The sequence below is a fragment of the Methylacidimicrobium sp. B4 genome (assembly GCF_017310545.1).
Classification (GTDB): Bacteria; Verrucomicrobiota; Verrucomicrobiia; order Methylacidiphilales; family Methylacidiphilaceae; genus Methylacidimicrobium.
Map to the genome: position 1 here is coordinate 57,672 of NZ_CP066203.1, position 57,671 is coordinate 115,342.

The following is a 57,671-nucleotide window of genomic DNA, read 5'->3' on the forward strand; positions in this document are numbered from 1 at the left end:
ATCGCTGACCCAAGGCTCTCTCCAGGAACCGGCTCGCCGCATCGAGCGCCAGGCACCAGCCATCGGCTTCAATGGGCGGGAATTCCTGGAGGAGCGCCAGGGCGATGACGCCCCCCTGCCGCCGTTGAAGGTCGAGTGTTCCCGCATAGCGTGGCACGAAAGGAGGGGAAAGCCGATGCTCTCCCAGGTAGCGGGCCATCTCGACATCCGGATTCGGGCCCTCCTCGAGCTTCGCGTAGCATCGCAGGGCGAGCCTCTTCTCGTAGAGCACCGTGCGGCTCTGTCGGGCTGGGGGGAGAAGCTCCGATTCGGTGGGAAGGTCTCCCTTCCGGCGGAGATCCTCCAGGAAAGCTGCGGGCCGTGCCTGGATGACACCGGTCTGCAAGGAGAGGCGCCTGCGGGAAGCCAGCCAGTCGAGCACCCAGGCGCGGAAGGCGGGGTCCAAGAAGGCATCGATCAAAACACCGGTCTTTCCGTCGCGCGCATACCGGGCGAAGACCTTCTGCGGCTCCTTCGCGAGGAGGCGTTCGGCCTCCTCCCCCTCGACGGGAAGCCAGCCGCAGAACGCAAGCCCGGCTTCTCCCTCAGAGTAGGAGAGGCGAAAGAGGACCGCTTGCACCGGCTCCCCCAAGGAGCGGAGGGTTTCGACCTCGAGGGCATCCTCCGCGACCGCTTGGGTGAGCCTCCGAGGGGACCGTGTGGACCAGCGCTCGTGGGCGAGATAGTCGGGCAAGGCTTCCCCCGCAAAGGCTCGTCCCCGGTCCGAAAGCCAAAATTCGATGCTCGGCGGTTCTGGGAGCACTGCGATCCGTTCTCGGGAGCTCGAAGGAGTTGCCGTCGGAGGATGGAGCTCGAACCAGAAGTGGCCGTAGGGACCGAGCGTAAAGGTGTAGGGTTGGTCGGTGATCTCGGGAAAGCGCATGCGCCCGAAGACCTCCTCGGGAGCCGAACCCAGGAAGCTTGCGAGCGGAAGTTGCGCCACCTGGCTGAACCGGGAGAGGTTGATGACTACGAGGATGTGCTGCTCTCCGTCGGAGCGGAGGAAGGAGAGCACCTTCGGGTTCTGGGAATGGACGAACTGGAGGGTTCCTCGGCGGAAGGCCGAGAAGCGCTGGCGCATCGCGATGACCCGCCGTGTCCACCAGAGCAGGGAGGAGAGGTTGTTCTCCTCGAGCTCCGCGTTGATCGTCTCATAGTGATATTCCGGATCGATGATGACCGGAAGATAGAGCTTTTGCGGGTTGGCTCGGGAAAAGCCGGCGTTCTTGTCCGCGCTCCATTGCATCGGCGTGCGCACGCCGTCGCGATCCCCAAGGTAGATGTTGTCGCCCATGCCGAGCTCATCCCCGTAATAGAGGATCGGCGTGCCAGGCAGGGAGAAGAGGAGGACCATGAGCAGCTCGATCTTCCTCCGGTTGTTTTGCAGGAGCGGAGCGAGCCGCCGGCGGATGCCGAGGTTGAGGCGGGCGCGCCGATCCTTGGCATAGACCCGGAACATGTAGTCGCGCTCCTCGTCGGTCACCATCTCGAGGGTCAGCTCGTCGTGATTCCGGAGAAAGGTCGCCCAACGGCAGCCCGCCGGGATTTGCGGCGTCTGCTCCAGGATGTCGACGATCGGGTAGCGCTCCTCCATATGCATCGCCATGAAGAGGCGAGGCATGACGGGGAAATGAAAGGCCATGTGGCATTCGTCGCCCTGGCCGAAGTAGGCCGCCGCATCCTCCGGCCATTGATTGGCCTCCGCCAGCAGCATCCGGTTGGCATAGCGGCTGTCGATGTAGCGGCGCAGCTCCTTTAAGAAGGCGTGACTTTCGGGGAGGTTTTCGCAATTGGTTCCCTCGCGCTCGAAAAGATAGGGCACCGCGTCGAGCCGGAGGCCGTCGACGCCCAAGCCGAGCCAGAAATCGATCACCGCCAGGACTTCCTTCTGAACCTCGGGATTATCGTAGTTCAAGTCGGGCTGATGGGAGTAGAAGCGGTGCCAGAAGTAGGCGCGGGCCGTCGCATCCCAGGTCCAATTCGAGCTCTCGAAGTCCTGGAAGATGATCCGGGCCTGGGTGTAGCGATTCGGGGTGTCGCTCCAGACGTAGTAGTTCCGCCAGCGGCTCTTGGCGGGAGCGCGTCGCGCCCGCTGGAACCAGGGGTGCTGGTCGGAGGTGTGATTGAGGACGAGCTCGGTGATCACGCGGATCTTCCGGCGATGGGCCTCTTCCAGGAAGCGGACGAATTCCTTCAGGGTTCCATAGTTTGGATGGACGCCGTAGTAGTCGGCGATGTCATATCCGTCGTCGCGCAGCGGCGAGGGGTAGAAGGGGAGGAGCCAGATGGCGGTGATCCCCAGCTTGTTCAGGTAATCGAGCCGATCGACCAGGCCCACGAAGTCACCGATGCCATCGCCGTTTCCATCGGCGAAGGCCTTCACATGCACCTCGTAGATGACGGCGTCGAGCCACCAGTGAGGGGGAGGCTCAACCAGGGGTGCCGCCAAGACGCCATGGCGCTTGCGCCTTCGCGGCGGAGCTGGAAGCGCGGGTCTTGCTATTTCCATACGACATTCATGGCTCAGCCGGCGCTTTCATCGCCTGACCGTCCTCAGATTGGTGCTTCATTTTGTGGCAAAGGGCAAGCGGTTCGCTCGGCCTCGGAGCGGACCCTGGCTGGAAAACCAGACCCGGGACGCGCTGCCGCGAAGGCCGCGCGATTGGATCGGCAAGCCGATTCGAGCCGTCGGCATCATGCGACCTTCCCCTCACAAATCATGGAGGATTCGTGGAGGTAGGGCGGCGCGAAGCGCGTTCCCGATGGCGAGGATGTCGATCAGCTCCTGGGCGATTGCGCCTTCGACGGGGGTTAGCCGGCCGCCCGCCGCGACCAGCATGCCGCCCAGGCTCAGCAACATGCCGCCGATGGCGCTCTGCAGCGCAATCCTCCGCATGCGCCGGCTGATGTGGAGGAACTCGTCGACCTTTCGCAGTGAGTTCTCCAAGGAGACCACGTCGGCGGCTTCGGCGGTGACGTCGGCATGCTGCCCGATTGCCATACCGACCGTGGCCGCCATCATGGCCGGGGCATCGTTGATCCCATCGCCGACGTAGAGCGTCTTGGCTCGCGTCGTCTCCTTCCGCACGAGCGCCAGCTTTTCTTCCGGCGTCTGACCGGCGTGGAGCTCCCGGATGCCCACTTCCTCGGCGAGATAGCGGACCTCGGATTCGCGGTCCCCGGAGACGAGAATCGTCCGGTGGAGCTGGTGCTTGGGCCCCAGATGGGCCACGAAGGAACGGCTCTCGCGGCGCGGCGTGTCCCGGAAGCGGCACGCGGCGGCATAGCGGCCCCCGATCCAGACGATGCACTCAAGGCCGCCGGAAGAAGGTGGGAGCTCAGCTTCCTCGATCTCTGCCGCGGTGAGCCGGGAGCGTCCGATAATCCGTACCCGGCGCCCAGCGACCACTCCGGTGAGCCCCTGACCGGGCGGCTCGCTCACCTCCGAAGCCTCGGGCGGGGCGACTCCCTCTTCCCGGGCGGCGGCGAGGATCGCGCGCGCGAGTGGATGCTTCGAATAGCGTTCGACGCCCGCTGCGGCCTCCAGCACCTCCCTTCGGCAAAAACCCTCCCCGATAGCGAGGTCGGTTAGTCGAGGCTCGCCATAGGTGAGCGTACCGGTCTTGTCGAAAAGGGCGGTTCGGCATTGAGTCACCTGCTCGAGCGCCGCCGGAGCCTTGACGATGATCGATCGGCGGGCACAGAGGGAGATCGCGCCGATGATGGCCACGGGAATAGCAAGGATGAGCGGGCAGGGAGTCGCGATCACGAGCACGGCCAGAAAGCGGACCGGCTGGCCGGTGAAGAGCCAAGTCGCCCCGGCGAGGGCGACCGCTGCGGGAGTGTAGTAGACGGCGAGGGTGTCCGCGAGACGGCGAAGCCTTGGGCGCTCCTGTTCGGCCCGAGCCATCACGGCCATGATTTTCGCGTAGCGGGAATCCTCGGCCAGGCGAGTCGCCCGCACGGTCAGCGCCGATTCCCCGTTGACCGCGCCCGAGAGGACTGCGGCACCCGAGGTCTTCCGGATCCGAAAAGGTTCGCCCGTCAGGTAGGCCTCGTCCATCTCTCCCTGCCCTTCGATGACGATGCCATCCACTGGGCAGGTCTCATGGGGAAAAACGACGAGCCGATCGCCGATGCGAACCGTCGAGAGGGGGGCCTCCTCGAGCCCGGAGGGCCCCTTCCGATGGACGGTCGAAGGCATCCGCCTGGCCAGGGCGCGCAATACCGAGGAGGCCTCTCCCGCAGCGAAGCTTTCCAAGAGCTCTCCCCCCGAGAGCATGAGCACGATGATCGCCCCGGCGAGGTATTCCCCAAGGAAGAGCGAGGCAACGATGGAGAGGCCGGCGAGGAGATCCGATCCGAGCTCGCGTCGGAGCGCTTTCTTCCCTAGCTCATACACGAGCGGAAGCCCGCCCGCTCCCAGTGCGAGCAGAAGTGGAGCGTCGTAGAGGCTCGTTTGTGATCGGAACCCGAAGCGGAGCGCCAGATGGAGAGCGATGGCGATCAGGGTCAAGGTGGCAACCAGCCCGTTTCGGTGGCGGAGCAGCCGGAATGCCGGCCGGCGCGCATCGGACCTGCCTGCAGAAGGAGGAAGGACTGGCTTCACGAAGGCTCTTCCGCCGGGGCGATGCGTGGCTCTTGAGAATCGGAGGCGGAGATCCCATCTCCTGCCGTCGGGCGCCCCGGAGGTGCCACCTTTCTGCGGTCCCGCTCCGTCCAGGAGTAGAGGGCTGGCAGGAGGAGGAGGGAGAGGAGGGTCGAAGAGAGGACGCCCCCGATGACCACGAGGGCGAGGGGGCGCTGGACTTCGGCCCCGGCACCCTGCGCCAGCGCCATGGGAAGGAAGCCGAGGCTTGCGACGGCGGCGGTCATGAGCACGGGGCGCAAGCGGATCTGGCAGCCTTCCCAGACCGACTCGCGCACGGTCTTGCCTTCGCTCCGCAGCTGGTTGAAGAAGGAGATCAGGACGAGCGAGGCGAGGGTGGCGATGCCCGAAAGGGCGATGAAGCCGACGGCGGCCGAGAGGCTGAAGGGCAGGTTCATGAGCCGGAGGGAAAAGATCCCTCCGGTTGCCGCAACGGGGACGCTGACGAGCACGAGCAGGGTCTGCCGCACGCTGCCGAGGGCCGTATAGAGAAGGAAAGCGATGAGCAGGAGGCCCGCAGGGACGATGACGGCCAGCCGGGCCTGCGCATGCACCAGGTTCTGGTACTGACCGCCGAACTCGAGGAAGTATCCCGCCGGAGGATGCACGGTGCGGAGAATGCGTGCCTTCGCTTCGCGCACGAAGCCTTCCAGGTCCCGGCTGCCGAGGGTCACCTCCAGCACTTGGTAGCGGATTCCGCTCCCTCGGTGGATCATCCGAACCCGGTCCCGCACCGCGTAGTCGGCGACTTCACCGAGCGGAAGCAGGCCCCCGCTTTCGCTGCGGACCGGAAGCCGGAGAACCCGCTCGGGATCGCTCCTTTCCGCTTCCGGGAGGCGGATGACGATCGGGTAGCGGCGCTCCCCGTCGATGATGGTCCCGACCGTCTCTCCCCCGACGCCCGAGCCGATCGCGCTGTTGATTTCCGCGGACTCGACGATGTATCGCTCCATCGCTGCACGGTCGGGAACGTATTCTAAGGAGGGACAGCGGCCCGCCGATTGAAACTCGACCTCGAGGGCGCCCGGGATCGTCCGGAGAATTTCCTGGGTGCGCCTCGCCAGGCCTTCCAGCACATCATAATCGGGTCCGAACCACTTGACGGCCAGCTCCGCGCGCTGGCCCTCGAGCATGTCGTTGAAGCGCATCTCGATCGGCTGGACGAAGAGCATGGTCTGTCCAGGGACGCGCATCTCCACCTCCTGGGAGATGATCTCGATCAATCTCTCCCGGTCGATCGGGCGTCCGTTCTCCTTGCGCCATTGCGAGCGGGGCCGGAGCATCATGTAGAGGTCGTTCTCATTGGGAGGCATGGGATCGGTCGCGATCTCGGAGGTGCCGGTCCGCGAAAAGAGAAGGTCCGCCTCCGGGATGCGGGAGAGGAGCATCTGCTCGGTTGCCTTTTCGATGGCGACCGAAGCTTCCAGGCTGACCGAGGGCGCCTTGTAGAATTCGATCGTGAAGGCTCCCTCGTCGAGACGCGGGACGAAGACCGATCCCATGCGGCTCAGCGTCCAGAGAGCGAGGGCGAAGGCCGCAAAGGAGCCGCCGACCACCAGAATTCCACCCCGCCCGAGGGTCCATCGCAGGATGGGAAGATAGGCGCTCCGAGCGAGACGGATGAGCCAGGTCTCCCGGCCGGAGGGGTTCTCTCGGAGAGAGACTGCGGCGGCGGCGGGAACGTAGGTGAGGGCGAGGAGGAGAGATCCCGAAAGGGCGAGGATGACCGAGAAAGCCATCGGACGGAACATCTTCCCCTCGATCCCTCCCAAGGAAAGGATCGGGACGTAGACCACGGTGATGACGAGCACGCCGAAGAAGACCGAAGGTCCGACCTGCTCGGCAGCGAAGAGGACGGCGGAAAGCCTCTGCCGGGAGCTCAACGGGTGCATGCGGCGGTGATACCGCCGGGAGAGCTCGCGCAGGGCGTTGTCGACGAGAACGACCGCACCGTCGACGAGCAAGCCGAAGTCGAGAGCGCCCAGGCTCATCAAGTTGGCGGAGATCTGCAGGGGACCCATGGCCAGAAGCGCAAAAAGAAAGGAGAGCGGGATCACGGAGGTGACCAGCAGGCTGGCCCGGACGTCGCCCACCAGGAGAAAGAGGACGCCGACGACGAGCAGGGCGCCCTCGGCGAGGTTTTGGACGACCGTTTGAATCGTCCGGCCGACCAGCTCTGACTGATCGTAGAGAATCCGCATGTCGACGGACGGAGGAAGCCGCTTCCGGATTTCGGCCATCTTTTCCTTGACACGGGTCGCGACGGCCCGGGCGTTCTCCCCGATCAGCATGAGCACGGTGCCGACCACCGCCTCCTTGCCGTTGACGGTCGCCGCTCCCGTGCGGATGTTCGGTCCGACCGCGACCCTCGCCAGATCGCCGACCAGGAGCGGACGGGGGCTCCCCGCATATTTGATCGGGAGTTGCTCGATCTGCTCCAGGCTTTCGACTCGGCCGAGCGATCGGACGAAGAGCTGCTGTCCTGTCTCGTCGACGACCGCCCCTCCCGCGTTCTGCACGTTCTTGCCGACGAGCGAGGCGAGCTCAGGAACGGTCAATCCGGCGTGGAAGAGGCTTTCGGCGGAGGGCGAGACGACGATCAGCTTTTCGAAGCCGCCGCTGGTGTTGATGTCGGCCACTCCCTGGACCATGCGGAGAAGGGGCTTGACCGTGTATTCCTGGAGCAGCCGCAGCTCCATGAGCTGGAGCATCTCGGTCGGAGGCTTGTCCTTGGCTTCCGGACGGTATTCGAGGGAGTAGTAGAGAATTTCTCCCAGGCCGGTGGCCATTGGGGCGAGCGTTGGGCTCAGGTCACGCGGAAGCTTGGCCTGCACCGCAAGCAGCCGCTCGCTGACGAGCTGCCGGCTCCGGTAGATGTCGGTGCCGTCGCGGAAGATCAGCGTTACCTGGGAGAGGCCGAACTTGGAGAGCGAGCGCATCACCTCGAGCCGGGGGATTCCCGCGAGCTCGACCTCCAAGGGGAAGGTGACGAGCTTTTCGATCTCCTCCGGCGCCAGCGAAGGGACGACGGTATTCACCTGCACCATGGGGTTGGTGATGTCGGGAACCGCGTCGATGGGGAGGCGGAGAGCCGCCCAGAGGCCGAGGACCAAGAGAGCGGCCGAGGCGAAGAAGATCCATTCGCGCCGACGGATGGCAAGACGGAGCAGAGCGTGGATCACGATGCCCTCCGGACCGTGGGCAGGCCATCGCTTCCGGCCGAGCCGGAGGGCGAGGAGGCGAAATGATCCTCAGGCTTCATCCCTCGGGAGAGCGAGGAATCGGTTCCCCGGCGAACGGGCGCGGCGCTCCGTCGGCGAGCCGCTGGCTCTTGCGTCGGCGAGCGCGCTCCCGCCATCCTTCCGTCCAGGAATAGAGGGTGGGCAAGAGAAGAAGGGAGAGAAGGGTGGAGGAGAGGATGCCGCCGATGACGACGATCGCCAGAGGCCGCTGGACCTCTGCCCCCGCGCCTTGGGCCAGCGCCATCGGCAAGAAGCCGAGGCTCGCCACCGTGGCGGTCATGAGGATGGGACGGAGGCGGATCTGGCAGCCTTCCCAGACGGCTTCGGCGACTCCGTGCCCTTCCGCTCGGAGGTGGTTGAAGAAGGAGACCAGCACCAGGGCGGCCAGCACGGCAATTCCGGAGAGGGCGATGAAGCCGACGGCGGCCGAGAGGCTGAATGGCAGCCCGGCCCATTGCAGCGCGAAGACCCCGCCGGTGATGGCGACCGGCACGCTCGCGAGCACGAGTGCGGTCTGGCGGAAGTTCCCCAGGGCCGTGAAGAGCAAGAAGAAGATGAGCAGGAGAGCTGCGGGAACGATCACCGCCAGCCGAGCCTGCGCGCGAAGGAGATTCTGGTACTGGCCGCCAAATTCGAGGAAGTAGCCCCGCGGAACCTGGATCTCCCGGGAGATGCGGCTCTGGGCTTCCCGAACGAAGCCGGCCACGTCCCGGCTGCCCAAGGTGACCTGCACCGGCTGGTAGCGGATTCCTCCCGAGCGGTGGATGATCCGCACCCGGTTTTCGACACTATACTTGCCGACCTCACCCAGCGGAAGGAGCCCTCCTGATTCGCTTCGCACGGGGAGCCGGAGGATCGCCTTGGGGTCGGAGCGCAAGGCTTCGGGAAGCCGTACGACGACGGGATAACGCCGCTCTCCGTCGATCATCATCCCCACCACTTGCCCACCCATCGAAGTAGCCACTGCGGCGTTGATCTCGCCGGCTTCCACCGTGAACCGGCCCATGGCCGCCCGGTCGGGCGCGAACTCGAGCGAGGGAGCGCGGCCCGCCGACTGCATCTCCACGTCGATCGCTCCGGGAATCTTCTGCAAGATCTCCATGGTCTTTGCCGCCAGGGGCTCGAGGACGTCGAAGTCGGACCCATACCATTTTGCGGCCAAGTCGGCCTTTTCTCCCTCCAGCATCTCGTTGAAGCGCATCTCGATCGGCTGGCCGAAGACCATCCCCTGCCCGGGAGCCCGCGTGGCAATCTCCTCTTGAATGATCTCGATCAACCGATCCCGGCTGATCGGCTTCCCGCCCTCCTTGCGCCACTCCTCCGGCGGACGGAGGATCAAGTAGGTGTCATTCTCGTTCTGGGGCATCGGATCGGTGGCGATATCCGGGGTTCCCGCTCGGGAGAAGATGAGCGTGATCTCGGGAACGCGAGCGAGCAGCATCCTTTCGGTCTCCTTTTCCATCTCCATCGAGGCGGGGAGTCCCATCGACCAGGTCTTGTAGACCATCACGGTGAAGGATCCTTCGTTGAGCCGCGGCACGAAGACCGCCCCCAGCCGGCTCAAGGTGAAGAGAGAGAGCGCAAAGAGGCCGAAGACCGAGAGTACGACGATCGGCCCTCCCCATCCGAGCGTCCACCGGAGCGCCGGGGTGTAGAGCGCCCGCGCCCATCGGATCAGCGGGCTTTCCCGATCGTGGAGCGTCTTTGCGAGCCAGAGCGATGCCCCGGCGGGAACATAGCTGAGGGCGAGCAGCAGGGAGCCGGAGAGGGCCAGGATGACGGTCAGCGCCATCGGCCGGAACATCTTTCCTTCGATTCCGCCCAAGGCCAGGATCGGAAAATAGACGACGGCGATCACCAGCACGCCAAAGAAGACGGAGGGGCCGACCTGCTCGGCGGCTCCGAGTATGGCCGACTGGCGCTCGGCGGGGGTGAGCGTCCGACCGAGCTGCGCCTGGCGACGGGCGACCTCGCGGATCGTGTTTTCCACGATCACCACCGCTCCGTCGACGAGCAGGCCGAAGTCGATCGCCCCCAGGCTCATCAGGTTCGCCGAAACATGGAGGGGACGCATGAGGCAGATCGCAAAGAGAAACGAGAGGGGGATGACCGAGGCGACGAGCAGGCTGGCGCGGACATTGGTGATCAGGAAAAAGAGGACACCGATGACGAGGAGCGCCCCTTCCGAGAGGTTCCGAATGACGGTGTGGATCGTCCGCTTCACCAGGTCCGATTGATCGTAGACGATCCGAAGCTCGACCCCGGGAGGAAGGCGCTGCTGGATTTCCGCCATCTTCTCCTTGGCGCGTCCGGCAACGGTCAGTGCATTTTCTCCAATGAGCATCAGGACGGTTCCGAGGACGGTCTCCTTGCCGTTGAAGGTTGCCGCTCCCGTCCGGATGTTGGGTCCGACGGTTACCCGTGCGAGATCGCTGACGAGGATCGGCTTGGCCGATCCCCCGTACTTGACCGGCAGCCGTTCGATCTGCGTCAGGTCCTCGACCCGGCCAAGAGAGCGGACGAAGAGCTGCTGCCCCGCCTGGTCGATGACGGCACCCCCCACGTTTTCCACATTCTTTCCGACCAGGGAGGCGAGCTCGGAGGCGGTGATGCCGGCGTGGAAGAGGCTCTCCGGGTTCGGCTCGACCAGGATCAGCTTCTGGTAGCCGCCGCTCGTATTGATGTCCGCCACTCCCTGGACCATGCGCAGAAGGGGCTTGACCGTGTATTCCTGCAGGAGGCGTAGCTCCATGAGGCGGAGCATCTCGGTGGGTGGCTTCTCCTTCGCATCCGGTCGATAGTCGAGCGTGTAGTAGAGGATCTCGCCCATTCCCGTGGCGATCGGCGCCAGCGTCGGGGTCAGATCGCGGGGGAGCTTGGCCGCCGCCGTCAGGAGCCGCTCGCTGACCAGCTGCCGACTCCGGTAGAGGTCGGTTCCGTCCCGGAAGATCATCGTGACTTGGGAGAGCCCGAACTTGGAGAGCGAGCGCATTGTCACCATGCCGGGAATGCCGGAGAGCTCGATCTCCAGAGGAAAGGTGACCAGCTTCTCGATCTCCTCGGGGGCCAAGGCCGGAACGGCCGTATTGACCTGCACCATGGGGCTGGTGATGTCGGGGACTGCGTCGATGGGAATCTGGAGCGCGGACCAGCAGCCAGCACCCAGCAGTCCGACCGCGGCGGAGAGGATCAGTCCCCTCCGCCGCAGCGCAAAGCCCAAAAGTCGCCGAATCATTGCGTGCTCCCCGAGCGAGGAAGGGGCCTGAGCATAGCGCAATCCGTCCTCATTCGGAACCCCGGGTCAAGCCCTGGCGGAGCGAAAGCTCGAGAAGCCAGAGATCTTCGGCTCCGTGCGAGACCACGGGAGTGCCGGCGGGCGGGTCTCCCACGATCGCGACTAGCCCATCGGTCGAAAAGGAGAGGGTAATTGGCGTGCGCCGATAAAACCGGCCATCCCAGACGTAGACGAAGTTCCCTTCGGCGGTTGCCAGGAGGGCGCTCTGGGGGACCGCAAGATGGGAGGCATCGCTCCCGAGCGGCGTGGTGAATTCGATCCAGGTGCCCACCGGGAAGTCGCTCGAGGGATCGGGAAACTCGATCAGGAGCTCCGCCTGCCCGGTCACCGGAACGAGCTCCTGGTCGATTTGAAAGATCTTCCCCGACCTCTCGGTCCCCTCCTGCGGAGGCTGACCCTTGTGGCGCAGGCGGACCAGATTGCCAACCTTGAGCTTTTCCGCCGTCCGGGGATCGATGAACACCGTGGCGTAAGCGAGGCCCGGCCGAGTCGAGCTGCTTGGCTGCGCTCGTTCCGCGGCCCCTTGGTAGACTTGGGCGCTGCCGCTCAGCTGTGGGGTCAGGTCGTGGACGATCACCGGAGCCGTCTCGATCCGCAGGGCTTTGCGCGTCACCTCGCTCAGCAGAAGCCCCTTGCCCGCGACGAGCTGGGGAGGGGGATCGGCTTCCTTCTTCGGGCACGCCTGCTCGAACGGAATCTTCGGCTCCCCCGAAGAGGAGCGATCGGTAGAGCCCGCGCCTTCAGCGGCCCGGCCCGGAAGTGGTGGGAGAACCAGCCAGGCGCAGAGTGCCCAGCCGAGGCCCTTCCGGCTCGCAGTGAGGAAGGCGATCATGGTCCTTAGGCAGCCTCTTTCGGAGCCATCCTTCAGGCCCGCTGTCCCGGTCCCCTCTGGGCGGCACGGGAACTTGGCGTCGGAGGCGCAACGATCATGGCTGGAGCGAGGTTACCGGGGAGCAAGCGTCGCCCCCGCGGTCAGGTTCTCAAGATTGAGCAGCGCCGTCTGGAGGTCGAGGGCGGCCGTGTAGAGCGCCTGGGCGGAGGTGAGATACTGGCGCTGCATCTCAAGGAAGGTCTGTACCGGGATCGCCCCGAGCCGATACTGCCGGTCGGCCAGCTCCGCGGCGCGCCTCAGCCGGGAAATGACGTCGTGGGATTGCTGGGAGAGCTGTTTGCGGGCCGTCAGGTAGGTAGCGAAGGAGGCGGCCACCGCACTCTGGACGCTCCAGATCGCCGACCCATGCAGCGCTTCGGCTTGCCGTCGCTGCGCTTCCGCGGTCAGGATGTTGCCCTTGTTGTCGTTCCAGAAGGGCAGGCCGCTCGTGAAGACGATGCCGGGTCCCTGGTCGAAGTTGGTCCCCTTTTCCCCGATCCAGAATGGGCCGACCGAAAAGTCGGGAAGGGCCGCGAGCTTGGCCGCGTCGAGCGACTTGGCGGCCCGGTCGATTTCGGTTTGGCGCATGAGGAGAGCGTAGTTGCGGTCCTTGGCCTGTGCCTGCAGGGTGGGCAGGCTCAGGGAGGGGGCTTCCGCCGGGGGGAAGATCGTGTCGGGCACCGGCGTCGTCGCAGGTCGGGCACGGAGGGCATTGATCTGGGATTGGATCGCTCTCCGGTTCTGCTCGAGCTCGCGCGCCAGCCGCTGGAGATCGACCAGGCTTCCTTCCAGGATACGGAGATCGAGATAGCCCTGGACGCCGGCGCTCGGGCGGCGGCGCAGGAAGTCGACCAGGCTGGCCGCTCGCTCCGAGATCTCGCGCGCGATGCGCGAGTTGGCTGTGGCGACACCGAGCCGGTAGGCCAGCGTCCGCACCTGCATGGCGAGGCTCAGACGAAACTGCTGGAGCCCGAGCTCGGCGACGCGGACGTCCCTCTCCGCGATCGCCTTGGCCAGCGACATCTTTCCGGGGAAGAAGACGGGCTGGTAGATCGCGTATTCCTGCATCCAGCCGGTAGCCGTTCCACCCCTGGTCGGCGTGCTGTACCAGGGGCCTGCGAACCCTTCGATCTGGGGGTAGGGGACAATCCCCGCCTGAACCGCCTGCCCCTTCGCGGCCGCGATCGCCCCTGCGTAGTAGGTGACTTCGGGGTTGCGCGTCAACGCCTCCGCCACGAGTGCCTCAAGGGCGCTTTGGGGCTGGGGCTCCGCCGCCCGGGCGACAAGGTCTGTGGCGGCCAAGAGCAGGAAGGAGAGGAAGGCACACGTTCCCTTCATTCAGGGAAACCCTTGGCCGGCAACTCTCCTCCCGTCAAGAAGAAGAGGTCGAGCCAAGCGAGCGTGGCATCAAGCCGAGCGGCGAGCACCGTGCGGAAGGCGGAAAGGTACTGCTGCTGGGCCGCAAGGAAGCGGTGGACGTCGATGGCCCCGATCCGATACTGCCGCTCGGCGAGCGCGGCGGCTTCCCGGAGGGAGGCGATCAGGCTGGGCGGCTGGAGTACCAGCTGACTTCGCGTCGCCTCATAGGCGGAGAAACGGGCGAAGAGGAGGCTTTGCGCATTGCGCTCGGCGGCCGGGAAGAGAGCCATCGCCTGCTCTTCCATCGCCTGGGCGGTCGCCAGGTTGCCCCGTTGGTTGGCCCAGGCGACGCCCTCGATGCCGGGGATCTCCGCCTTTCCGACGGGCAACCCGACGGTGAGCGTGATGCCTGGGCCCGCATCGAAGTTGACCCCTTGGTAGGCCATCCAGAATGGTCCCATGGCAAAGTCGGGATAGCCGGCAATCTGCGTCGCCTTCCGCTGCTGACGAGCCCGATCGATCATCACCCGATGGATCTCCAGGAGGACGTTGTGTCGCTGTACCTGGGAGAGGAGGCGCTCGAGCGAGAGCGGAGGAAAGGACTCCCAAGGGAGCAGGAACTCCGGCACGGGCGTTTCCGCCGCCCGTCCCAAGTAGGCGTTGAGCTGCGCGATGAGCGACCAGCGGCTCTCCTCGAGCCACCGGACCTCCTGCTGGAGGCCGATCAGGCTCCCCTCGAGGATGCGGGAGTCGAGGTATCCGAGGATACCCGCCTTGGGACGCTTCTCCAAAAAGGCGACCACCGAGGCGGTTCTCTCCTCGATCTCCCGGGCAGCTCCCGCGCTGGCCACGGTGACCGCGATCTGTTGGGCGAGGGAGCGGACGGAGACCTCGAGAGAGAGGCCGAACTCCTTGAGCAGAAGCTGCGCAAGCAGAACGTCTCGTCGGGCGACCGCCTTGCGAAGAGAGACCTTGCCCGGAAAATAGAAGGGCTGCAGGATCTCGAACTCCTGCTGGTAGCCGAGCACCGTCTGCCCCCCGCTCCCGCTGCTCAGATAAGGTCCCACGAAAGCGATCAACTGAGGCTTGGGGACCATTCCCACCTGAACGAACTGTCCTTCGGCGGCCAGGATCGCCGCCTCGTAGGAGCGATAATCGGGATTCTCGGCTCGAGCTTCGGCGACGAGGGCGCTCAAGACCGTCTCCCGCGGTAGTTCCGCCTCCGATCCGGGAGAGGCGGCGAGAAGCAAGAGGGAGCCGAGTGCCAGAGGCCTTGCGGCTCGCGGGAGGAGGGAGTGCTTGCGTTTCACGGGAAGCCGTCTGCCTTGAGAATCTCCATCTATAAAGAGGGGCGGAGACGCGGGAAAGGCTCTTTTCCGGGGGGGCAGCCTGGAGAGGAGCCGTGTCGCCTCGTCGGCTGCTTGACGCCGACTCTCTCTGGCAGCTACAAGAAACGGGTGAGTTTCCGCCTGGTCTTGCTGCGCCATGGAGAGAGTGTCTGGAACCAAGAGAATCTCTTTACCGGCTGGATGGACGTCGACCTGTCCGAACGGGGGAAGGAGGAGGCGCTCCGGGCGGGCGAGCGGCTCAAGCGCGATGGCTTTCGTTTCGATGAAGCCTATACCTCCGTCCTGAAGCGCTCGATCCGTACCCTTTGGAGCGTGCTCGACCGGCTCGACCAGATGTGGCTGCCGACGGTCTGCGCCTGGCAGCTCAACGAGCGCCATTATGGTGCCCTCCAAGGTCTCAACAAGAGGCAGACCGCGCAAAAGTATGGGGAGGAGCAGGTGCTGCTCTGGCGGCGTTCCTACGATATTCGTCCGCCTCTGCTCTCTTCGGGCGATCCGCGCCATCCTCGCCACGATCCCCGCTATGCCTCGGTACCCCTCGAGGAGCTGCCCTCAGGCGAGAGCCTCAAGGACACGCTGGCGCGCGTCATCCCCTACTGGGAAAAGGAGCTTGCCCCCCGCATCCGGGCGGGCAAGCGGCTCATCGTCGTCGCTCACGGGAACAGCCTGCGTGCCCTCTTGAAGTACTTGGACAGGCTGTCGGAAGAGGAGGTTCTCCGGCTCAACGTTCCGACCGGCATGCCGCTGATCTACGAGTTCGATGCGGAGCTCCGGCCGGTCAGCCGTCGCTATCTGGCATCGGAGGACGAGGTCGCGAGCGCCTCGGCGAGCGTCGCTTCCCAAGGGCGGGCGCGGTGAGCGCCCCAATCGCGGGAACTTAGGGGAGAGGGCGGGCTCGGTGCCATCCGCAGAGATGAACCCGATCCAGCTCGAGATCTTCCGGGCGCTCTTCGTCTCGGTGGCGGAGGAGATGGGGAGCTCGCTGCGCCGGACCGCCTTTTCGCCCAACATCCGGGAGCGCTGTGACTACTCCTGCGCCCTCTACGAAGCGAGCGGCCGGCTTGCCGCCCAAGGGGATCATATGCCCGTTCATCTGGGCTCCATGCCGGTCGCCGTCCGGAGGGCGATTCAAGCCGTGCCGATGGGGCCGGGTGACGCGGTCATTCTCAACGATCCCTATGAGGGCGGAACCCACCTTCCCGATCTCACCTTGGTTACTCCGGTCTATGGCAAGGAAGAGGCGAGCGGGGCTCCTCTCTTCTATGTCGCCAGTCGCGCCCACCACGCGGACATTGGCGGAATGACCGCGGGCTCGATGCCGCCCTCCTCCGAGATCTTCCAGGAAGGGCTGCGCATCCCGGCCGTCAAGCTCGTGGAGGGCGGGAAGTGGAACCAGGCGCTGCTCCAAGTGATCCTGGCCAACGTGCGTACCCCGGGGGAGCGGGAGGGGGACCTGGCGGCCCAGCTCGCGGCGAACCGGACGGGCGAGGATCGGCTCCGGCAGATGCTGGCGCGGTATGGAAAGGAGCAGATGCAGCGGGCGGCCGAGGCGCTGATCGACTACACCGAGCGGATGGTGCGGAGGCGCCTGGCGGAAATTTCGGACGGCACCTACGAGGCTGTGGACTACCTCGATGACGATGGATTCTCCGAAGAACCGATTCCGATCCGGGTGGCGATCCGGAAGCGAGGCGAGGAGGCGCTCATCGATTTCACCGGCTCTGGCCCCCAGGTCCAGGGCAACGTCAACGCCGTCCTGGCGATCGCACTCTCCGCCGTCTCCTACGTCGTGCGCTCCTTGCTGGAGGAGGACGTCCCGGCGAATGCGGGGCTGCTCGCCCCGATCGAGGTCGTGGCTCCTCCGGGCTCGGTGGTCAACGCCCTCTTCCCGGCTGCGGTCGCCGCGGGAAACGTGGAGACCTCCCAACGGCTGGTCGATGTGCTGCTGCGGGCGCTGGGCCAAGCGCTGCCGGAACGGATTCCCGCCGCAGGAGGCGGAACGATGAACAACCTCACTCTCGGAGGAATCCACCCCGATTCCGGGTGCCCTTTCGCCTACTACGAGACGATCGCCGGGGGCATGGGCGGCGGACCCTCCGGGGACGGGGACAGCGGGGTCCACACCCACATGACCAACTCGCGGAATACGCCGGTCGAGGCACTCGAGCATGCGCTCCCGGTTCGCGTCGTCCGCTATCGGCTCCGGCGAGGTTCGGGGGGGGCCGGAAAGCATCGGGGCGGGGATGGGGTGATCCGGGAGATCGAGTTTTTGACCGACATGGATGTCACCCTCTTGTCTGACCGGAGGCGCTTCCCTCCTTACGGGCTGCAAGGGGGGGCGAGCGGAGCGCGCGGCGAGAACCTGCTCATCGACGAAGGAGGCGAGACTCCCCTGCCCGGCAAGATCAGCTTTCGGGCCAGGCGAGGCCAGATTCTTTCCATTCGGACGCCGGGAGGAGGCGGATGGGGCCGGCCTTCTCCGCCGAAGACGGCTTAAGCGGCTTGCCGCACGGCGGCGAAGAACCCTGCGAAGAGCGGGCGGTAACGAACGGGGTCCCGCTCCGGATGATACTGCACACCCCGAACGAAGCGGTAGCCGTCCACCCGCACCTGCTCGACGATCCCATCGAGCACGCACCAGGCCTCCGGAACCACGCCCGTTCCCAGCCGGTCGAGCGCCTGGTGGTGCGAGCTATTGACCAACGGGAATTGGAATTCGACTCCTTCCGCATGAGCCAAGGGCTGAACGTGAGCATCCTCCAGGTTCTCGTGGCCCGGCACATCGAGATGGAGGCTTCCCCCCAGGGCGACGTTGAGGAGCTGTGTCCCGCGGCAGATCGTGAGAACGGGAAGCTGCCGCTCCAATGCGGATCGGAGAGCAGCGAACTCCCACTCGTCCCGCTTGGGGTTCGGAGAGCGGATCTTCTCCGGGGCGTCGATCTCCTGGCCCAGGAAGGGAGCCGAAATATCGGCACCACCCGTGAGGAGGAGCCCCTGCCAGCCTTCGCAGGGCACCTCCTCGGCTCGAGCGTTGCGGAGCAAGAAGCCCTCGGGTTCGAAGATCCGCGCAAAAATCGGTTCGTCCTTCGCTCGGATCCAGGAGGCGATTGTCCACATAGGCGACGCGCGTCGGGGCAAGTCGGCTGAAGTCGGCTTCCTCGAAACTGGAGTACTTTTCCGATCGCAAGCAAGGGAAAATCAGCAAAGGATGGCAGATTGCCGCGTAAATGGCCTCACTCGACGACGGAATCTTCGTGATCCAGGAGCATTTCGCACGGACCCACCACTTCGACCTCCGGCTGGAGCGGGAGGGGGTGCTCAAAAGCTGGGCGCTTCCGAAGGGAGTGCCGGAAGAGGCGGGGGTGCGGCGCTTGGCCGTGGAGGTCGAGGATCATCCCCTCTCCTATGCAGCCTTTTCGGGAATCATCCCTCCCGGGCAGTACGGGGCGGGCGAGGTCCGGATTTGGGATCGGGGCGTCTACCGTGCCGAGGAGTGGGGTACGGATAAGATCGTCTTCGAGTTGCGCGGAGAGAGGATCTTCGGGAGCTTTGCCCTCATCCGCTTGAAGCGGGGGAGCGGGCAAAGCTGGATTCTTCTGCGCCGCCGGAAGTGAAGACGCTGCGTTCCGGACTCCGGCTTGTCTGGGTGCTTGGGTTTCCTTAGGATTTTTCCTGCCGTGGAGAGTGAGTCAACGAGTGGAGGACGGGGAGAGGGGCTTGGGCCGCTCGTGGGGTTTTTGGGGGTTGCCACCGGCATCTTCGATTTGCTGCAGGGGTCTGGAGCGCTCGGCTCCGAGGAGATCGCGTGCCGGACGGGATTGGATTCCGGGTATGTGAGAGTATTTTGTGAGGCCGGGTTTGCCTTCGGCTACCTGGAAGCAGACGGCGGCCGATTTTGCCTCGCGCCCGAGGCGGGAAATCTGGGAAGAGGCGGGCAAGATTCCTCGCTTGCCGCCGCGATCGAGGCGGTCTTTGCCCCTTCTGTCGCCTTGCGGTTGCTGCCGCTCTTTCGGACGGGCCAGCGCCCCGGTCCGGCGGCCTTGATCGATCCCGGAATTCTCCCCTGGTTCGGACGGTTCCTCGAGGAAAAGCATGCTCCGCTTTTCGAGGAGGAGATCGTTCCCGCCCTGCCGCTCTTCGCGGAGCTGGCAAAGCGGGAAGGACTCGTGATCGATTTGGGCTGCGGAAACGGCTGGCTGTTGCGGCGGCTGCTGGCCCGCCTGCCGCGGTGGCGCGGGCTCGGGATCGATTGCGAGGCGGCGCGGCTCGCTCAGGGGAGGGAGGCGGCCCACAAGGAGGGCCTTTCCGAGCGGATGGAGCTGGTCGAGGCTGACCTGCTCTTGTGGAGCGGCCCCGAGCCCGCTCATCTCGTCCTGGTGATCCGCGTGCTCCACCATCTCTGGCCCGAGCGGAAGCGGCTCTTTGCGCATCTCGATCAGATCGTGCGGGGGGATGGGATCCTCTTCCTCTGGGAGCCCTGCTGGCCAGAGGATCTCGCCTCCTTGCGCGATCCCATGCGACGGAGCCTTGCCTTTCAGAACCTCCACGAGTATGCCCAAGGGGCACGACTCCTTTCCTCCGCCGAGGTTATCCAGGTCGTCGAGGAGGCGGGATGGAAGGTCGCCGCCAGCCCGTTCGCGGGCGGTGCGGAACTGGTCGTGGTGGGCACAAGAACATGAGCCGAATGGGAAGCTGGGCAAAAGAGCTGTCGGAGATTCACTCCAAGCACGTCTTGACTCCTTGGTCGATCCAGAAGCGGGCCTCGGGTCCGATGATCGTCCGAGGCGAGGGGAGCTATTTGTATGATTCCGAGGGGAACCGCTACCTCGACTTGAGCGCTGGCCTGGTCGCTGTCAACCTGGGTCACGGAAAGAAGCAGGTGGTCGAGGCGATCCAGCAGCAGGCGGCGCGGCTCTGCTATGCCTCTCCCGCCTTTTTTAACGACCAGCGGGCGCTCCTCGCACAGGGGTTGAGCCAGTGCGCTCCGTGGCCGGAAGGGGCCCGGGTCTTCTTTACGACCGGCGGTGCCGAGGCCAACGAGGATGCGATCAAGATGGCGCGGATGATCACCGGTCGGCAAAAGATCCTCTCGACCTATCGCTCCTTCCATGGTTCTACCCTGGGTGCGAGTACGCTCACCGGAGAGTATCGGCGCTTTGCCGGCGAGCCAGGGATCCCGGGGGTGATTCACTTCTGGGGGCCCTATCCCTACCGGAGCCCGTTCTTTTCGGCAAGCGAGGCCGAGGAGACCGAGCGGGCCCTCCGCCATCTGGAGCTGGTCCTGCTCCACGAGGATCCGAGCCGGGTGGCAGCGATCGTGGTGGAGCCAGTCGTCGGCTCCAACGGGGTCCTGGTTCCTCCCAAGGGATATCTTGACGGGTTGCGCGAGCAGTGCCTCCGTCACGGCATCCTGCTGATCTTCGACGAGGTGATGACGGGCTTCGGCCGGTTGGGGGCCGCCTTCGGCGCGGCTCGCTTCGGGGTCATCCCCGATCTGATCACCTTCGCCAAAGGGGTGACTTCGGCCTACGTGCCGCTCGGGGGAGTCTTGGTACGGGAGGGGCTTGCGGCGACCTTCGATGAACAACAGCTCTGGTGCGGGCATACCTACTCGGGCCACCCACTCGCCGTGGCGGCCGGGCTGGGGGCGCTCTCCGCCTACCGCGATGAGAGGCTCTTCGATCGTGCGGGCTCGATCGAGGAATGGTTGCGCCGGGGGCTTCGGGAGCTGGAGAAGCAGAGTCCACTCGTCGGCGAGGTCCGTGGCGTGGGGGCCTTCTTCGGGGTCGAGCTGGTCCGCGACCGAACGACGCGCGAACCACTTTCCCTCTGGCACAAGCCGCCTTCTCCAGAGGTTCGCTGGCTCCAGCAGCAGTTGCTCTCCCGGGGTGTCTATCTCTTTTGCAAGCACAATGTGCTGCTCGTCGCGCCACCCCTCACGATCGCAGAGGAGGAGCTCCAGGCGGGAATCGAGCAGCTCGGCGAAACCCTCCGAAGGCTACGCGAAGAGCCATCGTTCGACCTCGGAAGGAGTTGAGCCGGCGAGATCGAGGAAGAGCGGGCGGAGAGCGGCTCCAAGACGAAGCTCCGCTTCCGTTTTGGAAGCCACCGGTTGAGTGGGACTCTTGGAGAGGAGGGCGCGCTGTGGACCGGCAGGGAGTGGGATTCCGTTCCCATCTCCCCAAAGCGCGATTTGCCTTCGGTGGGAAGGAGCCCATGGGTTCTAATCACCGGCCTCTTTTTTTGCTGCTGCAAAGTCGGCATCCACCCGTCCGTGGACTTCGTCGACCGCACGGGTCATCTGCTCATCTTTCATGGCACGGGCGAGAAAGACCAGGGCGTCATGGGCACCAAAGAAGCTGCTGCCCGGAAGCCTCGAGCTCATGGCCATCAGGGAAAAGGTGGGATAGGCGTTGGGTCCTTCCGCAAACTCGGCGATCTCTTGCCAAAACCAGCTCGGCATCCGGGAGAGCTTCCACTCTCCATCTTCGTCGAAAAAGATCCGCGCCAGAGCCTTGAGGAACTCGGCCGCCGACCAGCGGGCTTGGAGGACCTGGTGGAGCTTTTCAGGCCCCCACAGGGTGAAGAACGCGTAGTGCTCCTTGAGGATCCCAGCGAGTCCTGAATGACGGTTATGAATAGCGGTGCCAAGATCATGGAGCTCGTAGACGGCTTCCCGCTGGACTGGGGTGAGCCGCTCAAGGAAAGCCCCCGATCGGAAGGCATTCTCAGTCTGGAGAATTTGGTTCTGTTCCTCGTCGGGAAGATTGAGAAACTCCGGGGACCAGCTCATCCGCCAATAGGCGAGGGGATCGAGGATCGCCCGGGGAAGTTGGGCAAACTCGCGGGAGAGCTTTTCCCGGTACTGCAGGAGCTCCCACTCTCCGGCTTCGGTGGAGAGGTCGGGGAAAGGGACCGACCAACGGGAGCCGAGGTTCATGGCCCATCGCCCTTCGAGCGTCTTCAGCGCTTGGGCAAAGACCTTGGGATCGACCCGCTTGAGGAAGGAGAGCGTTTCGGGAATGCGAAGGGTTCGAAGCTCTTCGATCACGGCTTGCACCTCCGGGGAGGGTGGAGGAGAGGCTGGTTTCTCCTGGGCCATCGCACTGCTGACCAACCCGACGAGGAGGGTGAGGCGAAAGAAGCGATTGTAAAAGATCCTTTGCATCGGTATTTCCTTTTTACTCGCGTTTCTTCTCTTGCGATGGTGGCTGTGTATCCTTTCGCCACTGCTGCCTCCGTCTTACGGCATCGGGCAGGCTTTCCTCTGCCGGTCGATCTGGACGGATCGGAGCTCGATATGGGTCTTGGGCGGTTGCGGCGGCCTGCCGCTCGTTTGCCTGCTGGAAGCCCAAATGTGCAGCGCTATAGCCGGGGACAGCAGATTGGGCGAGGTATCCCTGGGGGCTCATCTGGTTTTGGGCAAGGGCGATCGAAGGCAAGTGGTACTTGGTTTCGAAGAGGTAGTTGAGTCCAGGATAGGTCTCGTCTGAAGCGGCTTCCAGGAAGTGCTCATTGGGAAGGAAACCGCTGTGGTCGCGCCCGGTAAACACCAGCACGCGGCCATGCGCGACATAGGGAGCGGCCGTGGCGCTGATTGACTGGTTGCGCTTGGTCATTCCATCTGCGCTCAGCGTATAGGCCAGGAGCTCTTCGGAGTTGGGATTCCGTGCAATCAGCTAGGCCGACTCTGTGTCCCTGGCACCGGTTGCCTCAAGAGCCGTGGCCTCGTCGCCCGTGGCGCCTAATGGCGCACTGCCTTTTGCAATTCCGGATGGTCGGCATCGAACTGGGCATTGATCGCATCGATCCCCTTCATCATCCGATCGTCCTTGAGGGCGCGGGCGAGGAAGACGAGCCCACTGTGCGCGTTCATGTAGGCGCCACCCAGCATCATGGAACCCATCTCCAGCAGGGAGAAGGTCGGAGCGGCATTGGGTCCTTCCGTAAACTCGGCGATCTCTTGCCAAAACCAGCTCGGCATCACCGAAAGCTTCCACTGCAGCTTTTCTAAGAGGAAGAGTATTCCAAAGGCCTTGAGGAACTCGGCTGCGGACCAGGGAGCTTCTAAGACTTGATGGAGCTTTTCCGGTCCCCATTGGGTGAAGAGCGCGTAATATTCTTTTATCGACTCCGCTACCTCTGGGTCGCGTTTAAGATCAGAGATATCCAGATCGTGGAGCTCGTTGACCGCCTGCTGCTGCACCGGGCTAAGCCGCGAGAGGAAAGCCCCCGATCGGAAGGCATTCTCAGTCTGGAGAATTTGGTTCTGTTCCTCGTCGGGAAGATTGAGAAACTCCGGGGACCAGCTCATCCGCCAATAGGCGAGGGGATCGATGATGGCTTGGGGAACCCTGGCAAACTCCCGGGAGATCTTCTCCATTTGCTCGCGGAGCGCCGCCTTTCCGGCGTCGGTGCTGCACTCGGGCAGAGGAGTCGACCAGCGGGAGGCGAGGTTCATGGCCCATCGCCCTTCGGGCGTCTTCAGCGCTTGGGCAAAGACCTTGGGGTCGACCCGCTTGAGGAAGGAGAGCGTTTCCGGAATGCGAAGGGTTCGAAGCTCTTCGATCACGGCTTGGACCTCCGCAGAGGGTGGAGGAGAGGCTGGTTTCTCCTGGGCCATCGCGCTGCTGGCCAACCCGAAGAGGAAGGTGAGTGGAACGAGGAGGTCGGTCTTAATGGTCAGCCTCTTTTTTTGCTGCTGCAAAGTCGGCATCCACCCGTCCGTGGACTTCGTCGACCGCACGGGTCATCTGCTCATCTTTCATGGCACGGGCGAGAAAGACCAGGGCGTCATGGGCACCAAAGAAGCTGCTGCCCGGAAGCCTCGAGCTCATGGCCATCAGGGAAAAGGTGGGATAGGCGTTGGGTCCTTCCGCAAACTCGGCAATCTCTTGCCAAAACCAGCTCGGCATCCGGGAGAGCTTCCACTCTCCATCTTCGTCGAAAAAGATCCGCGCCAGAGCCTTGAGGAACTCGGCCGCCGACCAGCGGGCTTGGAGGACCTGGTGGAGCTTTTCAGGCCCCCACAGGGTGAAGAACGCGTAGTGCTCCTTGAGGATCCCAGCGAGTCCTGAATGACGGTTATGAATAGCGGTGCCAAGATCATGGAGCTCGTAGACGGCTTCCCGCTGGACTGGGGTGAGCCGCTCAAGGAAAGCCCCCGATCGGAAGGCATTCTGAGTGGAGAGCACTTGCTGTTCCTCGTCCTCGGGTAAATCTAGCTCTGGGCACACTACCTTGACTCTCCAATAGGCGAGGGGATCGAGGATCGCCCGGGGGAGTTGGGCAAACTCGCGGGAGAGCTTTTCCCGGTACTGCAGGAGCTCCCACTCTCCGGCTTCGGTGGAGAGGTCGGGGAAAGGAGTCGACCAACGGGAAGCGAGCATCATTGCACAGCCTCCTTCGGGTGCCTTCAGCGCTTGGGCAAAGACCTTGGGGTCGACCCGCTTGAGGAAGGAGAACGTTTCGGGAATCCGGAGGCTTTTGAGCTCTTCGATCACGGCTTGGACCTCCGCAGAGGGCGGAGAAGAGGCGGGTTTCTCCTGGGCCATCGCACTACTGGCCAACCCGAAGAGGAGGGTGAGGCGAAAGAAGAGGTCGGTCTTAATGGTCAGCCTCTTTTTTTGCTGCTGCAAAGTCGGCATCCAGCCGTGCGCTGACTTCGCGGACCGCACGGCTCATCTGCTCATCTTTCATGGCACGGGCGAGGAAGACCAGGGCCTCATAGGCACCAAAGAAGCTGCTGCCCGGCAGCCTTGAGCTCATGGCCATCAGGGAAAGGGTGGGATAGGCGTTGGGTCCTTCCGCAAACTCGGCAATCTCTTGCCAAAACCAGCTCGGCATCCGGGAGAGCTTCCAGTCGCCTCCCTCACCGAAAAAGATCTCCGCCAGAGCCTTGAGGAACTCGGCCGCCGACCAGCGGGCTTGGAGGACCTGGTGGAGCTTTTCAGGGCCCCACTGGGTGAAGAACGCGTAGTCCTCCTTGAGGATTCCAGCGAGTCCTGAATGACGGTTATGAATAGCGGTGTCAAGATCATGGAGCTCGTAGACGGCTTCCCGCTGGACTGGGGTGAGTCGCTCAAGGAAAGCCCCCGATCGGAAGGCATTCTAAGTGGAGAGCACTTGCTGTTCCTCGTCTTCAGGCAAATCTAGCTCTGGGCACACTACCTTGACTCTCCAATAGGCGAGGGGATCGAGGATCGCCCGGGGAAGTTGGGCAAACTCGCGGGAGAGCTTTTCCCGGTACTGCAGGAGCTCCCACTCTCCGGCTTCGGTGGAGAGGTCGGGGAAAGGAGTCGACCAACGGGAAGCGAGCATCATTGCACAGCCTCCTTCGGGTGTCTTCAGCGCTTGGGCAAAGACCGTTGGGTCGACTCTCTTGAGGAAGGAGAACGTTTCGGGAATCCGGAGGTTTTTGAGCTCTTCGATCACGGCTTGGACCTCCGCAGAGGGTGGAGAAGAGGCGGGTTTCTCCTGGGCCATCGCACTGCTGGCCAACCCGAAGAGGAGGGTGAGGCGAAAGAAGCGATTGTAAAAGATCCTTTGCATTGGTGTTTCCTTGCGTACTCGTTTACTCGGGTTTTTTCTCCTGCGATGGTGGCTATGTATCCTGTAGCCAACGCTCCCGTTGCTGGAATGAATCGCGCAGGCTCTTTTCGATCGGTTGATTCCCGTCGGTCAGAGACCGATACGGGTCTTTGCGGAGGGCATCGCCTATTTGCTGGTTGAACTGTTCGGGAGTCACACCGCTGAGGTTGCGAAGGGCGGCCGATAGCGCTAGGAAGCCCTGCGGGCTAATCTTGCTTTGGACAATAGCAACGGATGGCCGGTGATGCTTGGTTTCCAAAAGATAGTTGAGTCCCGGATAGGTCTCGTTCGGGTTGGCTTCTGGCATCTGCTCATTGGGGAGGTAGCCCGTGTGGAGCCCTCCAATGATCACCACGACCCGTCCACCGGCGGCGCTCGCGTCGGCCACCTGCGCGAACGACTCGTTGCGGCTCTTCATTCCCCGTCCGCTCAGCGCATAGTCTAGGAGCTGCTTGGAGGTGGGATTCTGCGTAATGAGCTTTCCAGTCTTCGTGTCTAGCCCGATGGTAGGAGGGAGGTCTCCGGCCTTCACCGCAATCCCCATCCGATGGGCAACGAGCCAACCGCGCGCCATCCGCATGTTGGCTTGAAGCAGCGCAAGCCATTCGTCGCCTAGTTCAAAAGTTTTTTGCGCCTGCCTTGGGTTCGCATCGATGGCTTCGTATACTTTCGCAAGCTGAGCGACTTCTTGTGTCCTAATTTCTGGCTTCATCCCGGCCGACTCAACCGCCCCCGCAAAGACCGCAGTGGCCATATTCGCATAGCTAGGATCGTTGAGGTAGCGGTCGAGCAGTGGCTGCTTGTCCTTAGGATACTCGATCACCACGGTGCGGACCCCATGTCCATAGGCTAAAGGAAGAAAGCTTTGCTCGCGGTGGATCATCTCGGGATCGTCGTGAAGTTCCCCAAGTAGAAGCACCCGGATTCCCGCCTGATCGAGCCAGTTCCAGGCTTGCTTATCCTCCGCATCCGCGGGAGAGGGGGCTTGCGGAGGCGCAAACCAGGGAGCTTTGCGGACATTTGCTGCTGCATCGGCCTCTGCTGGCGTCGCATCCGCCGCTGGCGCGCTCGCGGATCCGGGTCCCGATCCGGCTGGGGAGCTGGGGTTGCCGGAAGCTGTCGGCGGCGATGCGCCACTGGCGCCGGACGAAGGAAGCGGCGGACAAGCGTTGCAGGGCTCGGCCGCGGCAGAGGTGGGTTGATCGGCCGAGCCACCCGGCAGAAGCGAGTTCATCAAGCCCGACCCGCTTGGAGCCGGTGGCGCGTCTGCTTGGGGAGCCGATCCGCCTGATTCCGGAACGATGCTTTGGCCACGGCTCGAGGGAATCGGCGCGTGGAGAAGGATAAGGAAGAGGAGGCAAAGGACAGCTGCGGGCCTGGGAAAGGCTCGCGAACGGTTCGGCGCGTTGGGTTTCCTTTGCACGAGGGTCCATCTTCTTTGTTAGGACATCGGGCTTGTGCGCGCGGCCCCGGCCTCCGAAAAGAAGCTGCCGGTCGGGTCGATTGCGCGCGTTCGTGGCGCATCGCCAGTGCTGCTGGAAGAGGGATGCTGGTCAGGCAGGATGAGGCCCGGTTGGAACCGGCTGCAGGGGAGCGTGGATCGGAAGGAGCCGCCGGAGAGTACCGAGCTCATAGAGGCCGCACCGCTCTGCGCCGGGGCAGCGTCGCCTGGGGCGTTGCCGGTAGGACCTCGGCACGCAATCCTCGGCAAGGCTCTGCTGCTGAGGTGATCGGCGACGTTTTTCCTGGCAGGGAAAGAGCGGTCGATGGTCTTCCGGGGCGGCAGAGCGGGATGCCCTATCGGGCAATCAGCGCCAAGGAGAGCGCTTGCTGCGGCAACCGGTCCGGATGAGGAGCCGCCCGTCCTTTGTCCGGATAGGGGGATGAAGCCGGAAAAGAGAGGAAGCCCTGGCGGGCAATCGTTTTTCTGTTCCGCTCGATCGCCGCGGGGGATCGGATCCCTCAGGCGATCTGCTCGAGCTGCTCGTTGCGCAGACGGGAGCGGAGCACGGCTTTCCCTAGCCGGATCTCATCGAGGAGAAGGACGGCAACGCCTCCCTTATCCATCGGAAAGTTCTCGGGACTGGCTGCCCCGAGCAGGGCGGCGAGATGCTCGGAAAGGCTCGGCATATGGCCGACGAGGACGATCTCGGAATCCGGCGGCAGGAGTTTGAGCCGAGCAAGGAGCTCTGCGGTTGGCGTCCCGTTCTCGAGCTCCCTCTGGATTTCAAGGGAGGGGGAGTGGGCAAGGGCTTCCGCAGCGATTTCCGCGGTCTGGCGCGCACGGAGCAAGGGACTCGACCAGAGGAAGTTTGGGCGCGCGCCAAGCCGATGGAGCGCTTTTCCCGCCACCCGGGCCTCGTGGCGGCCTGCCTTGGTCAGTGCACGCTCGGCATCGGTTGGTGCTTCCCGGGAAGCCGTCGCGTGACGGAGAAAGTAGAGAGTCATGAGCACAGAATATCCGCGCGATCGCCCGAGCGAAAGGGCTGGCCGTTTGCGCCTTGTTCGGAAAAGAGGCGGATGGGCTTGCGGGAGAGGGGCGAACGGCTCTGCCGATGGGTTTCCCGCAATGGCCCAAGAGCTCCCAGAACGAGAAAGCCGATCCGTCCGGAGGGCCAAGAACAAAGGGCTCGCGGCGAATCTCTCTTCCCCTTCCAGAGGCGCTGGAAATCCGACCAGCTGTTAACGCTTGCGTTCGAAGAGGATTGGGGTGCACGCTCGGCTAAGACCGGTCGCAATCGGCGAAGAGGGAGAGTCAACCATGTCAGATCATGTCTATAAGATCATCGAAGTCGTTGGAACCTCGGATGTGAACGTCCATGAGGCGGTGCGCAATGCGATTCACCGGGCGTCCAAGACGGTCCATAACCTGCAATGGTTCGAGGTGGAGGACATCCGCGGATCGATCCACAACGGTGAGCCGCATTTCCAGGTCGCGGTGCGCATCGGCTTTCGGCTCGACGAGTAGAGTCGAAGGAGCGGGCCTGCGAGGCCGACAGCTCAGGCATGCTCCCTCCTTTCGCTGAAGTCGGGAAGAGGCCAACGGGTCCCAACAGGGCTCAGTAAGGCTTATACGGGAGAAACTTCCCGCTCATCTCGATCCGGACCCGGTCACCTTGCGGGTCAGGCTCGCGGGCCACGTGCATCCGGAAGTCGACCGCGCTCATGATGCCATCGCCAAACTCCTCGTGGATGAGCTCCTTGAGCACCATTCCGTAGACCAAGAGGATCTCATGGAAACGATAGAGGAGCGGATCGGTGGGGATGGTGGTCGGCAGAGAGCCCTTGTACGGGACAGCCTGCAAGAGGGCCTCCGCCTCGTCCGGCAGGTCCAAGAGGATAGTTAGGGCCCGAGCCTGCTCGCTCGTCATCGCCATCTGGCCTAGGCAAGCGGCAGCCACCCACTCCTTGCTTTTCCCGAGCGTGCGGGCGATCGCCTCCCATCGGAGGCCTTTTTGTGCCTTTGCCGTGAGGATGATTCGGGTGAGTTCCGATCGGGTCACGATAGCTTCCTCCGCGCGAAGCGATCCTGCCTGAGACGGCTGCGCTCGAGAGGACTCGAACCTCCACGGGTTGCCCCACAAGCACCTCAAGCTTGCGCGTCTGCCGGTTCCGCCACGAGCGCATGCGTCCGACGTAACGGACACTCTACTTACGGCCGGAACGTCCGCGCAACCAAAAAGCCGGCTCGATCCGGGAAATCCGCGGAGGGAGGCATCGCCGCCTTGTCACTCTCCGTACCCCTTGATATGAGGGAGGTTGTGAAGATCAAGGGTCGTTTCGTCTTCGGCTTCCGGCACGGGAGAGGATGGGCCATCGCCGCGGTAATCGCGGCTGCATGGCTTTTCTCGGGGAATCGGGGAGATGCCGCCACCGCCTACGTGAGCTCGGAGCCGTTCGGAGTGGTCGCAATCGACCTGGGGAAGATGACGGTGATTCGGCGCTTTGCCCTTCCGAAGTCGAGCCCGCGGGGAATCGGAGTCACTCGGGATGGCCGCTTTGTCGTGACCGCGAACAAGGCCAGCCAGGACGTTGCGGTGATCGACCTCAGGAGCGGGCATCTGGTGCGGCGGATTCCAATCGGCCCCAAGCCCGAGTTCCTCAAGTTTAGCCCGGACGGACGGCGTTTCTTTGTCGCCCATGAGCCGGCTTCAGAGGGTGCGCCGCCCAAGCGACCGCCGAGCGAGGAAGAGAGGAAGATGCAAGAAGCGGCGGCGGCAAGGACCCCCGCACGGATCGTCGAGATCGACGTCGAAAGCTGGAAGGTCGTGCGGAGCTTTCCCGCGAGCGTCGATACCGAGGGGATCGAGCTTTCTGCTGACGGGAAAAGGCTCCTGTGCGCGAACGAATCGGAAGATTCCCTGCGGGTCTACGACTTGGAGAGCGGGAGCGAGCTGCAGCGTGTCGACCTCCGGCCCTATGGAAGCCGTCCCCGAGGAGTCAAGCGCTCGCCTGACGGGAACGAGTACCTGGTTTCGCTCGAGAGCTCGGGCAATGTCGTCGTGCTCGACAAGGATCTCCACTTCGTCGCTTCGGTACCGACCGGGGCTGGCCCGTATGGAATTTCTTTTGATCCGGAAGGTAAATATTTCCTCGTGGCCGCGTCTCGCGCCAGGAAGCTGCAGGTCTTCGACGCCAAGAGCCGGAAGCTGGTTCGGGAGATGCCTGTGGGAGAGCGTTGCTGGCATTTTACCTTTACACCCGACGGAGAGAAGATCTTGGCCGCCTGCGGGCGTTCCAACGAGGTGCTGGTTTTCGACGCCAGGAGCTATCGGCTGCTCAAGGTCTTGGGAGGAATCCGCTTGCCTTGGGGGGTCTTCGCCTACCCCCGCGCCTACGGGACCCTCGATCTTCCCTAGAGCCCCCTACCGATACCAAGCTTTCCATTCGACGTGGAGTGTCGTGCTTCCCTGGAGGGCGTAGATCCGCTGGAAGTGCCACCAGACCGTGCTCCCCTGGATTCGATAGCCGGCAGGGAGGACTCGGGTCACCTGGTTGGTGAGAAACTCCGGGAAGGTGGGCGGAGGGGCGCCCCCCATGCCGAAGGCGGGCGTCTGGCGGAAGGAGGCATACATTTTTCCAAGATCGACAATGATCCAATAGTCGTCGATGGGAGGGCGCCAGCCGCCCCATTGGATCGAATCCTCGAAGAAATCGATCTTCTGCCGGGGATCTCGGGGAAGAACCCGTTGGAGGGCGTCGGTGCGGAGCTCGATGGTCCGGCCGCCTCGAAAGGTCGGGTACTCCCAATACCGGTTGCCGATCCTCGATACCGGAACCGATCTCCCGTCGATCCGATCCCGGTATTCGAGATAGGGTTGCTGGGGAAGCTCGTCGTGATAGGTGGGAAGCACGGCGGTGGAACCGAAGTTGCGGAACCGGTAGAGGAAAATCTCCCGCAGCAGCGGTTCACGTCCCCCGTTCTGTCCCGAAGAGAGAAAGAGCGTGTAGTACTTCCGAACGGAGAGGAGCTGAACCCTCTGTGCGCAGAGAGATGGAGCCGCGCAGAGGATCGCAAGAGCAAGGAAAAGGAGGGCCAACCGCTGCCGTGGCCAGCCCTCCGCGCGCCTTCCTTCCGGTCGCCTGGGGAGAGGGAGCGAGGCGGCCGAGAAGAAGAGCGGGGCGGCCGTTTCGAGAACGAGCCTTCCGCCTGGCTTCATGCCGACCGCCTCGGCTGATGCGCTGCTACCAGTTCCGAAGCTTGGGATCCCCGTGGTAGATCGAGCGAACGTAGGCGATCACCTTCCAGATCTCGTCATCGCTCATGACGCTGCCAAACGGCGGCATCGGAGCCACGACGTTCTCGCGTCCGATGCGCGTGTAGCCCTTCTTCTGGAGCTCGACGGACCCGTTCTTGATCAGCTCGAAGAGGGTCTTGTCGTCACTGCCGTAGACCCACGTATCGTTGATCACGGGCGGACACATCCCTCCGCCTCCCATGCCCCCGTGACAGCCGTTGCAGCTTCGGCTGAACCAGAGCTTTCTCCCTTCCGCAATCATCTGCGGGTTGTCGGTGTACGGGTTCTTCATCGCGCCTCCGGCGGCCGAAATGGGCGGGGGCCCGGCAGGTGTTGAGGTCGACGGGGCTGCTGCGGGCGGCTGCTGCGCGCCCGCGGCGGTCAGCCAGAGGCCGGCCAAGCCCGGCAACAGATAGCGTGTCCAAGACGTAGTGCGTTTTCCTCTCTTCATGATCTCCGGTGGTTACCGCCTCCGATCCTGCCCAAGGCTACCGGGCGGGAGGCGTAGTCTTCTTCGTCGGGCTGCTCGCTCTTTCCAAGAGGGAAGCGAGGGTTTGATAGCCCCTTTCCTGCGCGAGGGCAAGCGCCGTCTTCCCTTCACGGTTTTGCTGATCGGGACGTGCGCCCGCACGCAGAAGAAGCTCAACGACCGGCTGCCGGTTGCGAGAGACCGCCAGCATGAGCGGGGTGATTCCGGCGGGATTGGCGGCGTTGGGGTCCGCACCCTTGTCCAGAAGGATCCGAACCGTGGCTTCGGAACCGGAAGCCGCTGCAAACATCAAGGGGGTGTAGCCTCCCGGTCCGCTCTTCCCGTTCACCGGAACCCCATGAGCCAGCAGGATCTGGACGAGATCGGGATCCGAGCCGCTCGCCGCGAGAGAGAGAGGAGCCCATCCGTCCCTGGCGGTCGCGGTGGGGCTCGCGCCGTGCTCGAGCAGGAGGCGGGTCGTATCCCGACTTCCTTTGGAAATCGCGAAGAGAAGGGGGGTCCAACCCTCGCGGTCGGGCAGGTCAGGGTTGGCTCCCTTTTCCACGAGGAGTCGGGCCATTGGCCACTCTTCGGCGCGAATGGCGTTCAGGAGGGGGGTGTAGCCGAGCGGGTCTTTCTTGTCGATCGCCTTCGGGTCCTTGGCGATGAACCGCTCGGCGGCGGGAAGGTCATCCGCCGTGACACAGTCGAGCAAGGAATCATGTTCGGTCGGCGCAGCTGGAGGCGCCGCCGCAGGAGGGGAGAGGGGCTTGTAGCCACCGGAATGCGCAGGAAGATCGCCATCGACGATGCATTCCGGACAGTGGACGAGCGGCACGCCATACTCGGTCAAGATCCGCTGGATCTCGGCCTTGTGCTCTTCCATCGCGTGGTTGAGGCCGTCACGGAGGCTCTTGTCCCCCTTGGGAACGGCGAGCGCCATGGCATATTCGAGGGGAACGGTCTCCTCCATGGTGTTGAGCGGGGTGAGGTCGAGCGGAGCGTTCGCCTTGGCGACGTAGTAGCCGGCCAAGGGACCCCAGATCGCGCAGGCATCGAGCGTTCCCGCGATCACCTGCTCGACCTGCTCGGCGGGATGCTGCTCCGGGTGGACCCGTGAGTCGTAAAAGATGTAGTGGATGACCGTGTTGTGCTGGATGCCGTGGTTGCGGAGCGCATCACGTGCTGCCGAGGCCTGGAAGACGCCGATCCGGAGGCTCTTGAGGATCGGGTCGTCGAGGGAGTGAATGTGGAGGTTCCGATCCTTTCGGGTGACGAGAACGAAGGTCGACTTGTAGTAAGGCTTGGTCGGCAGAGCCAGCTCGAAGTCGGGAGGCATGTCGAAGAGGACGTCGCAGCGGTTTGCGTTCAGGGTCGTCCGGACAAGCCCGCGTTCGTAGTAGGTGTACCAGAAATATTCGAGCGGCTTCCCCATGGAGCGGGCGAGCAGCTCCGCGATCTTATTCTGGAATCCCTCTCCGCGGCTATTGGAAAGGGGCATGTTGCCCGGGTCGCCGCAGACCCGTAGCGGAAGCTCAGCCGGCTGGGCCCGGACGGCGGAAGGAGAAGCCAGGACGAGAAAGAGAAAGAGGGCGGACCAACCCCCGTGGACCAGTCCGCCCTTTCCCGTTAGATGCATGGATCTAACCGATCCGCCAGCTTACTGCACGCAGAACGTATAGACCGTTCCGCCCATCGGAATGTTGTAGAACCCGTTCTCCCCGGCCATTCCGGCGGCTCCGAGCGCACCGTAGGGATCCGCTGGGTCGAGACCCGCGGTCACCGGGAGGCCGATCCAGCCGCCGATGCCGGTCAGGACGGAAACATACTGCTTCCCACCGACCTCAAAGGAGATCGGGTTGCCAATGACACCGGAACCGAGCTTCTGCTGCCAGAGGACCTTGCCGGTCTTCCGGTCGACCGCCCGGAACCAGCCGTCGAGCGTTCCGTAAAAGGCGAGCCCGCCGTCGGTGACCAACGCACCGCTCCAGGTCGGGAAGCGCTCGGGAAGCTCCCAGCGAGCCTTGCCCGTGATCACGTCGAACGCCTTGAAACGGCCCATGACTCCGGGCTTTTCCGGCTTCATCAGAACGTTGGCGAAGACGTAGACGCTACCCTGGTTGGTGTGGGCGCGCTCCATCGGCTCCAGCGTCATGCCCCAGTTGTTGGTGGGAGCATAGAAGACATTGGCTTCCTTGGGGTCGACGGCGACCGGCTGCTGATCCTTTCCGCCCATGGCCGAGGGGTAGACCTGAACGGCCTTGCCGACCTCGAACGGAGAGTGCTCCTTGACCTTGACCGGGCGGCCCGTCTTCATGTCGATCTTCTCGGCCCAGGTGGCGGTCACGAACTTGTTGGCGCGGATGAGGGTGCCGTCCGTGCGGTTGAGCACGTAGCAGAATCCGTTGCGGTCGAAGTGGACCAGGCAGGGCTTCTTGGCGCCGTCGACGGTGATGTCGATGAGCACATCCTCGTTGATGCCATCATAGTCCCACTCGTCGAACGGGGTCATCTGGTAGCCCCAGACGGCTTCGCCCGTGTCAGGCTTGCGGGCAAAGATGGTCATCGACCACTTGTTGTCCCACTTCCACGGCTCATTGGCCTCTTCGTAGGTCTTGGCCTCGGTCCGGTAGCTGGGGCTCCAGAGACCGGGATTACCCGTGTTGTAGTAGACCAGCTCGAGCTTCGGATCGTAGCTATACCAGCCCCAGGCGCAGCCGCCACCCCGCTTCCACTCGTCGCCGGGATAGGTCTTCACGCCGAGATCCTGGCCAGCCTGCCCATACTCGGGATGCTTGCTGTTGAAGTCGGGGCCGAGGAGCACGTCCGAGTCGGGACCGTTGCTGTAGGCCTGCCAGACCATCTTGCCCGAGTTGAGATCGAAGGCGGCGAATCGGCCTCGCGCACCAAACTCGTCACCGCCGTATCCGGTGAAGACCTTGTCCTTGGCGATGATCGGGGCGGGAGTGCTTGTCTCACCCTTGTTGACATCGGCAAACTTGGTCTTCCAGAGCTCCTTCCCCGTGTTGGCATCCAAGCAGACGAGGTAGCCGTCGAGGGTGTTGAAGACGACCTTTCCGTCGGCGTAGGAAGCGCCACGGTTCACCGTGTCGCAGCAGGCCGTCGAGACGGCCTTGTCATCCTGCCTCGGAACGTACTTCCAAAGGACTTCATAGGCCCCCCCCTTGGAGAGGTCGAGCGCCCAAACGATGTTGGGGTACGAGCTCACCACGTACATGCGGTCGCCGATGACGAGCGGCTGCCCTTCGTGGCCGCGGAGCGTGCCCGTCGAGAACGACCAAGCCATATGCAGGCTCTTGACATTCTGCGTGTTGATCTGCTTCAGGGTCGAGTGTCGGGTGTTGGCGTAATCCTTGCCCGGAGCCGCCCAGTTCTTGGGATTCTCCGTGAGCTTCAATACATCGTCGTTGGAATAGGCTGACGGAATCACCGTCGCGGAACCGACCGCCAGTGCCAGGAGCATCCCGGCAGAGAGCTTCTTCCTACTTTTCGGGAACCTCATTTGGTAACCTCCTCCGTTTGGGTTGCGGGAGTCCTGCCCGGTAGGCATTTCTCCTCAAGCTGCAAGGGAGGCGATAACTTCTTTGCGGGTGACGGTCAAGCGCAAAAATGGCGCTGCTGAGTAAATCAGATGAAGGGGCAAAAGCCGGATGGCCAAGGCGCTAACGATAGCGCGCCTGCCACCGGATGCGCAGCATGACCTGCTCGTCCGGCTTCCCAACATTCCGGAATGCCACCAGATTGTGTTGTCTCCGACTGGGGAGAAAAAGCACGAGGCGGTTCCGGCACACAATCGGAAAGCGACTCGGGAAGGAAGTGCGCGCCCTTCCCGGGCGGTCACCCGGCCCCGATGCCATGTTTTTCCATCCGGTAGCGAAGGATGTCGCGAGTCATGCCCAGCTGGCGGGCGGCTTGGGAGATGTTCTGTCCCGAGGCGACCAGCGCCTCCTGGAGCAGCCGCTTTTCGATCTCGGCGAAGGAGAGTCCTTCTTGCAAGAGCAGACGGATCGCATCACTAGCGGTGGCTAGCCCCCGCGCCGTCTCTTCGCCCAGATGTCCGAGCCAAGCAAAGTCCGCTGGCTTGAGGATTTCTTCTTTCGACCAGAGGATTGCTTGCTCGATCGCATGCGAAAGCTCGCGAACATTCCCGGGCCAGGGGTATCTCTGCAAGGTCGCGACGGCGTCCGGAGTGAGCGTTCGGCCCATCTTCCCGTACCGGGTACCGTGGATGCGGAGGAAGTGATGGGCCAGCAGAAGGATGTCGCCAGACCGCTCCCGCAAGGGGGGGAGCTCGAGGTGAACGACGCGGAGCCGATAGTAGAGATCGGCTCGAAAGGATCCTTCCCGAATCGAAGCCTCCAGGGGCCGGTTGGTGGCCGCGAGAATCCAAGGATCGACCTTCCGATCGCGAACGCTTCCCAGTCGCCGGACCGTCTTGCGCTCGATCGCCGTCAGGAGCTTCCCTTGCAGGGGGAGGGGGAGATCTCCAATCTCGTCGAGAAAGAGGGTGCCCTTGTCTGCGGCTTCCATCAGTCCGAGCTTAGCCCCCGAGGCGCCGGTGAACGCCCCCCGCTCGTAGCCGAAGAGCTCGGTTTCCACCAGGTTTTCCGGAAGCGCCACGCAATTGATGGAGAGGAATGCCTCGTCTCGACGAAGGCTCCGATGGTGGAGGAGCCGGGCCACCACATCCTTCCCGGTGCCGGTCTCTCCGGAGATCAAAACGGTGGGGAGCCCTTGGCTTCCGTCGAGTCGGCCCAGCTGCTCGATCTTGTCGTGCAGAGAGCAAATCGCCGAGGATTCACCGATCAGGATCGGCTCGTCGAGGCTCCGGTAGTAGGCGAGCTCCTGCTTGAGGCGGACGGTCTCCTCGACCCGATCGACCAGCACGCGGAGCCGGTCGAGGTCGAGGGGCTTTTGAAGGTATTCGAAGGCGCCGAGCTTCATGACGGCGACCGCGTCCTCGACGGAAGCATAGGCGGTGAAGACTACGGCCGAGAGGGCGGGATGGATGGCCCGCGCCCGGCGGAGGAGCTCGGGTCCCGAGAGGTTCGGTAGCCGTGCATCGAGGAGAAGCAGGTCGGGGGCGGAAAGCTCGGCCTGCCGGAGACCCTCATCGCCGTCGAAGGCCAGAGCGACTTCGTGGCCCTGGGCCGTGAGAAGCTCCCGGATCGACCGAGCGAGGTTTCGTTCGTCCTCAACCAGGAGAATGTTGAGCCCCATCGCTCCCTTCGCTGGCGGCGGGGAAGAGCAGGGTAATGCGTGTTCCCTGGCCGAACCGACTCTTCACTCTCATTTCTCCCCCATTTTGGCTAACGTACCGTTCCACGATGGCCAGACCCAAGCCCGAACCTTCGGGCCGTGTCGTGAAAAAGGGCTCGGTGACGCGAGGGAGATGCTCCTCGGCAATCCCTTCGCCATCGTCTTCGATTGCCAGATAGACCCGTCCGTCTGGCCGGACACCCGAGCTCAGCCGGATGCGGCCGCGCTCACCGACGGCCGCAAGCGCATTCGCTAGAATTTCGAGAAGTACCTGCTCCATCTGAGCCGGATCGAAACGCACCAGCGGGAGCTCCCGGTTCAGGGAGAGATCGATCCCGACATCCTTCCCTTCGCCTTTGGCCAAGGATGGTACGATGGTTTCGGCGAGCTCATTGAGGCTGCCGATGATGGGTCTCGGAGAGAGGGGCTTGGCGAAGGCCAATAGCTGACGGATCCTGCGGTCGAGCCGATCGGCTTCGTGGACAATTTCGCGAAGGGTATCCCCAGCCGAGGCTGAGGGGTCTGGCTTGAGGAGAGCGACTTGCGCCAGCGCCCGAATGCTGGCCAAGGGGTTGCGAATCCCATGAGCGACTGCGGCGGCGGTCGCGCCGATGGAGGCCATCCGCTCGGCCTGGACAATCTTCTGCTGCGAATCCTTGATCTCGCGTGCCATCTGGCGGAAGGCCAAGGCGAGGTCGCGGAGATCCCCCGAGAGAGGAATTTCCGGAACGACCTCGCGCTCCCCGCGGCCGATGCGCCGTGCGGATTCAACCAGGTTGCGCAAGGGACGTCCGATCCCCTGAGTGAGCCAGAGCGAGACGAGTGCCGCCAGCCCCAGTCCGGCAAGAAAGCAGAGCGGAACCAGGAGTGCTGCGGTCTCCTTGAGGAGCCGGGCCTTCTCCCGGGCCCGCTCGATGGCCCCTTGGTGAAAAAGCCGTTCGAGGGTTCGCACTGACTGACGGAACGGGCCGTCCAAGAAGGCTTCCAGAGCGTCGACTCCGGCAAAGGAAGGATCGCTCCCCGGCAGGTCGGGCCGGTCGAGAAGCTGCCGGCCATGCCTTTCGAGCAGCAGAGCATTTCCCTCGACGGCATCCAGCGCCTCCTCTTCCTCCTTCCCGTGAGCCAGGGAGCGGCAGCGGGCCAGGAGCGCGCGCATCTGATCGGCGAAGGAAAGGAACTGGGCGCGGGCCTTGGGATCCTTGCCCCCGAGCGCATCGGAGACTTCGGCGACCTCGCGCTGCGCGAAGAGCTCGAGATCGCCCAGCCGCGAAAGCTGCGCGAGATCCTCCCCCACCTGCTCGATCCGCTTCTGGCCTTGCCGCGCAATCCAGGCCGCCTCGACGGAGAGCACCGCCGCCAGGACGAAGAAGACGCCCGAAGCGAGGCGGATCCGCGTTGCGATCTTCACAATGGCCGATCTTGGCGCGAAGCGCCGATTCCTTCCGCAAGCCAGCGTCGGGGGCGATCAAAACTGGAGGCGAATGCCGCCCCAGACGCCGAAGGGGGATCCCGGCGTGGCAAACGGAACGATGGTTCCGCCGTTTGGGGCTCCCGTAAAGACGTTTTGGCTGATGAGGCCAGCACTCGCATATTGCTCATCGTAGACATTGGTCGCAAAGGCAAAGATCTGACAATGCTTGTTGAGCGTGTAATAGGTTTGAATATTCAGGAGGGCGAAGCCGGTCAGCATCGGATAGACGTTGGCCCAGTCTCCATAGAGGACACGGCTCGAGTAATATTGGAAATCCATCGAGATCTGCCACTGCGGCAGGATCTGGTAGGTGATGCCCGCCTTGACCATCTGCTGGGGCAAGTTTGGCAGCCGATTTCCCGGCTGGACGGGGACCGCGGGGCTCACGGCGTTCTGGAGGACGAGCGGGCTTTGAAAGGTCGCCTCGAGGAAGGACCAGTTCGCGAACCAGGTGAGCTTCTTGTAGCTCCCCTGGAGAGTGACTTCGACTCCCTGATTTTGCTCTGACCCGATGTTCTGGAAAAATCCGGCGCTCGAGTGACCAGTCTGCTCGAACTGGATATTGTTGGAGAGGTTGCTCTGGTAGAACGAGAACGCCCAGGCAACGTTCCCCGGAGTGAGATTGCCTCGGAAGCCGCTTTCATAGGTCTGGACGAGCACGGGAGAGAGGGCGGGATCGCCCAGCTGGGCAACCGGCAGGATCACCGGAATCGCGGGATTGGCTCCGGTAATCTCGCCCACCATGGGCGGCCGGAAGCTTTCGCTATAGTTGAAGAAGAAGGTGAGATCCTTGAGGGTCGGGTCGGAAACACCGAAGGCGGCGAGCGGCTGCAGTGTGAAGCCCGCAGCCGGGGTAACCTGCTGGAAGCGCTCGGCCGCCGCCAGGGAAACCGTCTCGCCGGTACTGCTGACCCCCGTCCCGCCGATCATCATCTGCGCATAGTTGTCCCGGAAGGCCCCCGTCAGGTGGAACCAGGGTGTGGGCGAAAAGGTATCGGTCAGGTAGAGGCCGACGTAGTCGCTGAAGGTGGGCACGGAGAACTGGTCCTGGAAGGGATATCCCGGAATCGTGACATTGTTGTAATTGGGGCCCATCGCGGCCGGGTAGAATCCCGAGCTAAAGAAGCACTGGGCCCAATCGAAGCTCGCTCCCGCCACCGCGTAATTCTCCATGCCGGCAAAGCTCTTCTCCCACTGGAGCTGGAGCCGGGCACCCGCGCCCGTCTGGGCGATCGAGCCGAAATCCCATTCGCCTGCGGGAATCGGCATCCCGCTTGCGTCCAGTGCCTGCGCGGCGGGCGGATAGTTGAAGCCCAGGAACTGATCGACGCTGTTGGCGACATTGCCGTTGCTGAAGTTGTAGTTCGACTCGCGGAAGTAGGCGTTGCCCCCCAAGGTCAGCTCATCGGTGAGCTTTTGCGACGCGAGCAGGTTGACCATGTTGAGGTTGTCGAATTGGGGATTGGGCCCCGTGTAGATCATCGAGTTGCCACCGGTGGCCAGCATGTCGATCGGGGTGGGGCCGAGAATGTTGAGGAGGTTGTCCGCGCCGATGTATTCCAGGTGAACGTCGGTCTCCTCGGTATGGTAGCCGACCTTGGCGAAGAGCTGCTTGACGTAGCTTGAGCTCTGCTGCCGCCAGCCGTCCTGGCTCATCCAGTTGCCGCTGAGGAACCAGTCCCACTTTCCCTTGTAGCCTCCATGCTGGAATTCGAGGTCGTTGGTGCCCCAGACCCCCGCGTAGTCCTGAATCATCGAGCCCGGGCTGGTCCTTCCGTTCTTGGTCTGCATCACGAGCGCCCCCCCCAGGGTGTTCTGCCCGTAGATCGGGTTGGAGCCCGGGACCATCTCCATGTTCTGGATGGCGAGCTGGGGAACGTAGTCCCAAAGGAGGTTATTCGTAAACGGCTCATTGATCCGGACGCCGTCCAAGAAAACGGAGATGCCGACCGGCGTCCCGGGAACCGGCGAGGCGGCAAAGCCCCGGTAGTTGATGTTGGGAAGGAAGGGATTCCCGTTCATGTTGACCTCGTTGACGCTCGCCATGTTCCGCTCCAAAAACTGGGGCAAGCTGAACTCCTCTTGTTGGAGCCAGGTCTTCCCCTGCTGGATCTGATAGTTGCCAGGGAGGTTCTCGAGCGGCTGGCCCATTCCGGGCAGCGGGGTGACGGCGACGACCTCGACCTCGGGGAGCTGGGACATCGTCTTTTCGAGATCGGATTGGCCTTGGCCCGCATCCTTCGGCTGCTGGAGGGCGCTCCGGAGCTTGCGGTCGCTGGGGGAGCTCACGGGTGGCGGATCGGCGCTGCCCGTGCCTCCGACGGATGCACTCGCCGGGTCGTCGACCTCTTGGGCGAAGGAACTGGGTAGAGCGAAGGCGGCAAGAAGCAGAAGCAGGAGGACCGGCAAAAGAGGGCGTTGGAATCGCGGCATTGCGGGTCGTTCCCTAGCAGGAAATAGGCCGAAGGAGGGTAGAGTCTTGTGGGAAGGGTGATTTCCAGGTCAAGGAAGCCAGAGGTTGCGCAAAGCGGCCCAGAAGATCTGACTCAGGATCGGGGCACCATACGCAGAACCGCGTGAAATTTCGCGCAGAAAAAGAAAGTCCTCCTCATTGCTCCGAAGCGGATCTTCGGCCCCGAGGGCCCAAAAAAGGAAGTTGCGCGGCAGAGGGAGATCGTCCCACCGCAAAACCATGGACAAGCAATCGGGAGAGACAGGTCGGAGGAAGATGAGCTTGGGGGATCTCGCCCAGCGAGCTCGGGAGCTGGTTGCCGAGGCGGTCAAGGGGTCTTCTCGGGTCGGCCAGGAGGCGGAGAAGCCTGCTGCGCGGGGGAAGGGCCGGAGCGTCGAGCAGGCGAAGGCGCAGGCGCTCCGCCGCGCCCGGCGGAGCGGGGAAAAGACGGAAGAGCCGGAAGGAAAGACCACCGCCGCCTCCTCCGCCGAGCGGCTGCGGCAGTGGCGTCAGGAGTTCTTGCGTCACTCGTGCCGCTTTGGATGGGCCTCCGAGCTTCTCCAGTCAGAGGAGTGGCGGAAAGCGGGCCGGGCCTTGGCCGAAGAGCGACTGCGCGATTCGGCGATCCACCTGGCCCAAGCCGGCTTGCGGGTCGGGTCCCAAGGGCTGGGGACCGTGATCGGAGGAATGCTCGGGGCGGAGGCAGGGCCCGCTGCCGCCGTGGCAGCCTGGGCCGGGGGGACCTTTCTTGGCACGCTGGGAGCGCGAGCCGCCAGCGCCCTGGACGTTCACCTTTCCCCAGAAGGCCAGAAGCCGTTGCGGGGGGGCAGGGAGAGAGGACGCTGACCGTGGGAGAGCACTCCGAACGGAATGCCCTTAGAGCGCTCTCTTGAAGGCCAGCGCCGAAAGCGGGGGCAGCGTCAGGTCGAGCGAGTGGGGCTGCCCTTGCCACGGGAGCCAGTCCGCCTCGCGGCCGCCCAAGTTCCCCATGCCGCTGCCGCCGAACTCACGTGCGTCGCTATTCGCGATCTCTTGCCAATATCCGGCAACGGGAACGCCCACCCGGTATCGGGTCCGGGGAACCGGGGTCAGGTTGAAGACGCAGAGGATCTGCTCCCGTCCGTCCTTCGATCTCCGGACAAAGCTGATCACGCTACTCTCCGCGTCGCTGAAGTCCACCCAGAAAAAGCCGTGGCCGGTGAAGTTGTCCTCATGGAGCGCCCGCTCCCGGACATAGAGCTCGTTGAGGGAGCGGACCCACTGGAGCAGCTGGTGATGCCTCCCTTCGGAGGCGAGATGCCAGTCGAGGCTCACCTCGTGGTACCACTCGCTCCACTGCCCGAACTCCCCTCCCATGAAGAGCAGCTTGTGGCCCACGAAGAAGAACATGTAGCCAAAAAGCGCCCGCAGGTTGGCGAACTTCTGCCAGTCATCTCCCGGCATCTTGGCGATGAGGGAGCCCTTCCCGTGGACAACCTCGTCATGGGAGAGAGGGAGGATGAAGTTTTCATGCCAGGCATACCAGGCGCTGAAGGTGAGGCAGTGCTGGTGGTACTTCCGGTAGATCGGATCGGAGGAGAAGTAGGAGAGGGTGTCGTGCATCCACCCCATGTTCCACTTGAAGCCAAAGCCGAGCCCCCCCATGTAGGCCGGGCGGCTCACCATCGGGTAGGCGGTCGACTCCTCGGCAATGAGCTGGATGCCGGAAAATTCCCCGTAGAGCTGCTCGCTCAAGCCGCGGAGAAAGGCGATCGCCTCGAGGTTTTCGTTTCCCCCGTACCGGTTGGGGATCCACTCCCCGTTCCGGCGGGAGTAGTCGAGGTAGAGCATCGAGGCGACCGCGTCGATCCGGAAGGCATCCACATGGTACTTCTCGAACCAGAATCGGGCGCTGCTCCGCAGGAAGGCGCGGACCTCGTTGCGGCCGTAGTTGAAGATGTAGCTCCCCCAGTCGGGATGAAACCCTTGGCGGGGGTCGGCATGCTCGTAGAGATGGGTGCCGTCGAAGAGCCCCAGGCCATGCCCGTCGGTGGCGAAGTGGGAGGGGACCCAGTCGAGGATCACCCCGATCCCCTGCTGGTGGAGATGCTCGACGAAATACATGAAATCCTGCGGGGTGCCAAACCGGCTGGTCGGCGCAAAGTAGCCGATCGTCTGGTAGCCCCAGGAGCCCGAGAAGGGGTGCTCCATGATCGGCAGGAGCTCGACGTGGGTAAAGCCCAGGGCCTTGACGTGGGCGGCCAGCTGTGGGGCAATCTCCCGGTAGGTGAGGCAGCGATGGCCCTCCTCCGGGACCCGCCGCCAGGATCCCAGGTGCACCTCGTAGATCGACCAGGGAGCATTGATCGCGTTCCGCTCCGCTCGGTTCTCCATCCATGGGCGATCGTTCCACTCGTAGGAGATGTCCCAGAGCACCGAGGCGCTCCGGGGAGGAACTTCCCAGAGAAAGGCGTAGGGATCGCTCTTGATCGTGGTCATCCCGTGGTGCTTCGATTGGATGAAGTACTTGTAGAGGGTCCCGCTCGAGAGCCCGGGGACAAATGTCTCCCAGACGCCGGTTCCGTCCTCCCGGAGCGTCATGGGGGTGGCATCCGGCTCCCAGCCGTTGAAATCGCCGAGCAGGGAGACCGCCTCGGCATTGGGAGCCCAGACGGCAAAGTAGGCGCCCTTTTCTCCTTTCCAGGTGAGCAGGTGGCCTCCGAGCTTTTCGTGGAGACGCGCGTGGTTGCCCTGGCGGAAGAGAAAGGTGTCGGCCTCTCCCCACACCTCGGGAAGCTTCCTCCCAAGCGCCGAAGCCTGCGCGGCCTCTCCCGCCGTTCTGCCAGCCATCCGATCGGTTTCTCCTTCCCTCATGGGTTCCCATTCTCCTCCGATTCCCGGCCGCTTTCCAAGAGTTCTTCGATGCCACGCAGCGGAATTTCCACCCAGGCCGGTCGGTTGTTCCGCTCGTAGCCCACTTCGTAGACCGCCTTTTCCAGGACGAAGAAATCGAGGAGGGCGACCCGCTCCGTGGGCGTGGTGGGCAGGAAGGGCGCCCGGTCTGCGGTCGCGAAGTAGCCTTCGAGGAACGATCGAGTCGCCCGCCGCCGCCAGCCCTCCGCGGCGGCCAGCCGCCCGAGCCTTCCCTCCCGGGCGTCCCCTTGCAGGAAGAGGGGGGCGAGGGCGGCGTAGTGGAAGGAGCGGACCATTCCCGCCACGTCGCGGAGGGCGAGGGTCTTGCGGCGCCTTTCGGCCAGGGAGCGCTCGGGCTCGCCTTCGAAGTCGATCAGCACGAAATCGTCCTCGGTGGCAAGGACCTGCCCCAGGTGATAGTCGCCGTGGACCCGGATCTTCATGAGGCCGGTCGGCAGGCGGAGAATTCCACGAAGGCGTTCTTCGATGCGCGCAAAGAGCCGCGCCAGCCGCTCCTCTTCGAGGCCGAGCGGGACTTCCGGAGGGCCGTGCGGCATGCCAAAGGAGCGGCGGAGCAGGCCCAAGGCCTCTTCGCAAAAGAGGGGAACTTCTTCTTGGGCCAGCGGCTCCGGCCGAAAGGCCGGGTCGTCGGTCGGCTGCGCCATCGCCAGATGGAACTCTGCCGTCCGTCTCCCCAGAAGCCCCCAGTCCGGATGGGAAAGCTCCTCTTGGGGCGAATCCGCTTGGGGCGAAGCCGCCCCGGCCTGCCGGATCCATTCGCTCACCGCCCCCAGGGCGAGCGTCCATGCGTCGGCCCGGTGGGGGACCGCCTCGGTCAGTAGCCCGAGCAGGATCGAGGGGCCGCTCTGCGGCTCGTAGTCGAGCCGTCCGCCGTAGCGGGGAAGGTGGGGAAAGCCGAGAACGCCCGAAAGGCGTTCGTGGACCTCCACATCGGGATTGGGGCCTCCTTCGATCTTCCGGTAGAGCTTGAAAAAAAGTCGGCTTCCCAAGAGGAGCGAGCTGTTGCTCTGCTCCCGGCCGAGGAGGCGGGAGTCTTTTGGGAGCTCCTTGGCCGCAGCGAGCTCGGCCAGAAGCGGGCCTCTCCTCCCCCGCAGGATCCCTTGGGGCCCCAATCGTTCCTGCTCTTCGGCCAATAGATCGAGCAGGGCGCGGGCAAAAAGCGGATCCCCGGTCGCTTCCCAAAGGCTCTGCGGCGAGGAAGGGGAGAGGGGGCCGATCCGATCCCCCTCCGCCAAGCCCGGGCCGGCAGCCTCGCCGGCCAGCCGGACGGGCAACGAGAAGAGAGCGGTCTCTCCCGCAGCGAAGCGGACCTGGAGGAGGAGGAGTCGCAATCCCGCCTCCCGGGGCCCGAGGCGAAAGGCGTCGGCCACCCAGACCTCCTCGACCCCCCGCGCCTTTCCCGCAAACCAGCGGCGCCGGAGCAGGAAAGGAGGAAAGAGCGTCCCCGCCAGGCGCCTGCCTTCGGCCGAGAACCAGAACCGTTCCGCCAGCGGATCAGATTCAGAGGGCATTCCGCCATCCTTGCCTAAGGAGAGCCCTTCCGGCAATCCGCGCTTTCTCCCGCTAATCGGGCGCGTATTGCGTCACCCAGAAGAGATGAGCTGGCCAGACGGCGGGGTCGAGGCGGACATAGTTGCTTCCGTCGTGCCAGGTGTAGCTCGTATCGGTCAGCAGGTCGTTGACCTGAAAGGGCTTCCGGGAATCGATGCCAAACTCCTCCGCCGGGAAGTGGACCCAGCCCGATTGCGGATGGGCATCCATGTTGACGACCACGAGGATCACATCGCCGCGGTCCGGGCTCGCCTTCGCATAGGCGAGAAGCTGGGGGTTGTCGATGTCGCAGAACCGAAGGTTGTTGGTTTCCTGGAGAGCCCGGTGGGTCTTGCGGATATGATTGATTCGGGCGATCTCGGCCTTGATGTGGCCGGGAGCGTGCCAGTCCCAGTGGCGGAGCTGGTACTTTTCGGAGTCGAGATATTCTTCCTTCCCGGGCACCAGGGCCTCCCGGACGCAGAGCTCGAAGGCGGGGCCGTAGATGCCGTAGCTCGAGGAGAGGGTGGCCGCGAGGACCAGCCGTTGCAGGAAGGTCGAGCGGTCTCCCTCCTGGAGGTAGGCCGGGAGGATATCGGGGGTGTTGGGCCAGAAGTTGGGCCGGAAGAACTCCCGGACGGGCGGGCTCGTCAGCTCGGTGAGGTATTCGCGCAGCTCCGCAGGCGTCGTCCGCCAGGTGAAGTAGGTGTAGCCTTGGGAGAAGCCGCATTTGGCCAGGTGGTAGAGGATCTTGGGGCGAGTGAAGGCTTCCGAGAGAAGGACGATCTCGGGATGAGCCGCCTTGAGATCGGCGATCAGCCACTCCCAGAACGCCATCGGCTTGGTGTGGGGGTTGTCGACGCGGAAGATCCTTACGCCTCGATCAATCCAGAAGAGGAAGATGCTCCGGAGCTCCTCCCAGAGCGATCGCCATTCGATGCACTCGAAGTCGAAGGGGATGATGTCCTGGTACTTCTTGGGCGGATTTTCCGCATATTGGACGGTCCCATCGGGCCGCCACCGGAACCAGCCGGGATGCTCCCGGACATAAGGATGGTCGGGGCTGCACTGGAGGGCGATGTCGAGCGCGATCTCCAAGCCAAACTCCTTGGCCCGGGCTTGCAAGCGGTGGAACTCCTCCCAGCCGCCGAGTGCCGGATGGATCGCCTTGTGCCCTCCCTCCTTCGCCCCAATCGCCCAGGGGCTGCCCACGTCGTCGGGGCCGGCGACGACGCTATTGTTCTTCCCTTTGCGAAAGTGCGAGCCGATCGGATGGATCGGCGGCAGGTAGAGGACATCGAAGCCGAGCGCTGCGATTTCCGGCAGGAGCCGCAAGCAATCCGTGAAGGTCCCGTGGCGGCCCGGCTCGGACGCCCATGAGCGGGGAAAGAGCTCATACCAGGAGCTGAAGAGGGCCCGGGGAGGATCGACGAGGATCCTCCGCGCAAAAGGAGACACGCTTGCCAGGCTCCGGTCGGGGAAGCGCCGAGCCAGGTCGGCCAGCGCAGGATTGCGCGCCGCAAGCCCCCGCTCTCCGAGCGGCAGAGAGGGGTTGCGCAAGAGTGCCGCCCATTCCCGGAGCCGCTCCGCGTCCGGCTTGGGAGCCCGCTGCGCGGCCGCGTCGAGCAGGTCCGCTCCGATCCGAAGCTCGACCTCGATCTCTTCGCCCGCGCCCGCCTTCTTGTGGAAGCCTTCGAGCCAGGTGACGAAGTGATCGTTCCAGGCGATCACCTGGCAGTCGTAGAAGCCGAGCTTCTCGAGCTGGATCTCGGCCTGCCATTCGTCGTTGCCGAGCTCCCGCATCGGTAGCTCACGCCACTCGGGGTCGGCCTGGTGATGATACTGGAGACGGACCTCGATCCGGTCGTGACCGTCGGAAAAGACGTGCGCTTGCACCCGGAGCGTCTCGCCGAGCGCTCGCTTCACCGGAAACCGGGAGTCGTCGATCTCCGGCAGGATGCGGCTGATGACGACGCGCCGCCTCCCATCCGAGGGCCAGGAGTGAGTCGAGGAAGCTTCCATGGTTCGAGTGAAACGGTTCGGAGGCCTTCCGCCTCGCTTCTATTGGAAGGAGGGGAGCAGAAGCCGGACAAGCAGAAAAGCGTTGAGCCCGATGACGGCGGCACAGAGGAGCCACCCAGCGATCCGCACCCCAGGCGAGTTTCGCAGCGGCCCCATCCAGCGGCGGCTCTGGGTGAAGAGGAGGAGGGGGATGAGCGCGAAGCCGATGCCGAAGCTTAAGATCACCTGGGAGGCGACGAGGATCTTGGTCGTGTCGATGCCCGACGCGATGACCAGGACGGCCGGCACCATCGTGACCAGCCGCCGGACCCAGATCGGGATGGGGAAGCCGACAAAGCCCTGCATGATGACTTGACCGGCGAGCGTCCCCACCGCAGAGGAGGAGAGTCCGGAGGCGAGGAGCGAAAGCGCGAAGGCGCCCGCGGCGAACGCGCCCAGCATGGGCGATAGGGCCCGGTAGGCCTGGAGGATCGCGTTCCCTTCGCCGGGTGGGGAGCCCGCAAAGGCCGCCGCCGACATCGCGAGCATGGCGAGGTTGATCACCCCGGCGAGCGCCATTGCCAGGGAGACGTCAAGGAAGGAGAGGCGGATCAGCTTCCGCTTCTCCTCGATTCTCCGGGCGGGAATTCGCCTTTGGGTGAGCGCCGAATGGAGGTAGATCGCATGCGGCATCACGGTGGCTCCGAGGATGCCCGCAGCCAAATAGGCTCCTTCGGTGCCGGGCAGGGAGGGAACGAGCAGGCCACGAAGGCTTGCAGAGGGCGAGGGATGGATCCAGAAAAGCTCCAAGGCGTAGCAGGCGGCGATCAACCCTACGAAGGCCGTCAGAAGCACTTCGAGATAGCGGAAGCTTCCGGGCCGCAAGCCGAGCATCAGGAAGGAGAGAACGCCGGTAAGGAGGGCGCCAACCCCCAGCGGAATCCCAAAGAGGATCTGAAATCCGAGCGCTGCGCCGAGAAACTCAGCCAGGTCGGTGGCGATCGCCATCAGCTCGGCTTGCAGCCAGTAGGCGATCCGCAGGAACGGGTGGGGAAGCGCCTCCCGGATGCATTCGGGCAGGTTCTTCCCGGTGGCGATGCCGAGCTTGGCCGAGAGACCTTGCGCAAAGAGCGCGATCAGGTTCGCCCAGAGCACCACCCAGAGGAGCTGGTAGCCGTAGCGGGTTCCGCTCTCGATGTTAGTCGCGTAGTTGCCGGGGTCGATGTAGGCGATCGCCGCGATGAACGCGGGTCCCAGGAACGGAATGAACCGGTCGAGCCTCCCCGTCGCCTCCCCCGAGAGAACGGTCCCGGCGCTCTCGCGGACCCAGGCATCCCATCCCTTCCTGGCAGAAAACGCCGCCGACTCGGTCTCCCCTTGCGTCCGCGATCGAAGACCAGAGGGATCGTTGCTCATCGGCCGCCTGTCGTCCGGTCTCTTCCTCTCGGCTTCGGGTTGGGAGAAGCAGTACCGGGGACGATCACGACCAGGAGATGCGAGGCGAGGAGGGTTGGGACCAGGAAGCGGCTCCCGGCGACCAGGAGCGAGATGCCATCGGGATGGGTGTCAGCGATCTCGATCTCCGTTCCGGGAAGGAGGCCGAGCTTTTCCACCAGGTTGAGCGCATCCTGGTCCTGGAGAGTCACCCGGCAAATGGTCCCCCGGCTTCCCCGGGCCAGCCGGGCCAGCGGGGCAAGGTGCCGGTCTTCCTCCAGATTCAGCTCCGAGGTCGGGATCGGGTCGCCGTGCGGATCCCGCTCGGGGTGGGAGAGGAGCTCTGCCACCCTCTGCTCGAAGCGCTCACTGATCACATGCTCGAGCGCCTCGGCTTCCTCGTGGACCTCGTCCCAGCGGTAGCCGAGCATGCGGAAGAGGAAAACCTCGAGCAGCCGGTGGTGACGGACGAGCTCGACCGCGATCCTCCGGCCCGTCTCCGTCAGGCGGACCGCTCGATAGGGCGCCCGTTCCACCAGGCCCTCTTCGGCCAGCTTCTTGAGCATCCCGGTGACCGACGCCGGCCGGACCCCGATTCGGTCCGCCAGGAGCTGGGTAGTGGCACCCCGGGGCCTGTCGTCCAAAAGGAAAATCTGCTTCAAGTAATCCTGCTGGGAGTGGCTCAGGCTGGACGAACCTTTGGTGCCGGCGTTTTCCGCTAGTCCTTGCTTCATGCCCGATAAAAAGTTAGCCGCCCCTAATCCCTCTCGTCAATGGAAAGCATTGTCCTGGGGACCGCTCTCGCCATCTCAATCGCGGGGAGGGATCTCCTCGCTTTTCAGGGCGAGCGCCTCCGGTGCGGCGTGAGCCACCGCAAGGGCCCCCAAAAAGCCCCGGTCGCAGGTCTGGCTTCGGACCGTCCAGACCGTGCTCTCCGGCTCGGCTGGATCGACGGTCTCCCAAGGCGACCCTTCTCGCGGGACGAAGCGGAAAGAGCGGGGGGAGCGGAAGAGGCCCATCCCGCACCCCTTGAGGAAGGCTTCTTTCTTGGTCCAGATCCGGAGGAAGGCTGCGGTCCGTGCTTCGGGAGGAAGCGCCGCAACGACCGCCGCCTCCTCGGGGAGAAGAAACCGCCGGGCGAGCGCCAGGGGATCCTTCCGCGGCAGATCGGCTTCGAGGTCGATGCCCACCGGAAAGCGGGCGATGGCTGCGACGCATCGGTCGCCTGAGTGGGAGAGGCTGAACCAGAGGGCGAAGGATTCGGGGAGGAGAGGCTTTCCCCACCGACCGCGCTCCAGGGGAACCCGCTCGGGAGCGAGCCCGGTGAACCGGGAGAGGAGCCAGCGCAAGAAGGCCTCGCTCCGCCGGGCTCTGACGCGCCCCGGAAGATCTTCGCCTCTCTCACCCTCCGGAGGAAAGGCGGAAAGCCGGGCGGTGAAGAGCCGGACGACGGAGGAGCCAGGGAGATCGGCCATCGCGACCCTTTCACCATTCCTTCCGGAGACGAGCGCAAGCAAGCGCTTTTGCCGGATTGGCTGGAACGGTCCATCTCCGCGTGGGAGGTTGCCGCTACCTCCCGCTGGGGATGCAGGGAGACCGAGTGTCCGAACAGATCTTTGCCTTTTCCCTTCGCCATCGAAGGGGAGCCCTGCTGACCGCCGCCGGACCCTCTCTGGCGATCACCGGCGGAGTCTTCCGTGGACGAGGAGATTCGCCGTGGCTGCCTCGTCCGGCTTCGCCCTGGTTGGACGACCGCCCTGGTCGCTAGCCTCGGCTCCCGGCCAAGGCCGGCTCCCGACCGAGGAGAGCCAGGGCGAGCCGTCGCAGCGCCGCCAGCCCGGAGAGCGGATCGGGCATCTCCGGCGGAAGAACCGCCTCGAGCAGGAAGACCCCGGAAAAGGCGCTCCGGCGCAATGCGGCGAGCCAGGGCAGCCAGTCGATCGCCCCCTGTCCGGGAGGAAGGTGGTCGTCGGAGGTCCCCCGATTGTCGTTGACATGGAGAGCGATCACTCGGTCCGCGAGGAGCTCGTAAAGTCGTTCCAAGGGCCAGGACCGCCACAAGAAGCAGTGGCCCGTGTCGAAGCAGATTCCCACCTCCTCCTTGGGATAGGGCTCGACGAGCTCGAGCAGGAGATGGGGATCGGCGGTCAGGAGATGGGGCAGGAGGGTCTCGATGGCGAGGGCAACACCATGGAAGCGCGCTTCCCGGTGGAGAAGGGAGAGAGCCTGCCGTAACGAGGCGATTCGCGCCGGGCGCTCCGCTTCCGGCATCCGGGAAAGCTCGGCGGCGGAGCCATGGAGCACCAGGGTTCGCGCCCCCACGGCCGCCGCGGTGCGCACCGCTTCGGTCAGCAGGGCGACGGTGTTCTGCCGGCGAATCGGGTCGGGCTCGCTGGGATCGGCCTCGGCCGAGTAGGGAGCGTGGAAGCTCTCCGTCCGCAGGCCGAGATCCCCCAGCTGCTGCCGGACGGCCGCGACCTCTTCGGGATCGCGCCAGTCGAAGGGGGTGCGGCGGAGGGGATCTCCCGTCCAGAGCTCGACCGCCTCAAAGCCCGCCTGGGCGATCAGCGAAAGCACTTCCCGGATCGGCTTGCGATAGAAGACCCCGGTCGAGAGCCCGATCTCCATCCCTTCCTTTCCCTCGATAATCCGCCAGGTTGAAGCCACAGAAGGGCCGCCAGCAGTATCCTTTTTCCTGGTGGCTGATGCAATTGAGATCGATCTCCCGATCGATCCCCGTTCTGACTAGCCCCGAAAAGAGCCGGACGTAAAAACGGGCGCGGGTCGCCGCTTCGTACTTCTCCCAAAGGTCTCCCCACCCATGGTCCTCTTCGTACCGTGCGCAGACCAGGCCGGCGATTTGGGAGGGCCCCCAACCGGAGGCGAGCAGGATGCGGGTGAGCGCTTGCAGGTTGGTCGGCTTCAAGAGGTGGGGGTTGGGGTCGCGGAGGCAGTGAGCGATGCAGGGGGGAAGCCCGCTCGGGCTGTCGGTCCGGTCGCGGCGGATCTCCTGCATCTCGCGGTGCGCCCGGGCCAAGGCGGATTTTTCATAGTCCGCAAGCCATCCGGGGATTGATGGAGCGGCATCGGGGATTTCGACCGAGATCGTCTTGGCCAGCCGGGCGGCCCGCTCCCAATCGACCCGGATCTCCAACAGCTCTTCGAGCCGGGAGTCCGGGAATCGGGGGAGAAGGAGCGGAATGGGGAGCTCCCTGCCGACCCGTTCGCCATATTTTTCCCAGAGGACGCGGTGCTTCTGGTAGGCAGAAAAGGGACAGCGGGTCGCTCGACGGGGGAGAGGATCGCCGAAGAGCGAGAGATCGAGCGAGACCGCTTCGCGACGACCGCTCGGCCCGATCCGTCCGACGGCAACGTCGGTCGGAATAGCCGGAATCCGCTCGAATCCGTCGAGGGAGGAAGCCTCGGATTCCTGAAGGATCCGGTGGACCAGATGCTCCAAGAGGCGGCCCAAGGTCTCGTAGGCCGCCGCCTCCGGTGGGGGAAATGCACGACCGAAGCGGGCTCCGAAGCGGTCGCCCCATTCGATCAGGTGCGGGGAAGCCGAGCCATGAGCGGCCAGCAGCGGGAAGACCGCCGCATGCTTCGGAATCCGGAAGACAAAATGGTATCCCTGGCCGGTCAGGATGGCCAGCGGCTCGATCCCGTAATTTCCCAAGCAGCGGCGGATCGCCTGGTAGAGCGGCTCGATCCTGGAGAAGATCTCCGCTGGCCGGAAGAAGACTTCGGCCGGGTAGTCCCAGTTGACGTATTCGATATCGAGGATTCCCAGGAGCGCGCTTCGATCCCAGATCGAGCGAAGAATATCCGCTCCGGCCTCGAGCAGATCGGCAAACTGCTTTTTCTCCACCGAAGCATGAGGCTCGGCCGAAACGCCTTGCCCCATGGCGACACCATACCCGACCAAGTAGACGCAGGAAAAGGCTTCGGGCTCTTCGGGCATTCCCCCGCAATACTCGGCGATGCGCCGGCGCACCGCCGGGTGGGCGTAATACTCCCGAATGGTGCTGATTCCCATCTTGATCTACCTTGCTTCATGTCGCGCGGCCTCGAAAGGGGGGAATGATCTTTCCCGCTCGAGGGTCGAGATTTGAAAGAGCGGGACCTCACGTCTCCCGCCCGCGGCTCTTGGATCTCTCCTCTCTTACTGATCCTCCCCGGAAGGGCCCTTTCACCTCGGGCCGAAGAGGAAGAGGCTTTCATAAAGCCCTTTGCTCAAGAAACATAAAAATGTCGCAACCCGCGGAATGTTGTGGCGCAACTGGGCCCGATTGGGCATGCTCTACGGCCATGAAGACCCGGTTCTCTCTCCTCTCTGTCGTGGGTAAGGTTCTGGTCGCCGCTTCGCTTCTGGCCATTGTCGCCTGCTCCGAAAAGCCCAAGCCGCAGCCGACGCAGCAGACGCCCGCTCCGACCTACCAGCCGCTCGACCACAAGAGCTAACGAAACCCCGAAGGCGGGTGGGCCGGCGTTGGCCTACCCGCCTTCCTGGCAAAGCTCTTTGTCTCCGGCCGGTTCGCGGGCGCGGATCGGGTCTTCCTTGCGATGTCGGCTTACTCCGCCGGGAGGGTCATCCTGTGCAGCGAGAGCCGAAGCGCTGCTTCAGCAGGCGAGATCGTGGGGGAGCATCCGGGCTCGCCTCCCTTGAGCGAAAATGGGTAGAGTGAGCGCAATTCGCTCCATCCTTTGGCGGGCCTATGTTCTGCTCCATGCGGGGACGGCTGATTCTTCTTTTGCTCTTGCTCGTCGCGGCGACGGCGTCGGCGGCCATCCTGATGATCGGCCTCTTCAGCCAATCGGCTTCCGCACGGACCGCCCAAGCGCAGGCCGAAAGCGGCCGGGCCTGTGACGCGATCGCCGAGGGCTTTGCGGGCTTGGTCGCGCAGCTCCCAAAGCCCTCGCCTCAAGGGGCGGAACCGCCCTTCCGTGCGCACCTGGGCGAGCTCCTCCGGCGCGCCCTGTCCGACCGACCGGGGATCGAAGGGGGCATCTGGCAGGAGGGAAGGGGCTCCTTGGCCTATGCCTACCCGACCTATCCGGGCGAGCGGCCGAAGACCGACGTTCCGCAGGCCGAGCTGCCCCGGATCGAGACGGTCAATCGATCCTCTCTCAGTAGCCATCATTTGGTCGTCGTGCGCTATGCGACCCCTTCGCAAATCCTGCTGGTTACGGCTACCCCGCTCCACGGCCCCGTGGCGGGCTTGACCGCCTGGACGATGACGCGGGTCTTTCCCTTTGCCGGTCGAAGCTACCGGCTCCTGATGGCCGGCCTGGCGATCCTCTTCGCGAACGTCTTCATCGCGGCGCTCCTCCTCTCTCGCTTCACCGTGAGCTGGTCGCACCATGTCCGCCGGATCGAAAGCGCCCTCCAGGCCCACGAGGTCACCGATCTGCCAATCTTGCCTCCAACGGGGGAGCGGGAGCTCGACCGGATCGTCTCGGCTCTCAACGATGCGGGCGCCCGCCTCTCCGAGGCTCGAAGGAAGGCGGATCGCCTCGCCCGACAGATGGCGGCCGGCGAGCGGCTGGCGGCCATCGGGCGCGTCTCGGCGGGCATTGCGCACGAAATCCGCAACCCGATCGCTGCGATGCGGCTCAAGGCCGAAAACGCCTTGAGCGGCGACGCTTCGGCCAAGGATGGAGCCCTCCACATGATCCTGGGCCAGATCGATCGGCTCGATGCGCTCCTCCGCCGTCTCCTTGCGGTCACCGAGAGAGAAGGGCTCCGGCGGGAACCGGTCGAGCTCGAGCCCTTCCTCGCTTCCTGCGCCTCGACGCTTGCGGAACTTGCGAAGGCCAAGCGCGTGGCCCTCGTTTCCTCCGCCGATGTAAAGGAAGGCTCGTTCGATCCGGCACAGCTGCATCGCGCGCTCGACAACCTCCTGCGCAACGCGATCGAAGCCGCCCCGGAGGGGAGCGAGGTCCAGTTATGCGCCCGGAAGCGCCCGGACGGCCTGGTCTTTTCGGTTCACGACGAGGGCGAAGGCCCGCCGCCTTCCCTTCGCGAGCAGCTCTTCGAACCGTTCGTCACTGGCCGAGCGGGCGGAACGGGGCTTGGGCTCTCGATCGTCCGGGAGGTCGCATCCGCGCACGGGGGGACGGCGCGACTCGTCGAAGAGGGAGCGGGCACGACCTTTGAGCTGGTTCTTCCATGGCCACGATCCTGATCGTCGACGATGATGCCGCGCTCTCCGAAGCGCTGGCCGAGACCGTCCGCGACCTCGGCCGCCAAGCCCGGATCGCCCTGTCGGGCGCCGATGCGCTCTCCATCCTGGCCCTCGGATCGATCGATGGAATCTTGCTCGACCTTCGGATGCCGGGGATGGATGGCCTCGAGCTGCTGGCGCGCATTCGGGAAGAGCCCGACGCTCCCCCCGTCGCGGTGCTGACCGCCCACGCCACGGCGGCCAACACGATCGAAGCCATGCGGCTGGGCGCCTTCGACCATTTGACCAAGCCGATCGGCCGGGCCGACTTGGCCCGCCTCCTCGGGGAGATGGAGGGGGCGAGGCCGCGGCTCGGCCTCCGATCGGAAGCTCGGCCTGCCGAGTTCATTGGCTCGAGCGAAGCGATGCGCAAGATCCAAAAGACGATCGGCAGGGTGGCGGACAGCGATGCCACCGTCCTGATCCTCGGGGAGACGGGAACGGGCAAGGAGCTGGTCGCCCGCGCGATCCACGACCACGGCAGGCGTCGCGACAAGCCCTTCGTCGCCGTCAACTGCGCGGCGGTTCCCGCCGAGCTCTGGGAGAGCGAGCTCTTCGGCTACCTCCGGGGCGCCTTTACGGGGGCTCATGCGGACCGGAAGGGCGCATTTCTCGAGGCCGATGGAGGGACGCTCTTCCTCGATGAAATCGGCGAGATGCCGATCTCGATGCAGCCAAAGCTCCTCCGCGCCCTCCAGGAGCGGGTGATTACGCCCATTGGCGGCAAGCCGATTCCGGTCGACGTCCGCATCATCTCCGCCACCAATCGCGATCTTTCCGAGCGGGTCCGCGCGGGCGCCTTCCGGCAAGATCTCTTCTACCGGCTCCATGTCGTGCCGATCGATCTACCGCCCCTTCGGGCGCGGATCGCCGACATTCTTCCGCTGGCCGAGCATTTCCTGGCCTCCTCTGGCAAGGCGCTCGCGGCCGACGCCGCCGCCCGCCTGATCCAGCACCCGTGGCCCGGCAATGTCCGGGAGCTGCGGAATGTCCTCGAGCGGGCGGCGGTGCTCGTCCGAGGGGAACGGATCACCGCCTCCGATCTGGCGCTCGCCCCCAGCGCGGAGAACCCATCCCCTTTCGATTGGCCCGAGGAGGATCTCCCTTCGGCGCTCTCCCGGCTTGAGGAGCTGCTGATCCGTCGGGCGCTCGCCAGAAGCCATGGCAACCGGGCCGAGGCGGCCCGGACCCTGGGCATCCACCGCCAGCTTCTCTATGCCAAGATGCGGAGGTACGGCTGGAATCCCTCCGAAGCCAAGGGCGAGGAGCCCGCCGAGGAGAGCTAGCCGCCATTTCTCACCAACGCGAGGTTTCGCGCAAGAGAGGAAGGCCCGAGTCGATGGCGAGGATCTTCGGCCGGGAAAGGATCTTCGTGAGTGGGGATGGAGCAAGAGTTTTGGTCGATTTGGCTGAATGCGAGCTCTGCAAAGGGCAAAAATCCGCTTTGGGAACAAGGCTCCGCCCGATGGGAGGCTCTGCTGCAGGGGGAAGCGCTCTGGTATCAAATCCGAGCACCACCTCCTTGAGCGGCTGGGGATGCGATTCAAGGGAGAGATCGAGCAGCAGCCGGTCGATCGCTTCGGCCGAGGAATCGATCTTGTGGTAGCCTTCGCTTCGACCGACCCGTTCCAGGCGGCTCAGGCGTGCTCTTGCCCGCCAGATCCTCTTCCCGATCCCGTTTGCCGCTTTAGGAGAGCCGCCAACGGATCGGTACGCAGCCGCTCGGGGTCATTGAGATCCACGGTAGCCCAGCGCCATCCCGAAGATGCGCGGCACCCGCATCTCCCGCAGCTGATGCACAATGCGCCCCGGATGGCGTCGATCCCGGAAGCAACGCTCCAGCCGTCTTCACCAACCGATCTTCCGATCCGCTTCTCGTCAGAGGATCGCGCCCCCCATCGCATGAAACCCGAGCGAGGGAAATCCCGCTTTTCCCCCGACGCGAAAAATAGCCTCTCAACCCAAAAGTCCCTTGGATCCACTCTGTCAGGAAAGGCCGTTTTTACTCCTGGTTGTAAGCACTTCTTCTTAACGCACCTTAAACCCGGCAAAGGCGGCCTTTCCTATGCTCTTTTGCCGGCTTTCTTGCTTCCGCCTACGGTTGTCCTTCGTGAGAAATGGCGGTTAAAGCGGCGCAGGCAGCGCATGCCCGTGCGGGAAACTTGCGAGAGCCGCCCGCGCCTTTGCTCCCGGAAACGCGGCCATGGGGCGCAACCTGGGCATTGCTGGCGCAATTTCGGCACGCGAACCGTCGGCAGCACTGTTCGGCGGATGTTTGACATCCTCCCCGGCCCAAAGCCCGGAGATTCCTACGGCGCTCAATCCGGGCTTGAACCGGAATGAGCCGCTTCGGCGGGTTCCTGCTGCTGGCGACTCGATGCCGCTCACTTCACAGGCGATCCGGGCGTGTCCCGCCCTTAGAACATGGATCGCGCCGACCAAATCGGCGTTTTCCTCAAAACCGCACTCCACGCACTCGAACCGGGCTTGCGTCCGACGGTTGTCCGCCGACACATGGCCGCAACACGGACAGGTCCGGCTCGTGTTCTGCGGCGGCACGACAAGGAGCCAGCCGCCTCTCCACTCCATCTTGTGCTCCAGCTGCCGCCGGAACTCGAACCAGCCTTGGTCGAGGATGGACTTGTTCAGTCCAGGCTTGGCCCGAACGTTTCTTCCCGGTGCATCCGCCGTGCCCGAAGCCGACTTGGACATGTTCCGCACCTGCAAGTCCTCAATGCACGCCATCGCGTGGTTTTTGCTGATCGT

Annotated in this window: 45 protein-coding genes and 1 tRNA gene (2 of these 46 cut by a window edge); 12 read left to right on the plus strand and 34 right to left on the minus strand. The window is 64.2% G+C overall.

The genetic code is table 11. From position 1 onward, the window contains the following. The 7 genes from treS to MacB4_RS00280 form a co-directional block, all read right to left on the minus strand. Positions 1-2,548, minus strand: partial view of a maltose alpha-D-glucosyltransferase gene (treS, locus tag MacB4_RS00250; RefSeq protein ID WP_206863915.1) — the 5' portion only. Its footprint begins 821 nt before the window's first position; only the first 2,548 of its 3,369 coding nucleotides appear in the window; its start codon is at positions 2,546-2,548; its stop codon lies beyond the left edge, outside the window. Between the two features lie 201 nt (positions 2,549-2,749). Continuing rightward, the gene (locus MacB4_RS00255; RefSeq protein WP_206863916.1) at positions 2,750-4,648 is read right to left on the minus strand and encodes a heavy metal translocating P-type ATPase; all 1,899 of its coding nucleotides are present in this window, start codon (positions 4,646-4,648) and stop codon (positions 2,750-2,752) included. Then, positions 4,645-7,869 carry an efflux RND transporter permease subunit gene (locus MacB4_RS00260; RefSeq protein ID WP_206863917.1) on the minus strand — a complete coding sequence of 1,075 codons (3,225 nt, stop codon included), beginning with the start codon at positions 7,867-7,869 and terminating at the stop codon, positions 4,645-4,647. The genes MacB4_RS00255 and MacB4_RS00260 overlap by 4 nt, the downstream gene beginning before the upstream one ends. 76 nt (positions 7,870-7,945) lie before the next feature. Next, positions 7,946-11,164 (minus strand): efflux RND transporter permease subunit, encoded by a 3,219-nt coding sequence (locus tag MacB4_RS00265; RefSeq protein ID WP_206863918.1) that lies wholly within the window; start codon positions 11,162-11,164, stop codon positions 7,946-7,948. Positions 11,165-11,213: 49 nt separating this feature from the next. Continuing rightward, positions 11,214-12,056, minus strand: a complete 843-nt coding sequence (locus tag MacB4_RS00270; protein WP_206863919.1) for an efflux RND transporter periplasmic adaptor subunit — start codon at positions 12,054-12,056, stop codon at positions 11,214-11,216. 111 nt (positions 12,057-12,167) lie between these two features. Beyond that, positions 12,168-13,433 (minus strand): TolC family protein, encoded by a 1,266-nt coding sequence (locus MacB4_RS00275; RefSeq protein ID WP_206863920.1) that lies wholly within the window; start codon positions 13,431-13,433, stop codon positions 12,168-12,170. Further along, positions 13,430-14,764: a TolC family protein gene (locus MacB4_RS00280; protein WP_206863921.1), complete on the minus strand. Its 1,335-nt coding sequence runs from the start codon at positions 14,762-14,764 to the stop codon at positions 13,430-13,432. Before MacB4_RS00280 ends, MacB4_RS00275 begins: the two co-directional genes overlap by 4 nt. A 147-nt stretch (positions 14,765-14,911) precedes the next feature. Here MacB4_RS00280 and gpmA point away from each other — a divergent pair, with 147 nt between their 5' ends. Both gpmA and MacB4_RS00290 read left to right on the plus strand, forming a co-directional pair. Next, positions 14,912-15,661 (plus strand): 2,3-diphosphoglycerate-dependent phosphoglycerate mutase, encoded by a 750-nt coding sequence (gpmA, locus tag MacB4_RS00285; protein ID WP_206864876.1) that lies wholly within the window; start codon positions 14,912-14,914, stop codon positions 15,659-15,661. A 55-nt stretch (positions 15,662-15,716) separates the two neighbouring features. Then, on the plus strand, positions 15,717-17,300 hold the full coding sequence (locus MacB4_RS00290) for a hydantoinase B/oxoprolinase family protein (RefSeq protein ID WP_206863922.1): 1,584 nt from the start codon (positions 15,717-15,719) through the stop codon (positions 17,298-17,300). Here MacB4_RS00290 and MacB4_RS00295 read toward each other — a convergent pair. Further along, the gene (locus tag MacB4_RS00295; RefSeq protein ID WP_206863923.1) at positions 17,297-17,920 is read right to left on the minus strand and encodes a gamma-glutamyl-gamma-aminobutyrate hydrolase family protein; all 624 of its coding nucleotides are present in this window, start codon (positions 17,918-17,920) and stop codon (positions 17,297-17,299) included. The genes MacB4_RS00290 and MacB4_RS00295 overlap by 4 nt on opposite strands. Before the next feature lie 110 nt (positions 17,921-18,030). Between MacB4_RS00295 and MacB4_RS00300 the strand changes: the two genes are divergently transcribed. The 3 genes from MacB4_RS00300 (at position 18,031) to MacB4_RS00310 (ending at position 20,840) form a co-directional block, all read left to right on the plus strand. After that, the gene (locus MacB4_RS00300; protein ID WP_206863924.1) at positions 18,031-18,417 is read left to right on the plus strand and encodes a DNA polymerase ligase N-terminal domain-containing protein; all 387 of its coding nucleotides are present in this window, start codon (positions 18,031-18,033) and stop codon (positions 18,415-18,417) included. Positions 18,418-18,636: 219 nt separating this feature from the next. Next, positions 18,637-19,482, plus strand: a complete 846-nt coding sequence (locus MacB4_RS00305) for a trans-aconitate 2-methyltransferase (RefSeq protein WP_206863925.1) — start codon at positions 18,637-18,639, stop codon at positions 19,480-19,482. Positions 19,483-19,487: 5 nt separating this feature from the next. Beyond that, positions 19,488-20,840, plus strand: coding sequence for an aminotransferase class III-fold pyridoxal phosphate-dependent enzyme (locus MacB4_RS00310; protein ID WP_206864877.1), 1,353 nt, complete (start codon positions 19,488-19,490; stop codon positions 20,838-20,840). Positions 20,841-21,026: 186 nt separating this feature from the next. Here the strand turns inward: MacB4_RS00310 and MacB4_RS00315 are convergent, their stop codons facing one another. From MacB4_RS00315 to sixA, 8 genes are all read right to left on the minus strand, one after another. Next, a complete protein-coding gene (locus tag MacB4_RS00315; protein WP_206863926.1) occupies positions 21,027-21,971 on the minus strand; it encodes a hypothetical protein in 945 nt (314 codons plus the stop codon). 13 nt (positions 21,972-21,984) lie between these two features. Next, the gene (locus MacB4_RS00320; protein ID WP_206863927.1) at positions 21,985-22,422 is read right to left on the minus strand and encodes a hypothetical protein; all 438 of its coding nucleotides are present in this window, start codon (positions 22,420-22,422) and stop codon (positions 21,985-21,987) included. Positions 22,423-22,547: 125 nt separating this feature from the next. Next, on the minus strand, positions 22,548-23,519 hold the full coding sequence (locus MacB4_RS00325) for a hypothetical protein (protein WP_206863928.1): 972 nt from the start codon (positions 23,517-23,519) through the stop codon (positions 22,548-22,550). After that, the gene (locus MacB4_RS00330; protein WP_206863929.1) at positions 23,479-24,450 is read right to left on the minus strand and encodes a hypothetical protein; all 972 of its coding nucleotides are present in this window, start codon (positions 24,448-24,450) and stop codon (positions 23,479-23,481) included. The genes MacB4_RS00325 and MacB4_RS00330 overlap by 41 nt, the downstream gene beginning before the upstream one ends. Continuing rightward, a complete protein-coding gene (locus MacB4_RS00335; protein WP_206863930.1) occupies positions 24,410-24,649 on the minus strand; it encodes a hypothetical protein in 240 nt (79 codons plus the stop codon). Before MacB4_RS00335 ends, MacB4_RS00330 begins: the two co-directional genes overlap by 41 nt. A gap of 264 nt (positions 24,650-24,913) precedes the next feature. Further along, positions 24,914-25,354 carry a hypothetical protein gene (locus tag MacB4_RS00340; RefSeq protein ID WP_206863931.1) on the minus strand — a complete coding sequence of 147 codons (441 nt, stop codon included), beginning with the start codon at positions 25,352-25,354 and terminating at the stop codon, positions 24,914-24,916. A 52-nt stretch (positions 25,355-25,406) separates the two neighbouring features. After that, positions 25,407-26,627: a hypothetical protein gene (locus tag MacB4_RS00345; protein WP_206863932.1), complete on the minus strand. Its 1,221-nt coding sequence runs from the start codon at positions 26,625-26,627 to the stop codon at positions 25,407-25,409. A 728-nt stretch (positions 26,628-27,355) separates the two neighbouring features. Continuing rightward, on the minus strand, positions 27,356-27,841 hold the full coding sequence (sixA, locus tag MacB4_RS00350) for a phosphohistidine phosphatase SixA (protein ID WP_206863933.1): 486 nt from the start codon (positions 27,839-27,841) through the stop codon (positions 27,356-27,358). A 313-nt stretch (positions 27,842-28,154) separates the two neighbouring features. Here sixA and MacB4_RS00355 point away from each other — a divergent pair, with 313 nt between their 5' ends. Further along, complete coding sequence (locus tag MacB4_RS00355; protein ID WP_206863934.1) at positions 28,155-28,361, plus strand: dodecin; 207 nt, start codon at positions 28,155-28,157, stop codon at positions 28,359-28,361. 91 nt (positions 28,362-28,452) lie between these two features. Here the strand turns inward: MacB4_RS00355 and cynS are convergent, their stop codons facing one another. Next, on the minus strand, positions 28,453-28,896 hold the full coding sequence (gene cynS, locus MacB4_RS00360; RefSeq protein ID WP_206863935.1) for a cyanase: 444 nt from the start codon (positions 28,894-28,896) through the stop codon (positions 28,453-28,455). Positions 28,897-28,936: 40 nt separating this feature from the next. After that, a tRNA-Leu gene (locus tag MacB4_RS00365) sits at positions 28,937-29,018 on the minus strand. Positions 29,019-29,154: 136 nt separating this feature from the next. Between MacB4_RS00365 and MacB4_RS00370 the strand changes: the two genes are divergently transcribed. Next, positions 29,155-30,252 carry a beta-propeller fold lactonase family protein gene (locus MacB4_RS00370; RefSeq protein ID WP_206863936.1) on the plus strand — a complete coding sequence of 366 codons (1,098 nt, stop codon included), beginning with the start codon at positions 29,155-29,157 and terminating at the stop codon, positions 30,250-30,252. Between the two features lie 6 nt (positions 30,253-30,258). On the opposite strand, the gene MacB4_RS00375 is transcribed toward MacB4_RS00370, so the two are convergent. From MacB4_RS00375 to MacB4_RS00405, 7 genes are all read right to left on the minus strand, one after another. Then, on the minus strand, positions 30,259-31,053 hold the full coding sequence (locus MacB4_RS00375) for a hypothetical protein (RefSeq protein WP_206863937.1): 795 nt from the start codon (positions 31,051-31,053) through the stop codon (positions 30,259-30,261). Between the two features lie 25 nt (positions 31,054-31,078). Then, on the minus strand, positions 31,079-31,582 hold the full coding sequence (locus MacB4_RS00380) for a c-type cytochrome (protein ID WP_242529256.1): 504 nt from the start codon (positions 31,580-31,582) through the stop codon (positions 31,079-31,081). Between the two features lie 37 nt (positions 31,583-31,619). Continuing rightward, entirely contained in the window at positions 31,620-33,239 is a 1,620-nt protein-coding gene (locus tag MacB4_RS00385; protein WP_206863938.1) for a quinoprotein dehydrogenase-associated putative ABC transporter substrate-binding protein, read from the minus strand. A gap of 21 nt (positions 33,240-33,260) precedes the next feature. Continuing rightward, entirely contained in the window at positions 33,261-35,123 is a 1,863-nt protein-coding gene (locus MacB4_RS00390; RefSeq protein WP_206863939.1) for a PQQ-dependent dehydrogenase, methanol/ethanol family, read from the minus strand. A 335-nt stretch (positions 35,124-35,458) separates the two neighbouring features. Further along, on the minus strand, positions 35,459-36,841 hold the full coding sequence (locus tag MacB4_RS00395) for a sigma-54 dependent transcriptional regulator (protein WP_206863940.1): 1,383 nt from the start codon (positions 36,839-36,841) through the stop codon (positions 35,459-35,461). Next, positions 36,816-38,288, minus strand: a complete 1,473-nt coding sequence (locus tag MacB4_RS00400) for a sensor histidine kinase (protein WP_206863941.1) — start codon at positions 38,286-38,288, stop codon at positions 36,816-36,818. The genes MacB4_RS00395 and MacB4_RS00400 overlap by 26 nt, the downstream gene beginning before the upstream one ends. A 57-nt stretch (positions 38,289-38,345) precedes the next feature. Further along, positions 38,346-40,784 carry a TonB-dependent receptor gene (locus MacB4_RS00405; protein ID WP_242529257.1) on the minus strand — a complete coding sequence of 813 codons (2,439 nt, stop codon included), beginning with the start codon at positions 40,782-40,784 and terminating at the stop codon, positions 38,346-38,348. Between the two features lie 259 nt (positions 40,785-41,043). On the opposite strand from MacB4_RS00405, the gene MacB4_RS00410 reads away from it, so the two are divergent. Beyond that, positions 41,044-41,649, plus strand: a complete 606-nt coding sequence (locus tag MacB4_RS00410; RefSeq protein ID WP_206863942.1) for a hypothetical protein — start codon at positions 41,044-41,046, stop codon at positions 41,647-41,649. Between the two features lie 30 nt (positions 41,650-41,679). On the opposite strand, the gene glgB is transcribed toward MacB4_RS00410, so the two are convergent. The 6 genes from glgB to MacB4_RS00440 form a co-directional block, all read right to left on the minus strand. Further along, a complete protein-coding gene (gene glgB / locus MacB4_RS00415; protein ID WP_206863943.1) occupies positions 41,680-43,656 on the minus strand; it encodes a 1,4-alpha-glucan branching protein GlgB in 1,977 nt (658 codons plus the stop codon). Next, on the minus strand, positions 43,653-45,227 hold the full coding sequence (locus MacB4_RS00420) for a phosphotransferase (protein WP_206863944.1): 1,575 nt from the start codon (positions 45,225-45,227) through the stop codon (positions 43,653-43,655). Before MacB4_RS00420 ends, glgB begins: the two co-directional genes overlap by 4 nt. A gap of 52 nt (positions 45,228-45,279) precedes the next feature. After that, on the minus strand, positions 45,280-47,268 hold the full coding sequence (locus MacB4_RS00425) for an alpha-1,4-glucan--maltose-1-phosphate maltosyltransferase (RefSeq protein WP_206863945.1): 1,989 nt from the start codon (positions 47,266-47,268) through the stop codon (positions 45,280-45,282). Between the two features lie 39 nt (positions 47,269-47,307). Then, positions 47,308-48,663, minus strand: coding sequence for an Nramp family divalent metal transporter (locus MacB4_RS00430; RefSeq protein WP_206863946.1), 1,356 nt, complete (start codon positions 48,661-48,663; stop codon positions 47,308-47,310). Continuing rightward, entirely contained in the window at positions 48,660-49,415 is a 756-nt protein-coding gene (locus MacB4_RS00435; RefSeq protein WP_206863947.1) for a metal-dependent transcriptional regulator, read from the minus strand. The genes MacB4_RS00430 and MacB4_RS00435 overlap by 4 nt, the downstream gene beginning before the upstream one ends. Before the next feature lie 75 nt (positions 49,416-49,490). Continuing rightward, complete coding sequence (locus MacB4_RS00440) at positions 49,491-50,156, minus strand: 4'-phosphopantetheinyl transferase superfamily protein (protein WP_206863948.1); 666 nt, start codon at positions 50,154-50,156, stop codon at positions 49,491-49,493. Positions 50,157-50,281: 125 nt separating this feature from the next. On the opposite strand from MacB4_RS00440, the gene MacB4_RS00445 reads away from it, so the two are divergent. Further along, complete coding sequence (locus MacB4_RS00445) at positions 50,282-50,449, plus strand: hypothetical protein (RefSeq protein ID WP_206863949.1); 168 nt, start codon at positions 50,282-50,284, stop codon at positions 50,447-50,449. Here MacB4_RS00445 and MacB4_RS00450 read toward each other — a convergent pair. Both MacB4_RS00450 and MacB4_RS00455 read right to left on the minus strand, forming a co-directional pair. Next, positions 50,446-51,309, minus strand: coding sequence for a sugar phosphate isomerase/epimerase (locus MacB4_RS00450; protein ID WP_206863950.1), 864 nt, complete (start codon positions 51,307-51,309; stop codon positions 50,446-50,448). The two genes, MacB4_RS00445 and MacB4_RS00450, sit on opposite strands and share 4 nt — an antisense overlap. Then, positions 51,227-52,717, minus strand: coding sequence for a hypothetical protein (locus MacB4_RS00455; RefSeq protein WP_206863951.1), 1,491 nt, complete (start codon positions 52,715-52,717; stop codon positions 51,227-51,229). The genes MacB4_RS00450 and MacB4_RS00455 overlap by 83 nt, the downstream gene beginning before the upstream one ends. 272 nt (positions 52,718-52,989) lie before the next feature. Between MacB4_RS00455 and MacB4_RS00460 the strand changes: the two genes are divergently transcribed. The 3 genes from MacB4_RS00460 to MacB4_RS00470 all read left to right on the plus strand — a co-directional run bounded on the left by MacB4_RS00460 (position 52,990) and on the right by MacB4_RS00470 (position 56,191). Then, a complete protein-coding gene (locus MacB4_RS00460) occupies positions 52,990-53,142 on the plus strand; it encodes a hypothetical protein (protein ID WP_156926800.1) in 153 nt (50 codons plus the stop codon). Between the two features lie 254 nt (positions 53,143-53,396). Further along, on the plus strand, positions 53,397-54,866 hold the full coding sequence (locus MacB4_RS00465; protein ID WP_206863952.1) for a HAMP domain-containing sensor histidine kinase: 1,470 nt from the start codon (positions 53,397-53,399) through the stop codon (positions 54,864-54,866). After that, a complete protein-coding gene (locus tag MacB4_RS00470; RefSeq protein WP_206863953.1) occupies positions 54,851-56,191 on the plus strand; it encodes a sigma-54 dependent transcriptional regulator in 1,341 nt (446 codons plus the stop codon). Before MacB4_RS00465 ends, MacB4_RS00470 begins: the two co-directional genes overlap by 16 nt. An 838-nt stretch (positions 56,192-57,029) precedes the next feature. Here the strand turns inward: MacB4_RS00470 and MacB4_RS00475 are convergent. After that, positions 57,030-57,671 carry the end of a transposase gene (locus MacB4_RS00475; protein WP_242529258.1) on the minus strand. Its footprint extends 786 nt past the window's final position, so only the last 642 of its 1,428 coding nucleotides appear in the window; its start codon lies off the right edge, out of view; it ends in the stop codon at positions 57,030-57,032.

Bases quoted from the DNA above. Each gene is read 5' to 3' on its own strand.
- MacB4_RS00295 (WP_206863923.1), bottom strand. From the start codon at position 17,920: ATGTGGACAATCGCCTCCTGGATCCGAGCGAAGGACGAACCGATTTTT.
- MacB4_RS00310 (WP_206864877.1), top strand. From the start codon at position 19,488: ATGGGAAGCTGGGCAAAAGAGCTGTCGGAGATTCACTCCAAGCACGTC.
- MacB4_RS00395 (WP_206863940.1), bottom strand. From the start codon at position 36,841: ATGGGGCTCAACATTCTCCTGGTTGAGGACGAACGAAACCTCGCTCGG.
- MacB4_RS00420 (WP_206863944.1), bottom strand. From the start codon at position 45,227: ATGCCCTCTGAATCTGATCCGCTGGCGGAACGGTTCTGGTTCTCGGCC.
- MacB4_RS00325 (WP_206863928.1), bottom strand. From the start codon at position 23,519: ATGCCGACTTTGCAGCAGCAAAAAAAGAGGCTGACCATTAAGACCGAC.
- sixA (WP_206863933.1), bottom strand. From the start codon at position 27,841: ATGACTCTCTACTTTCTCCGTCACGCGACGGCTTCCCGGGAAGCACCA.
- MacB4_RS00300 (WP_206863924.1), top strand. From the start codon at position 18,031: ATGGCCTCACTCGACGACGGAATCTTCGTGATCCAGGAGCATTTCGCA.
- MacB4_RS00355 (WP_206863934.1), top strand. From the start codon at position 28,155: ATGTCAGATCATGTCTATAAGATCATCGAAGTCGTTGGAACCTCGGAT.
- MacB4_RS00450 (WP_206863950.1), bottom strand. From the start codon at position 51,309: ATGGAGATCGGGCTCTCGACCGGGGTCTTCTATCGCAAGCCGATCCGG.
- MacB4_RS00405 (WP_242529257.1), bottom strand. From the start codon at position 40,784: ATGCCGCGATTCCAACGCCCTCTTTTGCCGGTCCTCCTGCTTCTGCTT.
- MacB4_RS00340 (WP_206863931.1), bottom strand. From the start codon at position 25,354: ATGCAAAGGATCTTTTACAATCGCTTCTTTCGCCTCACCCTCCTCTTC.
- MacB4_RS00390 (WP_206863939.1), bottom strand. From the start codon at position 35,123: ATGAGGTTCCCGAAAAGTAGGAAGAAGCTCTCTGCCGGGATGCTCCTG.
- MacB4_RS00435 (WP_206863947.1), bottom strand. From the start codon at position 49,415: ATGAAGCAAGGACTAGCGGAAAACGCCGGCACCAAAGGTTCGTCCAGC.
- MacB4_RS00275 (WP_206863920.1), bottom strand. From the start codon at position 13,433: ATGAAGGGAACGTGTGCCTTCCTCTCCTTCCTGCTCTTGGCCGCCACA.
- MacB4_RS00330 (WP_206863929.1), bottom strand. From the start codon at position 24,450: ATGCCGACTTTGCAGCAGCAAAAAAAGAGGCTGACCATTAAGACCGAC.
- MacB4_RS00345 (WP_206863932.1), bottom strand. From the start codon at position 26,627: ATGAACTCGCTTCTGCCGGGTGGCTCGGCCGATCAACCCACCTCTGCC.
- glgB (WP_206863943.1), bottom strand. From the start codon at position 43,656: ATGAGGGAAGGAGAAACCGATCGGATGGCTGGCAGAACGGCGGGAGAG.
- MacB4_RS00470 (WP_206863953.1), top strand. From the start codon at position 54,851: ATGGCCACGATCCTGATCGTCGACGATGATGCCGCGCTCTCCGAAGCG.
- MacB4_RS00335 (WP_206863930.1), bottom strand. From the start codon at position 24,649: ATGCCGAGCTGGTTTTGGCAAGAGATTGCCGAGTTTGCGGAAGGACCC.
- MacB4_RS00270 (WP_206863919.1), bottom strand. From the start codon at position 12,056: ATGATCGCCTTCCTCACTGCGAGCCGGAAGGGCCTCGGCTGGGCACTC.
- MacB4_RS00465 (WP_206863952.1), top strand. From the start codon at position 53,397: ATGTTCTGCTCCATGCGGGGACGGCTGATTCTTCTTTTGCTCTTGCTC.
- MacB4_RS00375 (WP_206863937.1), bottom strand. From the start codon at position 31,053: ATGAAGCCAGGCGGAAGGCTCGTTCTCGAAACGGCCGCCCCGCTCTTC.
- MacB4_RS00265 (WP_206863918.1), bottom strand. From the start codon at position 11,164: ATGATTCGGCGACTTTTGGGCTTTGCGCTGCGGCGGAGGGGACTGATC.
- MacB4_RS00440 (WP_206863948.1), bottom strand. From the start codon at position 50,156: ATGGCCGATCTCCCTGGCTCCTCCGTCGTCCGGCTCTTCACCGCCCGG.
- MacB4_RS00410 (WP_206863942.1), top strand. From the start codon at position 41,044: ATGGACAAGCAATCGGGAGAGACAGGTCGGAGGAAGATGAGCTTGGGG.
- MacB4_RS00380 (WP_242529256.1), bottom strand. From the start codon at position 31,582: ATGAAGAGAGGAAAACGCACTACGTCTTGGACACGCTATCTGTTGCCG.
- MacB4_RS00430 (WP_206863946.1), bottom strand. From the start codon at position 48,663: ATGAGCAACGATCCCTCTGGTCTTCGATCGCGGACGCAAGGGGAGACC.
- MacB4_RS00460 (WP_156926800.1), top strand. From the start codon at position 52,990: ATGAAGACCCGGTTCTCTCTCCTCTCTGTCGTGGGTAAGGTTCTGGTC.
- MacB4_RS00290 (WP_206863922.1), top strand. From the start codon at position 15,717: ATGAACCCGATCCAGCTCGAGATCTTCCGGGCGCTCTTCGTCTCGGTG.
- MacB4_RS00320 (WP_206863927.1), bottom strand. From the start codon at position 22,422: ATGACCAAGCGCAACCAGTCAATCAGCGCCACGGCCGCTCCCTATGTC.
- MacB4_RS00385 (WP_206863938.1), bottom strand. From the start codon at position 33,239: ATGCATCTAACGGGAAAGGGCGGACTGGTCCACGGGGGTTGGTCCGCC.
- MacB4_RS00315 (WP_206863926.1), bottom strand. From the start codon at position 21,971: ATGCAAAGGATCTTTTACAATCGCTTCTTTCGCCTCACCCTCCTCGTC.
- MacB4_RS00425 (WP_206863945.1), bottom strand. From the start codon at position 47,268: ATGGAAGCTTCCTCGACTCACTCCTGGCCCTCGGATGGGAGGCGGCGC.
- MacB4_RS00455 (WP_206863951.1), bottom strand. From the start codon at position 52,717: ATGGGAATCAGCACCATTCGGGAGTATTACGCCCACCCGGCGGTGCGC.